Below are 57,671 nucleotides of genomic sequence, written 5' to 3' on the forward strand. Positions count from 1 at the left end.
CCCCCCCCCCCCCCCCCCCCCCCCCCCCCCCCCCCCCCCCTTTTTTTTTTCAAGCAGAATACGGCATACGAGATACTGATCGGTCTCGTGGGCTCGGAGATGTGTATAAGTGGGAAGGTTGAACAGCGTGATCACCGAGATCACGATGAGGAAGATTCCCGCGACCCACACCAGCACGCTCAACGCCCACATCGACGAGCCGATCAGCAGCACGAGACCTGCCAGGATCGAGATCACGCCGGTGAGGATGAGGTACCAGGTCGGGGCGTGCGCGGTCTTCGAGAACGCGGTCACCAGGTCGCCGATTCCGTCGAAAAGCCAAGCGAAACCGATGAAGAGCGCGAGGAACCAGACGGCATTCGCCGGGCTGAACAGGGCAATGATGCCCATGACCAGAACCAGAAAGCCAAGTATTCCGGTAAGGATGCGCCAGCCCGTACCGAGGACCTTTGCAGCGAACGCCACATAGATGCGGAAAAGGCCCGCAACGATGAGCGCAATACCGAAGAGAACCGCGAGCACGACCACCGTTGCCGAAGGCCACACAACCGCGATGATGCCGAGCACGATGCCGATGATCGATGTCACGATCATGGCGGTCCGAATAGAGCTGATCAATTCGTCAGGGATCTGTTTTGCATACGGCGCAAAGGTCATGCGGTTACCTTATCCCCGCGGCGGTCGTTGCGACGGGATTCAGACGCAACTGAGTGAAAACGCGTTGCTCGAGGGGGCGGTTCCGTGCACGCGTCTGTGTCCGAGTAAGAGTGATTCGTGGCAAAAACCCGCGCATTTTTCACCCCAAACAGCTCAGCAGCGTCGTCCGACAACGGCGTCGTGACCCCCACCTCGTACGCATTGAGCCTCTGGGCTCCCGGCACGCTCAACGGGCCCGCGGTGTGCGCTCTTGCCGCGCACCGCGTCGAGCAGCAGTTCGGCGAGGACGGTTTTCGACCTGCGCGGTTCACGATCGACATGTTCAAGGTGGCGCGAGAGGTACCGACATTCACCCGTGGCCGAATCGTCCGCGCGGGTCGTCGAATCAGGGTCGCAGAGCTCGACGTAGTGCAGTTTGGGGTCGCGAGCACCGCCGACTCGAATGCCGGCGACTCGAGCGCCGAAGAGGTCGTCGTGGCGCGGGCGACCGCGGTGTTCCTCCGGACGTCTGCGAACCCGCCGGGCACGCGGTGGCGGCGGCCCGACGAAGCCGTCACCTTCCGACCGCCGACCGAGCCCATCGGCGACTCGGATGTCATGTCTCGCTTCTCGTCGGATGTTCCAGAAGCAGGCGTCCCAGAGGCAGATGCCCCTGACGCCGCGGGGGCGTCGAACGGCGCGTGGAACACCGACATGGGCGCGCATCAGAACGGTGGGCGCAAGCGGCTCTGGTCGCATCCGCTGCCCGCAATCGACGGCGAACAAGTGACAGCTTTCGTGAAGGCGGTGACCGCTGGGGAGTCGACGAGTCTTGTCACGAACTGGGGATCGAGCGGTATCGGCTTCATCAACTGCGACCTCACCGTCGAACTTGCTCGTCTCCCACAGGGCGACTGGGTGGGCGTCGAGGCGGACAGCCACATCGAGAGTGACGGCATTTCCATCGGTACCGCCGGACTGTTTGATTCGCACGGAATGTTCGGAATGGGGACTGTCACCGCGGTCAACAATGCCGCCGCGGAGATCGATTTCACCAGCGTCGATCTCACCGATCGATATCGTGAGGCGTAATTGTCTGCTAATCGGAGAGAACCGCTCATTACAACGAGATGTAACCGTTAGGTCTTGATAGGGTCACGCCATGTCACTGGGCTGGAGTGGTCGGAAGGTGCGCGTGGCGGCGCGAAGAAGAGTCATGGCGACCGTCGTCGCAGTCGCTGCGACGACGGTGACCATCGGCACGGTGGTGGCTCCGACAGCACCGGCCGCCACCTACGCCGCGGGCGCAGCGACCACAGTTGCGCGCCTGACCGGACCCGGTTCGATCAACGACACCCCTGGCCGCTACAACATCTACGGCACCGACCTCGGCACGATGTGGGACAACGGCAAGGGCGAGATCCTCGCCGCGTTCGGCGACACCCAGACGTTCAACGGGTGGTCGTTGCTCTACGGACAGCTCTGGTACTGGCAGTCCAACGCACTGCTCCGCAGCACCGACCGCAACCTCTCCGACGGCATGACCTTCACCAGCCACGCCGGTCCCCCGAGACAGGCAAAGCGCCTTCTGAAACCTGATCTGCGCAAGGAGATCACGATCATCCCGACCGCGGGTGTCGCCGCGAACGGCAGGCAGTACATGAGCGTGATGTCGGTCAAGCACTGGGGACAGCCGGGAGTCTGGTACACCAACTGGTCGGGACTCGTCGCGTCGGACGACAACGGCAACAACTGGCGCGCACTGAACGCCTTCCGTCCGAACGGCGGGGGAAACAAGAAGTTCCAGATGACCGCGTTCCTCAAGGTCGGCGATACCGTCTACACCTACGGGACTCCCGACGGTCGCTTCGGCGCGGTGTACGTCGCGCGGGTGAACGCCAAGGACATCGAGAACCTCGGCGCCTACGACTACTTCTCCTACGGGAACTGGGTGCGGGGCAACCCATCTGCGGCAACCCCGGTCATGCCCGCACCGACCGGCGAGATGTCGGTGGCCTACAACAGCTATCTCGGTAAGTTCATCTCGCTCGGCCAAAGCGACAACGGTGTGGTGATGCGGACCGCCGACGACCCGGTTGGCCCGTGGACATCTGGTGAGTTGGTCGTGCCGATGAACAACCCGCTGACCGGATACGCGCCCTTTATCCACCCGTGGTCTCAGGGCAGCACGCTGTACTTCACGTACTCGGTGTCGGTGGGATACCAGGTCTACCTGATGCGGTTGCCGCTGCGGCGGGATTGAGTACGACGGCCGGCGAGCGCACCGCGTGCACCCACCGACCGTCGACTCTCCTCACGGCCGAATCATTCCCGACCCAGTCGCTGACCTACTCGCCGATCCGGCCGTCGAATTCACTGACCGAGCATTGAGCGCATGCGGTCGATCTCGGCTTGCTGCGACGTCGTGATCTGCTCGGCAAGCGCTCGCGACGCAGGGTCGATCCCGTCGGCCAGCTCGGTCTTGGCCATGTCGATAGCACCCTGGTGATGCGCGATCATTCCCTTCAGCCAGAGTGTGTCGAACTCCTGGCCGCGCGCATTCTCCATGGCAGTCATCTCCTGCTCGGACATCATGCCCATGCCCTCGGCACCGTCACCCATATCCATCGAGCCGTGATCCATAGAGCCGTGGTCCATGGAGCCGTGGTCCTGGGCGCTCTGCGATTCGGGAGTTGTCGAGACACCCCACGACCTCAACCGCTCGGTCATCTGGTTGATCTCGGGTTGTTGGGCGTTCTTGATCTGCGTCGCCAACTCGCGAACCGCGGTGTTGTCGGTGCGCGACGGTACGAGATCGGCCATGGCGATGGCCTGCTGATGATGGGGGATCATCATCTGGTTGAACGTCACGTCGGCGGCGTTGTGCGTGGTCGATTCGGCCGACGCACTCTGCGATGACGAGGCGTTTCGGCTAGCGTCCGCACTGGTCGACGACGCTTCACCGGATGCGCTGTCAGACCCGCTCTCGGACGTCGAACAGCCCGCGATCCCGACGACTACGGCGACACCAGCGCAGGCAGCGAGCATGCGGGTACGACGAATTGTGTTGCTGGACATACTGGTTTTCCTTGTCTGTGGTGACCTGCTGGACTCGGCCCCGGTGCAAGCGGGACCTGGCGTCGTCGAATCAGCAGCGAATCACGTTCAGACACAGGTGATCACGGATCGCCCACGGAGGCGGACGGCCGAGCTGGCGAACAGCCGGCATCCATACCGCAGCCATCGCGAGCAGTAGTGCGGCGAACACCAGGATTGCGACCATCGCGGGCTCGATGGTGGGAAAGTCGATGGCGCGCAGCGACAGACAGTGATGCCCGAGGACGGCGCAATGATCGCCGGACGACATGCCCGCGTCGGCACCAGCCGACTGCATCATCTGCATCTCGGCGTGCGCGGGAGGCATCGCGCGGGACTCGGCATGGGTCGGGCCGAGGAGGCCGTGCATCACGACGACGGCAAACACGAGGAGCCCCGCGAAGCCAATACGTGCGGGCCTCGCCGCCAAGCGCTGTACGAAACGCCGGCCACCACTCACCCGTCTACGCGATGCGGCCACGGCGACCAGAATACCGGCGCGTGACCGCTCAGGCGGCCGCGCCACTTTCCTGCTCGGCGCTCTCCTGCTCGGCGCGGCGTCGTTGACGCGGGAGGATGAATCGGCGGTCGATCAGCGTGTAGACGGCGATCACGAACGCGGCCAGTGCCCATCCGAGCAATACGTCGAAGACGTAGTGCTCCGCGGTGTAGACGAGCGTGAACGCCATCGCGAACGCGTACCCCATGAACAGCGTTTTGCCCAGAGCTTTCACCCGTGGCCACATGAACAGGGCAAGCAGCATCGTCAGACCCGCGTGCAGGGACGGGATCGCCGCGACGAGGTTGGCTTTGCCCTGCCCCACCTCGATCAGGTTCGACGCCACGTGGATATTGAGGTACTCCCAGCCGCGCGCCGAAATGCGCTCGACGTAGGGTTGCGCGCCCGGATGCTGCGGGTCGGTCGGACCGAGGATGCCGCCCGGCGTCGTCGCCTCGGGCGTCGTCATGCACTCGGCGTCGCGCGGACCGTCGACAACCTGCTCAGCGGTACACCGTGCAGCGGCCCACGGCGGCGCTGCGGGCACAAGCGTGTAGCCGACAAGGCCGAGGAACGTCGCTGCCACGAAGCACGCCGCGAAACGACGCCACGACGAACGGTCGCGCAACCACAGCACAGCGGCGACGGCGTACGGCACCACGAAGTACGACATGTAGACGACGCTGGTGACGATCTCCCACCACGGCGCCGACGCTTCTTTCAGGTGGCCCTGCAGCCAGACGGTCGGCACCACGCCGAACATCGCATGATCGACGTCGGCGGCGAGGTGCCAGTGCGTCGGCATGTCGACGATCCGCGCGACGTCCCGCGTCCAGTCGTAGAGAATCAGAATGAGCGCGAACGGCGCCCAGTCGATGAGCACGGTGATCGCGCGACGGCGGCCGATACTCGCGGCGAACAGCCCGAGACACAGCAGCACAATCAGGCGCGTGCGGTCGAAGGCGAGGCCGTACACGGAGAATTCGTAGGCCATGAACGCAACCCACGCCACGATGGCGATGCGTCTGACCATGGTCAGGTCGCGCCGCTTCTCCGGCTCGGCTTCGAGTTCCGCAGCGTCGGCGACGTCGTCGAGAACAGGCGCCATCGTTGCCGGCTCGTCCGAATCGTCGTCGCCTGCGCCTCGCCTCGGAGGCCGTACCGCGTCTTCTACGCTCAAGCGGACAATCCTGATTCCATCGGTCGAATGAGATGCTGACGCGTCGCATTCGACAAACACGATGGAACGACGTCCATCCTTAACTGTTTGTCAGCCTAGTGAACACCGGGCGGTTACGGGGTGTTTGCCACCCGTTGATGGCGCATCCACAGCAAAGACTTCCTAGACTGGTGATGCGCATCACAGCGATGTGGCAGTAGGCGCCGGGAGGTTTCATGCCCAATCGTTTTCTCCGCTACGGCGATCAGCGCTACCTGATCACCAAAGAGGCGGAGGCCCGACTCAACCGCGCGCTGGACAAGGTCTACGAGCACGGCTCGGGTCACGAGTGGCTACACCTCTACCGCGACACCGAGGCGCCGTGTCGGCTGTTGATCGCCAGCGGCGTTCCGATCACCATCGAAACCGAGCCGGGACTCGGCGACTGAGCACACGCACGACTGAGCACGCGCCAGGCTGCCCGCGAAAGTCACCAGCGAGCGGTTCACTATCGTTGGCGTCATGCGCATCGGAGCCCACCTGCGTGAAGACGCCGCACCACTCGAGACCGCAGAAGAACTCGGTATCGACGTCTTCCAGATGTTCGTCACCGACCCGCAGAGCTGGAAGAAGCCGCAGCCACATCCGGAGGCCCAGCAGATCCGTGAGTCGCCCATCGACGTCGTCGTCCATTCGAGCTATCAGATCAACGTCGCGAGTCTGAACAACCGACTCCGGATGCCGTCCCGCAAGGCGGTCGAACAGCAAGCCGACGCCGCTGCCGAGCTGGGGGCCTTCGGCCTCGTCGTACATGGCGGCCACCTTCGCGATGGCGAAGACGCCGCAGAGGGATTTGCCAACTGGCGCAAGCTTTTCGACCGCCAGCAGGACAAGGGCGGCTTCGGTGTTCCGATCCTCATCGAGAACACCGCGGGCGGCGATCACGCCATGGCCAGAACCCTCGAGGCCATCGACCGGCTATGGGACGCGGTCGGCGATTTCGAGCAGGCCGGATTCTGTCTCGATACCTGCCACGCGTGGGCAGGCGGCGAAGACCTCGTCGGCCTGGTCGAGCGCGTGCGTGCCATCACCGGCCGTATCGACCTGGTTCACCTGAACAACTCGCGCGACGAGTTCGACTCGGGCCGCGACCGCCACGCCAATCTGGAGTCGGGTCACATCGATCCCGACGTCCTCGTCGAAGTCGCCCGCATCGCCGACGCGCCGCTGATTCTCGAAACACCCGCGGAAGGCATACCCGCCGACCTGTCCTACCTGCGCGAAGGTCTCTGACCGACCTGCGTCGAGACTTCTTACCGCACTGCTTGCAATTGCGAGCACGCTCACATGCGCTGAGGTTGTGAGTGTGTTGCGCCTCGCGGTAAACTGGGGTTACTGGCGAGTAACTTGGTGTCCGCGTCAACGTCCAGACCATGCGCTTTCCCGACGCTCACCTCGACACGCCCGACGATCGTCAGCCCGCGGCTTATATGCCAGGTCTAGTAGAAGGAACCAGCAATGGGTCATTACAAGAGCAATATGCGCGACCTGCAGTTCAACCTCTTCGACGTGTTCGAACTCGACAAGGTCCTCGAGTCCGGAGAGTTCGGCGATCTCGATCACGAGACCGCCGTCGACATGCTCCGTGAGGTGAAGAACCTGTCGGAGGGCGTCATCGCCGACTCGTTCGCGGAGGGCGACCGCAATCCCCCGACCTTCGACCCGGAGACGCACAGCGTCACGATCCCCGAGGCGTTCAAGAAGTCGTACAACGCTTACATCGAGGCCGGCTGGGACAAGGTGGGTCTGCACGAGGACCTCGGCGGCATGCCCGCTCCGCGTTCGCTGTACTGGGCGCTCGGCGAGATGGTGCTCGGCGCCAACCCCGCTCTGTTCATGTACTCCGCGGGCGCAGGCTTCTCGGAGATCTTCTACAACAACGGCACCGATGAGCAGAAGAAGTGGGCCGAGATCTGCGCCGAGCGCGGCTGGGGCGCCACCATGGTGCTGACCGAGCCCGACGCCGGATCGGATGTCGGCGCAGGCCGCACCAAGGCAACGGAGCAGGAAGACGGCACCTGGCACATCGACGGTGTGAAGCGCTTCATCACCTCGGGCGATCAGGACATGACCGAGAACCTCTTCCACCTGGTACTCGCTCGCCCCGAGGGCGCGGGTCCCGGCACCAAGGGTCTCTCGCTGTTCTTCGTTCCGAAGTTCCACTTCGACCACGAGACCGGTGAGCTCGGAGAGCGTAACGGCGCCTTCGTCACCAACGTCGAGCACAAGATGGGCCTGAAGGTCTCGGCCACCTGTGAGGTCACCTTCGGTCAGCACGGCGTTCCGGCCAAGGGCTGGCTCGTCGGCGAGGTCCACAAGGGCATTGCGCAGATGTTCGACGTCATCGAGCACGCTCGAATGATGGTGGGCACCAAGGCGATCTCGACCCTGTCGACCGGTTACCTCAACGCACTCGACTACGCCAAGGAGCGTGTCCAGGGTGCTGACATGACCCAGATGACCGACAAGACCGCTCCGCGCGTGACCATCACGCATCACCCGGACGTGCGTCGTGCGCTGATGACCCAGAAGGCCTACGCAGAGGGCCTGCGCGCCGTGTACCTGTACACCGCGTCGCACCAGGACGAGGCTGCTGCCCAGATCGTCTCCGGCGCCGATGCCGCCATGGCTCACCGCGTCAACGACCTGCTCCTGCCGATCGTCAAGGGCGTCGGCTCCGAGCGTGCCTACGGCACGCTGACCGAGTCGCTGCAGACCTACGGCGGCTCCGGCTTCCTGCAGGACTACCCGGTCGAGCAGTACATCCGTGACTCGAAGATCGACTCGCTCTACGAGGGCACCACGGCCATCCAGGCGCAGGACTTCTTCTTCCGCAAGATCATTCGCGACAAGGGCCAGGCGCTCGCACACGTCGCGGGCCAGATCCAGACGTTCATCGACTCGGAGGCCGGCAACGGTCGCCTCAAGACCGAGCGTGCGCTGCTGAAGACCGCACTCGAGGACGTGCAGTCGATGACCGCAACGCTGACCGGCTACCTCATGGGTGCGCAGGAAGACGCGACGCAGCTCTACAAGGTCGGCCTCGGCTCGGTGCGCTACCTCATGGCCGTCGGCGATCTGCTCATCGGCTGGCTGCTGCTCAAGCAGGCCGAGGTTGCGCTGACCAAGCTCGACGAGGGTGCCGCCGATGGCGACAAGGCGTTCTACGACGGCAAGGTCGCGGTTGCGAGCTTCTTCGCCAAGAACATGCTGCCGCTGCTGACCTCGGTCCGCGGCGTCGTCGAGAACATCGACAACGACGTGATGGAGCTCGACGAAGCGGCTTTCTGATCCGCTGATCGACAAGCGTCACAAACCAATACTGCGGCCCCGCAACCGGATTCGGTTGCGGGGCCGCAGTATTTGTCCTGGGGCTTGTCCGTGCCGGTCGCCTAGCACCGCTGCGGACAGGGCCTGAATGTGTGTTGAATCGAAGGATGTGGGTGCTGCAGCACCCACTTTTATCGATTGGACACACATTCTCCAGATCCGAGTAGCAACCGCCAACCGGCAACGCCGCGGATCGATCCGTCCGCGTGGAGTTCAGCCGGCCTCACCGAGTCGTCGAATCAGACCGTTGTTGCCCGCGCGCATCATGTGAGAGTGGTTGAGCGCCAACAGCGGACGACACGCTGCCAGTAGCCAGGCGGGGGTCTTCTTGCGGAGCAACACTTCCTGAGTGAAGTCCGCGGTGGTGACGTCGTCTGTCTGCGACACACACCACTGACTCCAGCCGACGAGATCACCGGCAAGGGTCGCGCGGAGGATTCCGCGTCGGGGGTCGCGAACTTCTTCGACCGCACTGACGTACAGCGACATCGGGAGAAGCGAACGCAGTCTCGCAGTGCCCGACCGTTCGTCGACGCGGTGGACGTCGTGAACCTGCGGCCACCACGTCGGGTAGGCATCGGCGTCGGCCAACGCGTCGAAGACGGCGGTTCGGGCGAAGGGCAGACGCCAGCGACTCGTCATCCGGAAGAAGCGCGGATCGCCCACGGGTCCAGTGTGATCCGCGCACACCACATCGGCCAGGGCTGACACCAGCTCGAGACGCGAGAACTCCCACCGCCAACTCGTGCGGTGGGAGTTCTCGCCCTGTGAGAGTGGTCCGGGGTGACCCGACGCCGTCTACTACTTCGGTGGCATCCGGATGCCGCCGTCGACGCGGACGACCTCGGCGTTCATGTAGGAGTTGCTGACCAATTCGATGACCATCGAGGCGAGCTCGTCCGGCTCACCGAGCCGCTTCGGGAACAGGACGTTCTTGCCGAGGTTGGCCTTGAATGCCTCGGAGTCGGGGCCCGAGCCGTAGATCGGGGTGTCGATCAGGCCGGGAGCCACGGTGTTGACGCGGATGCCGACAGCAGACAGGTCGCGTGCGACCGGGAGCGTCATGCCCACGACGCCACCCTTCGACGACGAGTAGGCGGCCTGACCGATCTGGCCGTCGAATGCCGCGACACTGGCCATGGAGACGATGGCGCCGCGCTCACCGGTCTCGGTGGGCTCGAGGCGGCTCATCGCGGTGGCCGCGAGACGAATGGCGTCGAAGGTGCCGATCAGGTTGATCGCGATGACCTTCTTGTATGCGTCGAGGTTGTGCGCCGACGCGAATTCGCCGTCCTTGCCGACGGTGCGCTGCGCCCAGCCGATGCCAGCCGAGTTGACCAGCACGCGGAGCGGGCCGAGCTCGCTCGCCTGGTTGACAGCGGTTTCGATCTCGGCGGTGTCGGTGACGTCGACCGAGACGAACTCGCCGCCCACTTCCTTGGCCAGCAGCCCACCCTTGTCGGCGTTGAGGTCGGCGACGACGACCTTCGCGCCCTTGGCAGCCAACTGGCGAACCACTGCGGCGCCGATGCCCGACGCCCCACCCGTCACGATTGCACTTGCTCCGTTGATATCCACGTCGACAGCCTACGACGTACTGTGTCGCGGATAACAGTGGGGCCGAGCGATCGCTCGGGAGCGCGGATCGTCAGAGGTTCACGGCGCCCGATCGGTGAACATCGCGACGAGACGGTCGCGTCGCTGTGAGACCAGCGCGGGATCGAGGCGGTGCTGACGCGCGAGCGTGCACATGCCGTGCAGGGATGACCACAGCAATTCGGCGTCGACACCGACGTCTGGGTCATCCTGGCCCAGCGCGCGCAGGAACGGCGCGAACGCATCACGCATGACCTCCGGGGTGTCGTCGGCAGCGAACGTGACCCCGACAGGTAACGCGAACATCGCCTCGTAGGTGGCCGGATGCTTATCGGCGAAGGCAACGTAGCAGTCCACCAGCGCCGCGACGGGCTCGTCGGCGTTGCTGAGCGCAGCGTCAGCGGCGCGCGCAAACTCTGAAAATCCCTGCAGCGCAACGGCAGTCACGATCCCATCGCGACCGTCGGGAAAGTGCTGATACAGGACGGGCGGGGTGTATTCGATCTCGTCGGCGAGCCGCCGCGTCGTGACCGCTGCCCATCCCTCGCGTTCGGCGAGCGTCCGCGCTGCGTCGATCACCTTCTCGTGCCGAGCCGCCCGCTCACGTGCACGCCGTTCCTGAGCACCCATGGCTTCAATTTATCATCGTCATCCTAAACTGCCATTGATATGTAGATCTATCGCTGTTACATTCATGACAGGTCGCCGGAATCAGCACCCCATCAGGAGCAGGTCATGAGTTCAGCAATCATCCAGATCGTCGCCGGGATCTCGATCCTCACCAACGCGATCATCTACGGCATCGACGTCTTCGGTGGCGTCATCATGAAGTCGGTTCTTGCCGAGCTCGACGATGCGACGATGACGTCCGTCGCAGGTTGGGGCCACTACTTCGGCGACCGACGGCTGCCCGTCGCCGGCATCACCGGCCTGATGAGTGCTGTTGTCGCATCAGTGATTTCACTGACCACTGCTCACTACGCCGCCGCAGCCGCAACGCTCGTCGCCACCATCGCATTGGTGCTGTGGCTGGGCCTCTACGCAACTGCGGCGAAGCCGATCAACACCCTGCAGAAGGCGGCCGCACTGGGTGGAACCCTGCCCGACGACGCTCGCGAACTCCAAACCCGTTGGGATTCCCTGCTTCCGGCGCGCATCTCACTGCAAACGACAGCACTCGTCGCGCTCGTGGTCGCCGTCGCCCTGGCGTGAAATACCTGGCGCGAGATACCCAGTCGACGCTCCCGAGCGCACAGTCGGCAGTCTCGAGCGCACAGTCGGCAGTCTCGAGCGCACGGTCGACGGTCAGACGCAGCGGACGATCGGCTCGGGGTCGTACTTCACGGTGCGGGTGTGCCTGCTGATCTCGGCGCCCGTGGCGGCGTCGGAGATGACCCGCGTGTTCGACGTCGTGAAGCCGCGAATCCCGTTGTCGGCCAAGCAGTCGTCGCCGCGCGGCAACTCGACGACCGAGGGTGAGGTGTAGGCGTAGCGGTCGCCGGTGATCGACTCGACGTCGACCGACTTGGTGCTCCACATGCGTACGGTCACACCCGAGGCCGTCCAGCCGGTCTCGATCAGGATTCCGTGGCGGGTGTTGTTTCGGAAGACGAGGTCGATCGCGCCTTCGAAGACCGTCGCCTCACGCGCCTCCGGATAACGCGAGATGTAGTAGCTGTGCTCGGTGTGGTCGACGTCTTCGAGGCCCGCGAAGTACGACGCGTTGTACAGCGTCGTCGCGAACTGCGAAATCCCACCGCCGACCGCCTTCGACGGCCTGCCGTGATCGATGATCGTCGACGTCACGTAGCCCTGCGCCTCACCCCGAGGACCGGTGTAGGAGTTCAGCGAGAACGTCTCGCCCGGCAGCACCACGGCACCGTCGACCTGTTCGGCCACCAGCCTGATGTTCTCGCCGGACGCCGACGAGAAGCCGCCCGTGGTGAACTCCGAGACCACTTCCTTCACACCGAGACTCTTGGCCTTGTCGGTCGTCACCTTCGGTGTGCGCACCTGGTAGGTGGCGCTCACCGTGTCGGGCCGATCGTCGGCCAGCGCGGCGTCGACGATGGTCTGTGTCGTCTTTCGCCAGTCGATCCGTGCGCCGTCGCGGGCGGGCACGACCTGCGGGCTGCCGCCGCTCAACCGGAACGTCGCGCTGACGGGTGCTCGCTCGGTACGGCCCAGATCTGCGCCCACACGTTTCGACACCGCCTTCTCGTCGGCGCGGACCACGAGTCCACCGCGACCGTCGGCCACAAAGCGCAGCACCGCGCCCAGATCGTCGGGGCTCAACCGCGTCCGCGCCCCGTCGGTTCCCGTGACGGCCAGCGACGCCGACGTCGCGCGGGTGGCCGGGCCGTCGACCGTTCGACGCACCGTGTCGGCCGACACCGTCGGCGAGAACGGCTCCATCGGGAGATCGATCGGACCGGTGTCGTCGAGCCAGTGGTCGGCCAACTCGTCGGCAGCGCGCTCACGTACGACGCGGAGACCCTTGCTCGGCATCTCCGCGACCGGAGTGGCACCGCGGTAACGAACACCACCCTCGACGGCGGCCTTCTCCAGATCGGCCTTGCGTGCATCGAGCGTCGCGCTCAAGCGCGCCCGATCGACGTTGACGACCGGTTCGACGTCGCGTGTGCGTCCGAACAACGACGCCACGCGGTCGAAGAGGCTGCGCGGTTGCCGCATCAGACGCTCGGCGGTCGCATCGGCGTCGAAGGTGAGTCCGAGTTCGTGCGGCGCCACCACCGCGGTTCCCGATGGGGTCCTGACGGTGACGGGCTGCGCGGCTCGCTTCTGCAATTGCGTGAGCGACGGGGTCAGTTGCGTGCGTGAGAGGTTGCCGACGTCGAGACCCGCTGTGGTCGCGCCGCGCGCCGAATGTGAGTTCGTGACGACCAGATCGACGGCCAAAACCAGCGATGTGAGAAGCACCACACCCGTGATCAGCCGCGCCCCCATACGTCGTCGACGTGCGGAGGCGGGGAACACTTTGTCAGTCATACAGGACATTTCAGACGCGGGCGAGGTGGGCTCCGCTGACTCCATCAGGTCTCACTCTGCAGATGAGAGCATCTGACCTGGGAAAAGCAGGCGCTCCGGATGAGCTGTCGGGTCGGGGGTCTGACAGCTCAACCGGAGCTAACACGTATATCTACCCTGCATTCCGATTCGTTACATCTCGGTTGGAAAACCTTTGACGAATCTGACGCGAGGGGAGACTCGATCGATCCGGGGGAAGAACTCAGCCCTCGATGATCGCGGTGACGCCCTGGCCGCCCGCGGCGCAGATCGAGATGAGTGCACGACCGCCACCGTTGGCCTTGATCTGCTTGGCGGCCTGGGCCACGATCCGACCACCGGTCGCCGCGAACGGATGGCCCGCGGCCAGCGAGGAGCCGTTGACGTTGAGCTTGCTGCGGTCGATCGAGCCGAGCGCGGAGTCGAGTCCGAGGCGCTCCTTGCAGTACTCCTCGCTCTCGAACGCCTGCAGCGTCGCGAGCACGACCGACGCGAACGCCTCGTGGATCTCGTAGAAGTCGAAGTCCTGCAGCGTCAGGCCGTTGCGCTTGAGCAGACGCGGGATCGCGTAGGTGGGAGCCATGAGCAGTCCGTCGGGACCGTTGACGTAGTCGACGGCTGCGGTCTCGGAGTCGACGAAGTAGGCCAGCACCGGCAGGCCCTTCTCCTGTGCCCACTCGTCGGACGACAGCAGCACGGTCGACGCACCGTCGGTGAGCGGCGTCGAGTTACCCGCGGTCATCGTGGCGTCGCCCAGCGAGACACCGAAGACCGGCTTGAGCTTGGCGAGCTTCTCGACGGTCGAGTCGCCGCGCAGGTTCTGGTCGCGGATCAGGCCCTGGTACGGGGTGATGAGGTCGTCGAAGAAGCCGGCGTCGTACGCGGCTGCCATCTTCTGGTGGCTCGCCGCGGCCAGTTCGTCCTGGTCGGCGCGCTTGATGCCGAATTCCTTGGCGGTGATGGCCGCGTGCTCGCCCATCGACATGCCGGTGCGCGGCTCGCCGTTCTTGGGGATCTCGATACCCAGATTGGGCAGCGCCTTCAGGATCCCGAGCACCTGGTCCTTGGGCGACCGCGCACGGTTGACCTCGAGCAGCGACAGACGAAGGTCCTCGGAGACACCGATCGGGGCGTCGGACGTGGTGTCGACGCCGCCACCGACGGCGACGTCGTAACGTCCGCGCGCGATGCCGTCCGCGACAGCGGTGATCGCCTGCAGACCGGTGCCGCACGCCTGCTGGATGTCGAAGGCGGGGGTGTACGGCGAGAGCGGCGAGCCGAGCACGCATTCGCGGATGAGATTGAAATCACGAGAGTGCTTGAGGACCGCACCGCCCGCGACCATGCCGAGGCGCTCACCCTGGAGGTTGAAGCGGCCGACCAGGCCATCGAGGGCCGCGGTGAACATGTCTTGGTTGCCGACCTTGGCGTATGCCTTGTCCTGACGCGCGAACGGAATGCGGTTGCCGCCGAGGATCGCGACCGGACGCTCGTCGCGAGTCTTGGGTGTGTAAGCCACTTGGATCTCCCAGGGATGAGGGTTGACACTTATAGCGTATTCTTACTCCAGAGTAAGTTAGTTGTCGAACTGCTTCGGACCCCGGGTCCGTCGACTACCCGACAACCGACTCATCGATTCACCTGCACATGAGCCGCACATCACGATCAGAGGAGATTCACGTGGCTTCCAACGGAACCGCCGGTCTGTATTCGAGTTTTGTCCATTCCGGCCCCGGATCGTTCATCGCCAAGCAGGCAGGACTCCCGGTGCCCCCGACCCTGCGTCGGTACAAGCCGTCGGAGCCGCCGCTTCCGGGCCCGGTGCTGCTCGGCGGCAACGGCCGACTCGTCGAGCCGATCCGCGAGATCCTCTCCACTCCTGACTACACCCTGATCCACAACGCGACCACGGGTCGCAGCGCCGACAAGTACGGTGGCCTGGTCTTCGACGCGACGGGCATCAAGAAAGCAGCCGACCTCAGCGCGCTGTACGAATTCTTTCAGCCGGTCATGCGCTCGACGGCGGCCTGCGCGCGATTCGTCGTGCTCGGCACCACGCCCGAGCTGATCGACGACCCCGACGAGCATGTCGCCCAGCGCGCGCTCGAGGGCTTCACACGCTCGCTCGGCAAGGAGCTGCTGAAGGGTTCGACCGTTCAGCTCGTCTACGTCTCCCCCGACGCCAAGACCGGTGTCACGGGACTCGAATCGACGCTGCGCTTCGTGCTCTCGGCCAAGTCGGCGTTCGTCGACGCCCAGGTGATCCGCGTCGACGCCGACGATTCGGTCGCACCGTCGAACTGGGACAAGCCGCTCGACGGCAAGGTCGCGGTTGTCACCGGTGCCGCGCGCGGTATCGGCGCGACCATCGCCGAGGTGCTGGCGCGCGATGGCGCCCACGTCATCTGCGCCGACATCCCCGCCGCGGGTGAAGCACTCGCCGAGACCGCGAACAAGGTCAACGGAACGGCATTCCCGCTCGACGTGAGCGCCCCCGATGCGGGCAGCAAGCTCGCCGAGCACGCACTCGAGCGTCACGGCGGCATCGACATCATCGTCAACAACGCCGGAATCACCCGCGACAAGCTGCTCGCCAACATGGATGAGGGCCGCTGGAACTCGGTGATCTCGGTCAATCTCGTTGCGCCGCAGTCACTTGTCAACGCGCTCGTCGAGAAGGACGCGCTGCGCTCGGGCGGTGCGGTCGTCGACGTCAGCTCCATCGCGGGCATCGCGGGCAACCGCGGCCAGACCAACTACGGCGCGTCGAAGGCTGGTGTCATCGGCCTCGTCGACGCGTACTCGCCGATTCTCAAGAAGAAGGGCATTACCATCAACGCGGTGGCGCCGGGCTTCATCGAGACCAAGATGACCGCGGCGATTCCGCTCGCAACCCGCGAGGCCGGACGACTGATGAGCTCGCTGCAGCAGGGTGGCCAGACCGTCGACGTCGCGGAGACCGTCGCCTACTTCGCCAACCCGGCGAGCAATGCCATCACCGGCAACGTGGTTCGCGTCTGCGGCCAGGGATTCCTGGGGGCCTGATGAGCAAGACGATCACACTCGACGGCCCGCCGAGCACGCTCGACGTGTACTCGAAGGCTGTTACCGCGATGCTCCCGGTGATCGGCAAGTCGGGACCGGTGCGTCCCGATACCCCGCTACCGGACAGGCGGTATCGCCTCGAGAACGTGCGTGTCGACCCGGATCGACTGCAGGCGTACACCCTCGCGACAGGCCAGCAGTTCGGTCCGGTGCTGCCGATCACGTACCCGTTCGTGCTGCAGTTCCCCCTCGCGATGAAGATCATGACCGACGGCGACTTCCCTTTCGGCGCAGTCGGTTCGGTGCATCTGGAGAACACCGTCGAGCGGTTCCGTCCGATCGGCGTCGACGAGCCGCTGACCATCGAGACGCATGCGGAGAATCTGCGCGAACACCGCAAGGGCATTCTCGTCGACATGGTGTCGGAGTTCAGCGTCGGCACCGAGCCGGTCACGCGCCAGGTGGCGACGTTCCTCTCGCAGCAGCGCACCAGCCTGTCCGACGAACCTCGCGGCCCCGCGCCGCGTGAGCAGGCTCCACCACCGCCGAACGCGATCCTGTCGGTTGATCTCGGCCGCATTCGCGAGTACGCCGCGGCGTCGGGCGACCGCAATCCGATCCACATGAGCGATCTGAGCGCCAAGGCGTTTGGTTTCCCCAAGGCCATCGCGCACGGAATGTGGAGTGCCGCAGCGGCAATCGCCAACGTCGAGCCACAACTGCCCGACCACGTCACCTACGCCGTCAAGTGGGGCAAGCCGATCCTGCTTCCGGCGAAGGTCAACCTCTATGTTCGACGCATCGACGGGGTCGGCGGGAAATCGTCCGGCAACTTCGACATCGCGATTCTCAACCGGCGCAAGGGATATCCGTACCTGACCGCCACCACGCGAGGCGCCTGAGCCGCGCCCACCTGACACGACGCCGCCGCCCGCACTCTACGAAGTGCGGGCGGCGGTGTTGTTTTCTATGCGTATCGGCTCTATGTGTATCGGCGCCTGGAAACAGCGTGCGCGCGTGGCGGTCAGGCCTGCGCGCCGGAGTCCTCCGCGTCGACGCTCCCGCCGGCCACGGTGCCGCGCCCGACGCCCTTCAGGCCGCGCCAGGTGATGCCGACGAGAAGGTCGGTGGCCGTATCGATGTCGACGTCGCCCTCCGAAATGCGGTCGGCGACGGCCTCACCCGCACCGACAAGTGCCACCGCGGTGAGTTCGAAATCGATGTCACTCGCGCCCTCGACAGTTGTCCCGCGGCGGATCAGTTCGGCGACCATGTCGGTGACACGATCGCGACTGTCCCGCACGATCTGCGCGAAGTTGGCCGTGCCGATGGCGACGCGGTAGAGCACCTTCCACGACTGGCGGTGCTGGTCGACGTACCCCAGAAACTCACGGACCACCGTGCGGGCCTGATCACGCTGTCGCAGGGTGGGATCGAAGCCGATCGCCATCGCGTCGATGAATCTTCCGGACTCACGCGCGATGCACGCACTGAAGAGTTCGTCCTTGGAGCCGTAGTACAGGTAGAGCATCGGCTTGCTGATTTGCGCTTCTGCCGCAATCGAGTCCATCGAGGTCTCGCGGAACCCGTTCTCCGAGAACACCTTCACCGCGGCGTCGAGCATCTGTTGCTCGCGAACCGCGCGTGGGAGACGCTTGGTTCCGCCTGCCATCACTCATCTCCTCTTTGCGGCACTGCACATGTTGGGTTACCCACTAATTTTACCAGTGAGTAAGTTTGCGCGGCGGAACAACCGCCACTCTCAGCAGCGCAGCACGCCCTTCGCGCGCAGGATTCGCACGACGGACCGGTCGACGCGAGCCTGCGTGAGCGTGCCGGCGGTCACCGCGCTCTGCATCGAGTCGAGCACCGACGAAACGCGGTCGGTGGTGATCCACAGCGCGATGTCGCCACCGGCCTTGATGGACATCAGCGCGGCCTGCTCGATCGGATAGCGCTGGCTGATGGCGGCCATACCCGACAGGTCGTCGGAGAACACGACTCCGTTGAACGCAGGACCCCCGTAGGGCTTGCCCGTTCGCAGCATGGTCATCGCACGGGGACTGATACTCGCGGGCGTCTCGGGTCCGGTGAGTCCCGGCACGATCAGGTGCCCGACCATCACACCCGCGTTGCCGGGGTTGCGCAGAAGCGTCTTGTAAGGCACGAGGTCGCTGGTGATCAGCGACGACAGCGGCGGTGTGCGCACCACCCCGGTGTGCGAGTCGCCCGAGCCGTGGCCGTGGCCGGGGAAGTGCTTGTAGACCGGCATGATGCCCGCGTCCTCGAGTCCCGCGGCGAAGGCGCCCGCGTACTGGGTGACGACCTGGGGGTCGTTGCTGAACGAACGATCGCCGATCACCTCGTCGGCGCTCTCGTCGCTCACATCGGCGTCGGGCGCGAAGTCGACGGTGATACCGAGCCGCTTGAGCTGACCGCCGATCGACGCCGCAAGGGTGCGCACCTGGGCCGGCGTCTTGGTCTGAGCCAGCTCGCGCGCCGACGGACTGTCGATGCCGAGCGACGACAGCCGCGACACGCGGCCGCCCTCCTGGTCGACGGTCACCATCAGCGGGAATGGCTGCGAGCGCGAGAGCCGGGCGGCTGCACCGCTGGTCAGGATCGACTTGTCGGTCCAGCTTCCGACGAAGATGCCGCCGATGTGCTCACGTTGCACCACCTGCGTGGCCTCGGCAGTTCCCGTGACGCCGACGACGATGAGCTGAGCGAGCTTCTGTCGCAACGGCATTCGCGAAAGCTCCGGCGCCCCACACGCGTTGGGCGCCACGGCAGGCGACACCGCGGATGACGAGGCGACGCTCTGCGAAGAGGGAGTCGAGGCGTACGCCGACGTCACCGACGATCCACCACCGGACGAGCCGGTCTGGCATGCCGTCAGCGTTGCAGCGACAGCGAGCACCACACCAGCCGTCCGGACACCTGTGAAACGTCGTCGATCAAGGCGCATGTACCGAGTCTGGCATGTACGATTCCCCCATGGCTGCGGGGTCGTCACCCTCCCCCACCGGCCCACATGGCCCCGGTGGCGCTGACCAGCGCGAAAAGACCCAGCACGAGAACTCCCGCACCGGCCAGACTCTTCTGATCGCATACGACGGATCGCCCAATGCCGATCGCGCCATCCGATACGCAGCACGTTTCCTCCAGGCACGCGTCGCGCACGTCGTGACCGCGTGGGAACCCGGGGCCATGAGCGCTCCCCGGGTCTCGTCGCTGGCGGCCGGGATGCAGCCGTACCTGGACACAAGGGCAGAAATCGAAGTCGACGAGGCACTCGAGCGGGAGGCAACCGAGACCAATGCGCGCGGCGTCGCACTCGCGACCGAGTGGGGCCTGGATGCCACGGGAACGCTGGTCGAAGCGGATTCGACGGTCTGGTCGGCACTCATCGCGGCAGCGGATTCGTTAAATGCCGACCTGCTGGTGACGGGGACTCGCGGCGCCACCGGTTTCAAGGCTCTTCTTCGATCGTCCGTGGCGGAACGCGTCCTCAAGCACTGTCACCGTCCGGTCTTCATCGTCCCCGCCAAGTGCGAGTCGGAGCCACGCCCGGAGATCACCGTCTGAAGTCGACCGGCGAAATGGTAGTTTCGTCCGCATGCGCAACAACCGACTGATCGCCGGAGCCGTGGCTGGTATCGCCGGCATCATCGTCGGCCTGGGTGCGGTATTCCTCGGCGGAGCGATCGCGTCGGAGAACAGCCCGTCGACCGATGTCAACAACATCAACCCCAACAGCGGTTTCGTGCAGGGGTCCGTCGACTACGGCTCACGCCAGAACGCCGACGACAAGTGAGCGCACCTCGCATCGGACAATCTCGCATCGAATCACGCGGCATCTGAGGTCCCCCGACCGCTCGGCTGGTAAGGCCCGCTCGGCTGGTGAAGCCCACTCGGCGGATCGGACAATGAGTCGACGCGGCGTCGGCATCGTCTTCGGTGTCGCGCTGATCGTCAGCCTGCTGCAGTCGCCGGGGCGAATCTCCGCCGACACCAAACTCGACCTCACCGCCGACCCTCTCGGCTTCCTGGCACGGGCCGCTCATCTGTGGACGCCGACCGCTCCGATGGGCCAGGTACAGAACCAGGCGTACGGCTACTTCTTCCCGCATGGTGCGTTCTTTGCCGTCGGCGAGTTGGCGCACATTCCTCCGTGGATCACCCAGCGTCTGTGGTGGGCCATCCTGCTGACCGTCGGATTCGTGGGAATCGTGCGTCTCGCCGAACTGCTGCGGATCGGCTCACCGGGTTCCCGGATGCTGGCCGCACTGGTCTTTGTCCTGAGCCCACGAGTGTTGACGACGCTTGGCTCGATCTCGTCGGAGACACTGCCGATGATGCTCGCACCGTGGGTGTTGATCCCGGTGGTGCGAGCGCTCGACGCCGAACGGCCGTCGCCGTACCCGCTGTGGCGCGACGCGTGCCGGTCGGCGGTTGCGGTGGCGCTGATGGGTGCGGTGAACGCCGTGGCCACCCTCGCCGCGCTCGGCGTCGCCGTGGTGTGGTGGGTGATTTCGACAAGCTCAATCAGCGGTCGGGGCTCAATCAGCGGGAAGGGCCACCCGCTGGTCGAGCCGGGCGCGAGCGAAGCGAGCACCCGAGTCGAGACCACTCGCCGTGGCCTGCGCTTCGGCGTCGCGTGGGCGGGCGCGCTGGTGCTCGCGTGCGCGTGGTGGGTGGTGCCGCTGCTGATCCTGTCGCGCGTGTCGCCCCCATTCCTCGACTTCATCGAATCCTCGCGCGTGACAACGGAATGGACGTCGCTCACGGAGGTGCTGCGCGGGACCAGTTCGTGGACGCCATTCGTCTCGCCCGAGCGCGTGGCGGGCGCTGTGCTGACGACGCAACCCGCGGCGGTACTCGCCACCGGGACACTGGCGGCAGCGGGACTTGCCGGACTGTGCATGCGCCGCATGCCGTTTCGAGGACGCTGGGTCACCATCCTCGTCGTCGGCCTCGTCCTGATGTGCGTGGGCTACGCGGGCGGCCTGGGGTCGCCGATCGCCGAACCGATCCGCGCCTTCCTCGACGGTCCCGGCGCCTTCCTCCGCAACATCCACAAGTTCGAGCCGTTCATCAGAATCCCGCTGGTCCTCGGGTTCGCGCATCTTCTCGCCCGCGTGCCACTTCCGAGCACGGCGTCGGCGCGGGAGACGTTCTCCGCGTTCGCCCATCCCGAGCGTTCGCGTCCGGTCGCCGCGACCATGGTCCTCGTCGTCGCCCTGATCGGTGCGGGCTCGCTGGTGTGGACCGGGCAGTTGGCCCCGGACGGCACCTACCGCGCGATCCCCGGATACTGGCAGCAAACCGCCGACTGGCTGCGCGACCATGCCGACGGAGATGACCCAGACGGCAACAATCCCAGCAACTCAGCGCATCCCGGGCGGGCGCTCGTGGTGCCCGGTGCCCCGTTCGCCGATCAGCTCTGGGGACTCACCCGCGACGAACCGCTCCAACCGCTGTCGACGACGCCGTGGGCGGTACGCGATGCGATACCCCTGACACCGCCGGGGGCGATCCGCGCCATGGACTCCGTACAACGCGACATCGCAGCCGGGCGCCCCTCGCCAGGACTTGCCGCGACTCTCGCCGGTCAGGGCATCGACTTCGTTGTTCTACGAGCCGATCTCGACCCGGAGACATCACGGTCGGCCCGCCCCCTGCTAGCCCAACAGACGCTCACGGGTTCCCCGGGTCTCCGCCGTGTCGCTACGTTCGGCCCGCGGGTCGGCCCACCGTCTGCGCGAGGTGTTGTGCGAGACAACGGGTTACGACCCGACATGCCCGCCATTCAGATCTTCGCGGTCGACCACAGCGGCAACCCCGACGCCGCGTCGTTCCCGGGCACCGGTCCGATACTGACCGACACCTCGACCGCAACCCGCATCTCGGGCGGCCCGGAATCGATTGCCGCGGTGCAAGATCTGCGCGCACGACTCGGAATGCCACCACTCGGCCCGTCGCTCCTCGAATCCGACGCCACCCGCGCAGGTCTGGGCGACGCCCCGCTCGTGGTCACCGATACCCCGGCCGACCGCGAAACCGACTTCGGCCGCGTCGACGACCACAGCTCGGCCATCCGGGCACCCGGCGATGCACGCCGAACCCAGAACGCCGCGCCCGACTACCCGGTCGACGGCCAGCCCCTCGTAGAGGGACAGTGGCTTCTCGACAACGCGCCCGGCGAGGTATCGGTCTCCACGTCGGGCTCGGCGTCGGACGCCACCCAGCCGGGCCAGACGTCGCCCGCGAGTTCGCCTGCCGCCGCGTTCGACGGCGACGCGTCGACGGCGTGGGCAAGCAGCGGGCTGTCGTCTGCGGTCGGACAGTGGATGCGCATCGATTTCACCCGTCCGCGAAGCGATCTCGCCGTCCGGCTCACCACCGCGAAGGCGCTCGGCGAGGACGTGTCGTCGATTCTGGTCACCACCGAGGCGGGCACGACCGTCGCGCAGGGTGTCGAGCCGAACAAGCCGGTGACGGTGACCGTGCCCAGCGGCCCGACCCGCTGGATTCAGATCCGCGCCATCAGTACCGAGAATGGCTCTGCCGGAAACCAGTTCGCGCTCGGCGAGGTCGCACTCACCGACCTCTCGTCGGGCATACCGCTCACCATTCGCCACCGCGTGGTGCTGCCGACACTGCAGTCGGATACGAAGGTATCGAGTTGGGTCCTCTCCCAAGAACTCTCGGGTCGCTCGAGCTGTCTGCTCGACAACACCCCGGGTGATCCTGCCACCGATGTCGTGAGATGCGCTGGCGGACTCGGCCTCTCACCCGAGACGCCCGGGGTCATGACGCGCGCGCTGTCGGTGCCACAGCCGACCACCGTCGCACCAGTGATGGTGCTCAGGCCGAAGCCGGGCGACGTACTCGACGCGCTACTTGCTCGTCCGGGAACCGTGACAGCACGTGGCCCGTCGTCGGTGTCGGATACGAGAGGCTCCGCGCAGGCGGCGGTCGACGGCGATCCGACAACCGTGTGGACCGCACGCGACGATGACAAGGACGGTGACAAGCCCGGCCGTAAGTCCCGCCCCCGACTCGACATTTCGCTGCCCACGCCGCAACGCGTCGATCGTCTGCGCCTCGTGCTGCCGCGCGACTATCCCGCGGCACCGACACGCGTGTCGATCGACCTCGGAACCGGCCCACAGGAACGCACGGTCGGAAGTGACGGCGTCGTCGAGCTGAATCCCGCAGTCACCGATCGTATTTCGCTGACAGTGCTTGCACGGCGAGACCTCATCGACGTCAACAGCCTTGGGTTCACCAGCGTCGCACCGACCGGGATAGCCGAGGTGAAGGTAGAACCCGCCCCGCAAGCACCGCCACTCGACGACGAACGCCCGATCTCCGTCGGATGCGACGGCGGCGTGGGGATCACGGTGTCGGGTCAGGTAACCGGAATGAAGATCCAGACCACCGCCGGAGCACTTCGCCGAGGTGAACCGGTGATCGCGACGCCCTGCACGCCGACCATGCGTCTCGGTGCGGGCGAGCAGGAACTGTCGGCGAATCCCGGCAACGCTTTCACTGTCAACACCGTCGGACTCGACGCCGGCGGCGGCTATGGCACACCAGCGTCGTCGAACAGCACTGCTACACAGCCACATTCAAGCGAGATGCCGCGCGTCGTCACGTGGTCGTCGACGTCGCGTTCGGTACAGGTCGACGCCGCGGACGCCGCGCGGCTCCTCGTCGTGCCCGAGAACGAGAATCCCGGATGGGTTGCGCGCCTGGGAGGCACCGGGTCGGGAAGCGCTGGGTCGGGAAGCACCGAGCTGCGGCCGGTCGTCGTGAACGGCTGGCAGCAGGGGTGGGAGGTTCCGGCCGGAGCGTCGGGAACCGTCTCTCTCGAGTTCCGTTACGACACTCCGTACCGCTGGGCGCTGCTCATCGGATTCGTCTTGCTCGCACTGCTTTTCGCGCTTGCCCTGTGGCCGATTCGCACTCGACGAGACCCCGACAAGGCGCCCGAGCCGACCGTCGAGTCGTCGACGCCGCTCGCGGCGTGTGCATGTGCGGGTGTCGGCTGGCTGGCCGCCTCCTGGCTACTGACGGGATGGTGGGGCCTTGCGATCTCCGTCGTCGGCGGCGCAACCGTTGCGGCACTGAGCCCGCGAGCGCGGGTGGTACTGACATTCGTCGCGATGCTGGCGGCGACGATCGGACTCGCGGCGGCGCCGTGGCACGCCGAGTCCGGATACAACGGATTCGCTTGGTGGGTTCAGCTTCCCGCGTTCGTCGCGGTCGCGAGCACCGTCTGGTCGGCACTCGTCTCTGCTGTGCCGGAGTCGTCGCGAGACGCGCTGTCCCGCTGGCTGCGCGCGGCAGGTGTCACTCCGCGGCGCCGCGCTTCCCGAGAGCGCAGCCAGTTGCGCGACGGCTCCTCGACGAACGCGTAACTCGCCGCCGAAATCCCGATACTGAGAACCGCGGTGATGATCCAGACCACCGCGGTGTGGCCGGTGAACGGGACGATCCCGAACAGCCCGAACACCACCGCGAGCACGGCCACATGCCAGATGAAGATGCCGTACGACCACCGCCCGAGCGCGAGCATCACCGGCGAGGTGAGGAACGGGAACGGTCGGTCGGACAGCCGGGACAGCACCCCCGCCCGACCATCCGAGCAGATCAGCGGCGCGAGCAGCGTGAAACCGCAGATCGCCCCCAGCGTGGTCTTCACGGCGAACTGCCACGGCTCGAGATCTCCGAGTCCCGTCGGTCCCGCGAGAGGTGTGCACGCCAGTCCATACGCGACGACGAACACGACGAGCATCAGTCTGCGTCGTGCGCCGACCGCGGCGACAACCCGTGTGAAGCGAGTCGGCTGGCCCAGTTCGTCGGCACCCGCCACCTCGGCGAGCACCAATCCAGCGATGAACCACGGAAGATGCCCGACCACCCAGTTCGTCGGCTCGACGCCGTCGGGTGTCGGAAGGAGTTCGGCGATCCACCCCCAGGTCAGGCTCACCACGCCGAGCGCGACCAGCACCGGGATGCGGGCGGACACGCTGCGGCCGCGCAGTGCGAACAACGCGAATCCCAGAATCGGGAGGAGCAGGTAGAACGCGACCTCGACCGAGAGACTCCACATCTGGGTCAGGCCCGCGGTCAGCGACAGCGGGACAAACACCTGCGTGAGCGTCAGATTGGCGAACCACACCGTCGCGTCGGCGCCCTGCGCTTCGGGCAGCAGAGTCAACACGACGACCACGACCACGAGGTAGGCGGGCCAGATGCGCACCACACGGTGACGCAGGTAGCGGCGTATCGGCGGGTGCGCCGCGTGATCCGACCGGCCCGCACCCGACCAGCCGTGCGCGCTCGCCACCCACGGCCGCCACAGCAGAAACCCCGACAGCGCGAAGAACAGTGCGACGGCGAGATCGAGTCTGCCCAGGATCGGGCCGATCCCCGGCAACGCGACGGCACCCGTCTGGAACGCTACGTGCGTGGTGAGCACCCCGAGTGCAGCAACCGCACGCATGCCCTCCAACTGCGGAAAGAACCTGCGCGCCGGGCCACTCGACGACGAGGTGATCTGCGTCGTCGATGGCTCTGGCACCAGCCCAGGATACGGACCTTCGCACGACGCGTATGCGGCCACCGAACCGGCACCCGACAGGCGAACAGCACCCGAACAGTAGTGTCGTGCCCATGTCGCAGGCCCGGACCCCGAGTTCACCCACCCCGGGCGCCCCGACCGCGAGCCGATTCAGCACGGCCGATCTCATCGGGCCGACCCTCATCTTTCTCGGCGCATTCCTGATCGCGGTGACCATCGCGTTGCCGACGCTGTTCGTCGATCGCCTCCGCACCATCCCGCTCAGCACCGATCAGACAACGGTGTCGACGGCCGGAATGTCCGACGACGAGCACGCGCAGATCCTCGACCGATGCTCGCTGAACACACCGCGCGCACGTGTCCTCGACGCGACGCTCGTACGCCAGCAACGTGTCGTCGCGGTGCGTCCCGCCGATGCACGACGGGTCACACTGCAGGCAGGCGCATCGGTGCAGGCCGACCGCATCTGGCTCGACGGGAAGGAATCCGAGTCCGACGCCGCTCGACCGGGCAGCGAGGTCGCGCCCACCGAGGGCGCCGACGCGTGCACGTCGCCGACGGTGTCGGCTGTCCGGGACCGCGTCACGCTGAACCGTCGCTCGGCGCTGCCCGACCTCGGGGCCGTCGGCGGAACGCGGGGCAACTCCGAGATTCAGTACGACAGCAACTCCGCGCCGGTCCAGGCGTCGGATCGTCGTGGCTACACCTACGTGCTGCCCTTCGATCCGCCGACGTCGGGCGCCCGGTACTTCGACGTCACCACGCGTCGAACCGTGCCACTCGTCGACGCCGGGGAGTCGCAGGTGGGCGGCCGTACCGCGATCCGGTACCGCGCCGAGATCCCCGACACCGACCTCGCCGCCATTGGCTCGGGCACGCCCTCGGGCACCCCGGCCACGCGCATCACGCGACCGGCGTCGTGGTTCGGCATCACCGACGGTGACCCGAACCGACAACTCACCGCGACCCTGCACCATCGGGCTAAGTGGGACATCTCGGTCGACGCCGCGACCGGCGTGATCCTCGACGAACGCGTCGACGTCGAACAGACCTATCGCGTTGCCGGTTCTGATGGATCTCAAGGCCCAGACTCGGGTGTCGCAGACTCGGGTGTCGCGCTCACCAACCTGCGCGCGACGTTCGGCTTCGACGGCTCGACGCAGCGCGCGATGGCCGACGACGCGGCGTCGCTCGCCGGGCCCGTCACGATCTGGGGGCGCGTGGTGCCCCTGATCGCGGGAATCGTCGGTGCGCTGGCGCTGATCGCGGGTGCGCTGCTCACGTTCCCGGGTCGGTGGCAGCGCTGGGTCGACGATCGCCCGCCTCGTCGTCGGAGGCACGACGACCAACCGCACCGTCGGACACACGACGATCCGGAGTCCGATGCGAAACCTTAAGGGCCACAAGAGTCGTCGTGACCGCGGAGACTGTCGCGGCGACAGCGGCGATCACCGCGAGCCGCATCACGCTGTGCCCGAGCAGAAGGATCGCGGCCGCCTCCATGGCAAGGAAGAGCCAGGCGAGGATCGAAATGCGGGTGCGGTCGTGCGCAATGGCCGCGAGCAGGGCAACCTGTAGCACCGCGAACGCCGCGCCGGTGTAGGCGAACAGTCCGAGCAGGTCGGTCAACTCCCGATAGTCGTCGCCGATAAGCGTGGGCAGCAGTGGGCCGGCGAGGGCGCCGAGCACCGTGATCACCAACCCGATCGCGGCAACCACCCCGACTGCCTGCCGCAGTGACCGACCAGACGACGCCGGGTCGGCGAGTTGCGGATAAAAGACAACGCCGACCGCCTGTGGCAACCAGAAGGCCACTTTCGTCGCGATGGCACCGAAGGCGTAGACGCCCGCATCACGCGGGTCGAGGACGGTGCGCGAGAGCAGCACGTCGAGCGAGACCGCGACGACGAGCACCAGTTGCACCTGCGACGCCCGGACGACGGTCGACAGGCCGGCACCCGGCAGTCCGGCACCAGCCGTGCTCCCGGCAGGCATGCGCGCACGGGCAAGGCCCCACACGACCGCAGCGGCGACGGCGGTCCCCACCGCTCCGGCGAGCAGCGCTCCTGCCGGTCCGGCGCCCGCGGCCAGTGCCGCGATCGTCGGAGCAGCGCGCACCACCCCGACCGCCGCGAGGACGACCCCGAGCGTTCGGAATCGTCGACGCCCCTGCAGCACACCCTGACCACCGCCGACGACGGTCAGCAGCGGCGCGGCCGCCAGCCCTGCCGCGGTAAGCGTCCACGACGTCGACGCGACCGCGGATACGACCGGGACGGCGATGACCGCAAGTACCGCGACGGCGAGCGCACACCGCATGGTGAGAGTACGTATCCGCAGGTCATCGCGGCCATGAACGACTTCGCGCGCAACCACGGCCTGCAGCGCGAGCGCGGGAACGGTGAGCACCAACTGTGCCGAGAGCGCGACGGCCAGTTCGCCGTACTCCGCGGGCGTCAGCCACCAGCGGCCAGCACCGAGATGGACCGCGTACGCGCAGACGTTCGCGAGCATCGAACCGACAGCAACCCACCCGACTGCATCGACGACGGGGGAACGCACCATGTGGTCAAGTGTGCCTCTCCGGTGTGAAACGATAGACAGCGATGTATGACCAGAACACGCAGACCGACGTCGAGAGCACCGACGTCGGCTTTCGCATCGACCCGGTTCTCGCGCGTAGCTGGCTGTTGGTCAACGGCGCCCAGCACAATCGATTCGCACACGCTGCGCGGTCGCGCGCCGACATCGTCGTGCTCGATATCGAGGATGCGGTCGCTCCCAAGGACAAGCTCACCGCGCGCGACAACGTCGTCCAATGGTTGACCAGCGATCCCGGCTCCGGCCCCGACGGCAACCCCCTTCCCGGCGGCGCAGGCGACTGGGTGCGTGTCAACGGCTTCGGTACGCCGTGGTGGGCCGACGACCTCGAGGCGCTCTCGAAGACCCCGATCGGCGGCGTGATGCTCGCGATGGTCGAGTCCGTCGACCACGTCACCGAGACCGCCAAGCGGCTCCCCGACGTGCCGATCGTCGCACTGGTCGAGACGGCACGCGGGCTCGAACGCATCAGTGAGATCGCGTCGGCGAAGGGCACCTTCCGGCTGGCGTTCGGTATCGGAGACTTCCGCCGCGACACCGGCTTCGGCGACAACCCGATGACCCTGGCGTACGCGCGCTCGCGGTTCACCATCGCGGCGAAGGCGGCACACCTACCCAGCGCCATCGACGGCCCCACGGTGGGATCGAGCGCACTCAAGCTCAGTGAGGCGACGGCCGTCAGCGTCGAATTCGGCATGACCGGCAAGATCTGTCTGACACCTGATCAGTGCGCTCCGGTGAACGAGGGCCTCACACCGTCGATCGACGAGATCACCTGGGCGAAAGAGTTCTTCGCCGAGTTCGAGGCCGACGGCGGCGAGATCCGCAACGGCTCCGACCTTCCCCGCATCGCCCGCGCGACCAAGATCCTCGACCTCGCCCGCGCGTACGGGGTGACCGGCACGGAGTACGAGGTCGATCCCGGGCACGCGTCGGCACCGTCGGACACCTACCACTACTGAGTTCGCCGGACTCAGATCACCGGACCCAGATCACACGGCACGCCATGCACCGGTTGCTGCCGACGCTCTGGGTGATCAGCGCAGCGTTGACCGCGCTGATCCTCGGTCCGCTGCTGCGCCCGGGATATCTGCTCTACCGCGACGCGGTGTCGACGCCCCGGTCGTACGTGACCGACACGACGTTGGGGATCGGCGACCTACCACCGCGTGCCGTTCCGCAGGATTGGGCTGTGGCACTGGGGAGTTCGGTGGTCGACGGCGGATTCCTCGTCACGGCAATCCTGTTCGCGGCACTGACCGTAGGCGGCGTCGGATACGGCAGACTTGCGGCGCATCTCGTACCCGGCGCCGGCCGGACCGGCGCCGTCGCGGCCACGATCGTCTCGTTGTGGAATCCCTTTGTCGCAGAACGACTTCTCCAGGGCCACTGGGGGCTTCTCGTCGGGTACGGCGCGCTGGGATGGATCGCGCTGGCCGCTGCGCAATACCGTGACACAGCGTCGATGCGCCGCTGGTGTGTATTGGCGGCACTTCTCGCCGTCGCCGGATTCACGCCGAGCGGTTCACTTTTCGGCCTCGTGGTTGCAGTGGTCTGCGTCCGCGCGCGGCCGCTGATCGGGGTGCTGGCGGCGTGGGTGTTGTCGGCGCTGCCGTGGCTGGTGGCCGCGCTGCTGACCTCTGCGTCGACCTCGACGGACGGCACTGCGGGGGTGCGCGCCTTCGGGTTACGGTCCGAACCAGGGCTCGGACCGCTCGGAACTGTGCTGGGTCTCAGCGGTATCTGGAACGCCGACGCCGCACCTGCGAGCCGCACGTTCTGGTGGGCAGCGGTCGCGACGGTCTGCCTGATCGCAGTCGTCGGGGTCGGGTCGATCACGTTGTGGCGCAGGCGCGAACTGCTTGTCGACGCTCCCCTCGTACGAGCGCTGGCCGTGCTCGGTGTTGTGGTGGTTGTTGGTCTGGCGATCACGGCCTTCGGACCGGGCAGCGGCGCGCTCGCGGGGGTCGTCTCCGCGATCCCGGGCGGTGGGCTGCTGCGCGATTCGTCGAAGTTCGTGGCGCTGGTGATGCCTATCGTCGCGGTGGCGAGCGCTGCCGCGGTGTGGCGGTTACGTGACCTCGTCCCTTCGGGTTTCGCGCTCGCGGCGGTGGTTCTTCTCGTGGTGGCACCGCTGCCCGACCTTGCGTGGGGAGTCGGCGGACGACTCTCGACGGTGCAGTATCCCGACGATTGGGCGCGCGTTGCGCAACTCGTTCCCGCCGACGCGGGCGACGTCGCGCTATGGCCTCCCGGCACCGTGCGGCAGTACCCCTTCACCGACTCGCCATCACTCGATCCGGCCGCACGCATGCTGCGCGCGCCCGTCGTCGAATCGGGCGAACTCGTCGTCGACGGCGCGACCGTCGACGAGGCGACACCGCGCGCACAGCAGGTGACCGAAGCGCTGCGCACCGGTGGTGACCCGATAACTCTCGCTCGGCTCGGCGTCGGCTGGGTGCTCGTCGAAAATCTCTCGGGCACAGCTCAACCCGATGTACCGGCCACGCTGGCCGACCGCGCGGACGTCGTCTTCCGCGGCCACGATCTCGTCCTGTTCCGTATCGCCGACCCGACCGACGTCGGCGACGCCTCCAGCGCAGCGCGCGTAACGGCCTACGCGGCACACCTTGTTTGGGCTGCGCTGATCATCTGCGGCGGTGTGGCTACGCTGTGGCCGCTAGGGCGCCGCCGGGCTCGCAGTGAGGTTCAGCCGCGCGAGGACTGATCGAAGACCGACATGAAGCCGTCGGCCGTCGCCGACCACGAATAACGTTGCGCGCGTTCGCGTGCGGCCACTCCGAGGCGGTTGCGTTCGGCAGGATTGTCGAGGAGTTTTCTTGTGGCGGAGAGCATCTCGTCGACGCCGTCGACCAGTAGTCCGGTCTCGGCGTCGTCGATCGATTCCGCGAGTCCGGTGGCGTGGCGGTAGCCGATGGTCGGCACACCCATCTGTGCCGCTTCGATCACCGCGAGTCCCCACCCCTCCTTACGCGAGGGCATCAGGTGCACGTCAGCCTCCGCGAGGACCTGATACTTGCGTTCGTTCGACACGTGCCCGTGGAAAGTCACAAGACGCTCGACACCGAGTTCGCTTGCAGCCGAACGCAATCGAGACGACCACCAACCGTCGCCGATGACGTCGAGATGCACATCACGCTCACCCGCGCGGTGCAGGTCGGCAAGAACCCGCAGCGCATCCTCGACCTGCTTGTGCGGTACGAGACGCGAGAGCACACACAGCCGAGCCGGCCCGTGATCGTCACGCAGTACCGGCACCGCCAAGTCAGGCGTCGGGTCGATTCCGTTGTGCACCACGGTGATCCGGTCGTCGTCGACACCGAGTTCGACGAGCTCGCGCGCCGACGGCGCCGACACCGTCACATACCGGTTGCGACGGTGGACCCGCGGCGACACCCGCGACTCGAGGAACCATCCCAGTCTGCCGAGGAGTCGGCCGGCCACCGGCCACTGCTCTCGGTGACAGTGATGCACGAGCACGATGGTCGGCGACGACGAGACCAGTGTCGCGAAGAACGGGATGCCGTTCTGTGTGTCGACGATGGCGACGGGCGAGACTCCCGCGAGCGGACCGAAGCCCAGCCGACCGGCGAGGAGCACGGCCAGGATCGCCGGATACACGGTGATCCGACCCCCTGCGCGTACGAAGCGCATGCCGTCGCGGTCCTCGGTGCGCAAGGCACCCGGGTACGTCGACGTCAGGTAGGTGACGCGCATTCCGCGTCGAGAGAGTTCCGCACCGACCCGCTCGAGGTAGGTTTCGCTGCCTCCACCCTGGGGGTGGCGGGTATCGCGCCAGCACAGCAGCACGACGTCGGACGGGGTGTTCATCGCCGACAATGCTACGCACCCACCCCGGTAGCATCTCCGACGTGCCGCGACCGAGAACGACCAAAGACTCCTCGACGGCGGGCTCGACCACGACACGTGCCGACGCCGGGATGGCCCGAATCGCCACGCTCGCACGCGCGGCGGGGCTGCTCAACGACTTCCGCTTCGAGCAGTCCGATCCCGCCCGCTTCTACCGCGCCCTCGCCGACGACACCGCCGACCTCGTGGGCGCCTTCGCCGAGCTCGACGGTGCCGTGGTGCTCGACGTCGGCGGCGGTCCCGGCTACTTCGCCGATGCGTTTCGCCAGCGCGGGGCGTCGTACCTGTCTGTGGAACCCGACCCGTCCGAAATGCACGCGGGCGGTCTGGAACATCGGGGATCGGTGCGGGCGTCGGGCCAGGAGTTGCCGTTCGCCGATGGCTCTATCGACATCTGCATCTCGTCGAACGTCGTCGAACACACGCCTGCGCCGTGGGAGATGGCCGACGAGATGCTGCGGGTGACACGTCCCGGCGGCATCGTGATCGTCAGCTACACGCTGTGGTGGGGTCCGTTCGGTGGACACGAGATGGGTCTGCGGCACTACTTCGGCGGCGCCCGGGCCGCGCGCTGGTACACGCGGCGCAACGGGCATCCGCCGAAGAACCTGTTCGGGACGTCGCTGTTTGCCGTGACCGCCGACGACGGTCTGCGGTGGGCTCGGTCCCGACGCGGCCGCGCACGGCTGGTCGCGGCCTTCCCGCGCTACCTGCCGAGCTGGGCGTGGTGGGTGCTGCGCATACCGCTGGTGCGCGAGGTTGCGGCCACGAACCTGGTGCTGGTGCTCGAGCCGCGCTGAGGCTTGGGCGCCCCTGTGCTCAGCCGAGCCCCGCTGCGCAGCGCAGTGTGCCGCCGTTGCTGGTCGCCGAGGCGAGCAGTTCCTCACCGCGAAGGATGTTGCAGGTCACCGGGCCACGCACGACGACTGCGGTCAGTTCCGCGTCGGTGCCCGTGACTGTGGCCTGCCGTGACCACGGGGTTCCGGTCGCCGCGACGATCTCGTAGTCGTTGCCCTTGCGGAACCGCAGTGCGACGACGTCGCCGTTGCCGGTGATCTGGTAGGTCACCGCCCCTGCCGCCGGCGCGGGTGTTGTCGTGGTGGTGGTCTCCTCGGTGGTGGTTTCCTCGGTCGTCGTCGTGGTGGGTGTCGTAGTCACCGTGGTGGTCGCGGGCGCGGTGGTCGCGGCCGTGCCGCCGTCGCCTCCGGAACTGCGGATGATCGCATAGGCGACTACGGCGATCAGAGCGATGACCGCGATGATCGCCACCACCAGGATCGCGGTGCGTTTCCCGCCGCCCGACGAGTCGGGGTCCTGCCCTGGCTGCTGCTCGTTCCCGTAGCCCTGCCGGCCGTACTCCTGGTTGCCGTAGCCCTGCTGGCCGTAGCCCTGGTCGGGGTAGCCCTGCTGGCCGTAGCCCTGGTCGGGATAGCCCTGGTCGCCGTAGTGCTGCTGGTCGCCGTAGTGCTGCTGGTCCCCGTACGGCTGGTTGGCGTAGGGATCGTGCTGCGAGTAGGCCTCGGTGCGCGCCGTCGGGTCGCCGCCCGCCGAAGGGTCCTCGTTGGGGTCGAACGCCCGGGTGTGCGGGTGCTCGGCCGGGTCGTTCGGGTCCTCGGGTGGTCGCGTCATGGCGCCGATTGTGCCAAACCGCCTGTCGCCACATGTGGGACTGGTCCAAGACCTCTCACTGTGGACAGCACAGCTTCGGCGAACAGGCCGCGCCGTGTGCCAGCTCGATCCGTATGACAGTCAGCGCCGATTCCGGGCGGAACGTCATACGGATCGCTGGACATCTGCGCGCCCGGGCTCGCCGCCCGGGGCTCGCCGCCCGGGCTCGGCGCTCACGCCTCGGCGATCGCCTCGAGTGGTCGGGTGCGGGCGGCGCGGTTGGCGGGCCACAGCGCGGCGAGCACTCCGACGACGCCCGCTCCGATCAGGGTCACGACGATGAGCGTCCACGGCAGGACCGGATCGCCGAGTCCCCAGCGCGCAAGCGTGCGCACCAGCGCCCACCCGACGACCACGCCGATCACCACACCGACGAGCGCACCGTATATGGCGATGAACACCGACTCGAGGTAGATGCTGCGTCGAACCTGACCGCGCACCATGCCGACGGCTCGGAGCATTCCGATCTCGCGGCGTCGCTCCACCACCGACAGCGCCAGCGTGTTGACGATGCCGAGGATCGCGATGACCAATGCCAACCCGAGCATGGCGTACAGGACGCCGAGCATCTGGTCGATCTGCTGCGACACACTGCTCTTGAACTGTTCACGATCCTGCACCTGCACCGTGAGGTACGAACTGGTCGCGTTCTCGAGATCTGTTCGTAGCGTTGACGAGTCGACGCCGGGCTTCGCCTTGACGAACACTCCGAAGCTCATCCGCGCAGGCTCGGGCATCAGTGACTCGTAGACCTTGCTGCCAACGAGCCACGGCTGCAACGTCTCGTTGTCGGCGTACACGCCGTCGACCCGCGTGGGAACCTGCTGACCGAGCGACGAGGTGAAAGTGACTGTGTCACCACGCTTCCAGCCCCTGTCGTTGCTTGTTCGCTGGCTGACGAACATCCCGTTGTCCGGGAGTCTGTCCGACGCACCGTCGAGCATGTCGATGTTGGTGACGGAACTGATCTGGCCGCCGAGTGGCGAGAAGCCACTGACCTTGGTGTCGCCGACCCGCGCCTGCGCCACACCGAAACTGACCGAATCCTCGACGCCCTTCACACCTTTCACGGCTTCGGCGACGGCTGGCGAGATCGGCAGGTTGTTGGTGCCGGTCACGATGTAGTCGGCGGTGATTCCCGTGTCGACGGCGGTGTCGACGGTGCCCTTGAATGATGTGCCGAGCGTGCCGATCACAGCCACGAGGATCAGCCCGAGTGTCAGCGCGAAGGCTGTCGCGGAGCTGCGTCGTGGATTGCGCATCGCGTTGGTGCGGGCCAGGTAGCCGATCGACCCGAAGGGTGCGCCGATCACTCGTCCGAGCACACCGACGACGGGCTGCAGTAATGCCGGGCCCGCGAGTACGGCCGCCAGAATCGCGGCGCCCGCGCCGAGACCGACGACGATCGCACGCAGCATGCCCTCCCCCATGGCACCCCACACGATCGCGACGACGGCGATCACACCGAACACCACTCCTGCGATCGTGCGGTTTCGCAACGACGACGCGCGCTCGGCGTCGCTGGCGCGCATCGCCTCGACGGGCGGCACTCGGGCCGCACGCACCGCGGGAACCCACGCGCTGACCATCGTGACCACGACGCCGACGAACAGTGCCGCGAGTACCGCCCACACACTCACGTTGAGCGACGCCTGCGGCAGCCCCGACGTCGACGACGTGATGGCCTTGAGCGCAGCCGCCAGCCCGATGCCGACACCGAGACCGACGAGTCCACCGATCACACCGACGACGAACGCTTCGAACAACACCGATCGCGACACCTGGCGCTCGGTGGCACCCACCGCACGCAGCAATGCGAGCTCCCGATTGCGTTGCGCCACAATCATCGAGAAGGTGTTGTAGATGATGAATGTGCCGACCACCAGACCGATGGCGGCGAAGGCGAGCAGGATGCCGGTGAAGATTGTGAGGAACTGGTTAACGCGGTCCTTCTCGTCCTGGCGCACCTGATCGCCGGTACGGACCTTGAGCGCATCCGACGCGAGGAGCTTCTGGACGCGATCGCGCAGTTCGGTGTCGCTGACGCCCGCGACGGCGGACATGTCGACGGTCGCGACATGCTCACCGTCGGAGAGCAGTTGGCTTGCCGCTTCGCGTTCGAACTGCACGTTCACGAATCCGCCGGTGTCGCCCGTGAGCTGGCTGATACCCACGACCGTGACGTCCATTGGCTGGCTCGAGCCCTGTCCGACAACCACTTTCGTCTGCGAACCGACCTTGAGATCACCCTTCTCCGCCGCCGATTCGTTGAGGACCACTTCCTGGTATCCGGTCGGTGCACGTCCGCCGGGCAGCAGCTTTCCGTCGTCGGGAGACAGCGACTCGTTCGGCGGAATGTACGCCGAACCAATGCTCGGCGCCCCGCCGGTTTGCAGTGCCTTGCCGCTCGAATCGGCAATGGTCACCAGGCCCGAGTAGTTGGTCGACAGCTTGTCGATACCGAGCTGTTTCTTCTGTGAGTTCAGTTGGTCGACAACCGACTTCGACACCCCGGCGGAGTTCGAATCCTCCGGGGTCACTTCGACGGACACACCGGGTGCGGCGTTGTCGAAGATCGAGTTGAAGGCCTGCGAGATGGTCGACGTGAACACGATCGACCCCGCGACGAACGCGGTACCCAACACGATCGAGAAGACCGTCAGCGCAAGTCGCAGTTTGTGCGCACCCAGATTGCGCAGCGATACCTTCCGCATCACCGAGGACGAGGCCATGTGTCAGCCCGCCTGCGTCGAATCCGCACCGGACCCGGCGTCCGCAGCGTGCCGGCCGACGCCGGATTCGGGTGCGACAGAGCCGGATTCGTGCTTGCCCAGTTCTGCGCCGACAGTCACATCAGCAGTCGCACCGGCATCCGAGCCGGAATCGCCTGCGGGAACGTCGTCGAGGTTCTTCATCACCTCGAACACGTCGTCGGCCGTTGGCCGAGGTAGTTCGCGGACGATCTTGCCGTCGGCGAGGAAGACGACGCGGTCGGCGTACGACGCCGCTCGCGGGTCGTGCGTCACGATGACGACGGTCTGACCGAACTCGTCGGTCGCCGCACGCAGGATGGACAGCACCTCTCCCGACGAACGAGAGTCGAGGTTTCCGGTCGGTTCGTCACCGAAGATGATCGCGGGCCTCCCGACGAGTGCACGCGCACAGGCGACACGCTGTTGCTGACCGCCGGAGAGCTCGCTGGGCAGGTGATCGAGTCGGTCGCCGATACCGAGTCGGCTGATCACCGTGTCGTACCAATCCTTGTCGACCTTGCGCCCTGCGATGTCGGACGGCAGCGTGATGTTCTCAGCGGCGGTCAGAGTCGGGACGAGGTTGAACGACTGGAACACGAAGCCGATGCGGTCACGTCGCAGCAGCGTCATCTTCTTGTCGGACAGGCCCGTCAGATCTGTGTCGCCGATGTGGACGTGACCGCTGGTCGCGACGTCGAGTCCGGCGAGGCAATGCATCAGGGTCGACTTCCCCGAGCCGGACGGCCCCATGATGGCGGTGAACTCGCCGGACCGGAACGACAGCGTGACGCCACGCAGTGCGTGGACCTCCGTGTCACCTGATCCGTAAGTTTTGACGAGATCCTCGGCGCCCGCGCTCGCGCCCTGCTCTGATGTCATGGCTTAACCGTGCCAAAAATGGCACCGCATTGCCATCGGGTGATTCCCCTACAGTGTTTCCCCACAACACCCTGAGATCTCAGGGTTGCCGCGACGACGCGTCAGCGGGGCAGCTGGACCTCGAAGGAGTGCACCCTGGTCGGCCCGGCGAAGGCGTTGTTCGTGACGACGAACAAAGTGCGGGTGCGGAAGTCCTGCCACGGCAGATCGGGCTGCCAGTTACCCCACGCCATCGACGACATATTGCCCGTCGAGAGTCGGGGTGTGCCGTCGGTGTTGAAGATCGACTGCTTGGGCATCGGCTTCTCGGCACCCGAGAGGTTGGCCCTCCCGCCGACCTGATCGGCGCCACGGGTCGTCGCCCAGTAGATCGCCGTGCTGCGGCCTTTACCGCGCTCGAGGACGAGGAAGTCGGTGTTGTTGACCGCGAGGACGTCGGCAGCGTTCTTACCCGGATCGGTGCGATACACGAACTCGGAGTTCGTCTTTCCGAACGTCAGCAACCGCGCCGACGTTGCGGGGTCCTGACGGAGACCTCCCGCCGTGATCACGCTGATCTGCCCGCGTGGTCCCACAGCGACGCCGGTGAGTCCACGCTGACCGGCAAGACCCGACTTCTTCGATGGCCGCCACGCCGCGGGCAGCCCGAGGTCACGAATGTAGGTGGCCACCGGCCCGGCGCTCTGCAGACGCACGAACTGATGGTCGCCACCACTGACGACGACGTAACCACCGCTCGTGGCGCGGATTCCCTCGTACTGTGCCGAACCCGGCAGCGGCGGAATGTTGCCAGGGCCCAGCAGCACACCGCCGCCGTCGATTCCGGGATTCGACGTGAAGCCCGCGGCACCCGAGGTGTAGCTGAACTGGCTCGTGAAGAAGCGTGCTGGTCCGCCGCGGCCGACGTCGGTCGAGATCATCGCGAATCGGTTGGCGCCGATCCGATCGATGCCCGAGATCGCTCCGAACGTCGGTACGCCACTGACGTAAGCAGTGTCGGTGTAGCGCGCGATGATCGGCGTCGCAGAATGCGCAGTTCCGGCGGACATACCGGATATGCCGAGGAGAACTGATGTACCCAAAAGCGCAGAGACGACCGTTGCCCCCCACGAGCGAAGACTCATAGGGGGCAACGATACCTCAGTTACAGATGTGACAGAAGGTGAGATCAGGCCAGCCGCTGCTTGAGGGCGTCGAGCTCATCCTGCAGGCTTGTCGGGAGCTTTTCGCCGACGAACTCGAAGAGTTCTTCGATCAACGGGAGCTCACGACGCCACTCGTCGGGATCGACGGCGAGTGCCGCCTCGAGATCCTCGGTGGGGACGTCGAGCCCGGAGACGTCGATCTCCTCCGGCTTCGCGACGATGCCGACCGGCGTCTGCACGCCTTCGTTCTCGCCCTCGATGCGGCCGATGATCCACTTCAGCACGCGGCTGTTCTCGCCGAATCCCGGCCACAGGAAGCGGCCGTCATCGCCACGACGGAACCAGTTGACGTAGAAGACCTTCGGGAGCTTCGACGCATCGGCGTTCTTGCCCAGGTTGATCCAGTGCTGGAAGTAGTCGCCGACGTGGTAGCCCATGAACGGCAGCATGGCCATCGGGTCGCGGCGGACGGTGCCCACCTTGCCCTCGGCGGCCGCGGTCTGCTCGGAGCCGACCGTGGCACCCATGAAGACGCCGTTCTGCCAGTCGCGGGCCTCGGTCACGAGAGGCACCGTGGTCTTGCGACGACCACCGAACAGGATCGCCGAGATCGGCACACCCTGGGGGTCGTCCCACTCCTCGGCCAGCGAGGGGCACTGCGAGATCGGTGTGCAGTAGCGCGAATTCGGGTGCGCGGCAGGCTCATCCGAGTCGGGCGTCCAGCTACGTCCGAGCCAGTCGGTCAGGTGCGCAGGCTTCTCGCCTCCGATTCCCTCCCACCAGATGTCGCCGTCGTCGGTCTCGGCGACGTTGGTGTACAGGGTGTTTCCGGCGTCGATGGTCTTCATCGCGTTCGGGTTGGAGTCCATGCTGGTGCCCGGTGCCACACCGAAGAAGCCGAACTCGGGGTTGATCGCGTAGAGACGGCCGTCGTCGCCGAAGCGCATCCAGGCGATGTCGTCGCCGACGGTCTCGGCCTTCCAGCCCGGGATGGTCGGCTGGATCATTGCCAGGTTGGTCTTCCCACACGCACTCGGGAACGCAGCGGCGACGAAGTAGACCTTGTTCTCCGGGCTGGTGAGCTTCAGGATCAGCATGTGCTCGGCCATCCAGCCCTCGTCACGCGCGATCACCGACGCGATGCGCAGCGCGTAGCACTTCTTGCCCAGGAGCGCGTTGCCGCCGTAACCCGATCCGTACGACAAGATCTCGCGGGTCTCGGGGAAGTGGGTGATGTACTTGTTCGGGTTGCACGGCCATGCGACGTCGGCCTGACCGGGCTCGAGCGGAGCGCCGACCGAGTGCAGGCCCTTGACGAAGAAGCCGTCGTCGCCGAGCAGGCGCAGCACCTCGGGACCGACGCGGGTCATGATCTTCATCGAGAGCACGACGTAGGCGGAGTCGGTCAATTCGACGCCGAGCTTCGGGTCGTCGGAGCCGAGCGGGCCCATGCAGAACGGGATGACGTACATCGTGCGGCCGCGCATGCTGCCACGGAAGAGGGGCGTGAGGGTGGCGCGCATCTCGTCGGGCGCGACCCAGTTGTTCGTGGGGCCCGCATCTTCTTCACGCTCGGAGCAGATGAAGGTGCGCGATTCGACGCGCGCGACGTCGGCGGGATCGGACTTGGCCAGGTAGGAATTGGGCTTGTGCTCTTCGTTCAGCTTGAGCAGCGTGCCCGACTCGACGAGTTCGGCGGTGAGACGATCCCACTCCTCGTCGCTGCCGTCGGACCAGACCACACGGTCGGGCTGAGTGAGCTCGGCGACCTCGGCCACCCATGCCAACAGCGCTTCGTGTTTAGTCGGAGCGGTGCCGGGTTCCAGACCCGGAATCGTGGCGGCGGTCATATTTCCTCCTCCGAGGTGGCGACCCGCATTGGCCGCCCCGTATGGGTTGCTTATCCCCAGGATACTGTGACCGAGCGTGCGCTAGGGCCTGGGGTTACGAGATGCGGTATAGGCCACATTCGCACACCCCGGAGGGGGCTTGCAAGGTGACCGATGTCGGATTTCCGAGGACTTGCAACCCACTGCCACCAGGACTTTCTGCTCTATGCGAACCCACTCACTCGAGTCTGCCGGAGTCCGTGGCGACCCAGATGCCGGTGTCGCGGTCGAGTGTTCGGGAGGCGAACGAGCCGTCGGAGCCCACCTGTGTGATGCGATCGACCTGACCGTCGTGGTCACTGTCGGTGTACACCGTCAGGCCCCCGGGACCACTGCGAGTCAACGAATCGGGCACTCCGTCTGCGTCGGTGTCGACGTCTGCGGGGCCGAGGTCCCAGATGCGGCCGTCGTCGTGCATCAGCAGGTTGTCGGCGGGCGAATCGGGCTGCGACCCCGGCTCGGTGAGGCCGGCCCAATCCCGGTTCTCCTCACCGGATACGTCTCCGAAGTCGAACGAGTCGATGTTCACTGCCTACCCCCACTGACTGCACCGCCCGCTGCGCGGAGCTCTCTGAGACGTTGATCGATCTCGGCGACCTCGTCGGCGATTCGACGACCCTGGCGATCGTATGCGCGCAGCACTTGGCCGCCGATGCGCGATTCCGCCTCGGTGAGCTGCATGGCAACCCGACGTTCAACCCGGGCACGGACGTCGGCGAGAACGTCGTTGACCCAGGTGCGCACCTGCGCGCGCACGGTTGCCGCACGCCGCATCCGGATCACCCACACCGCCACCGCGAGTCCGAGCAGGAGCGCCGCGGGCATGCTGATCCACTGCAGCGTGTGCACCGAGGCCAGCGGCGCGACCGCGAGTCTGCCGATACCGATACCCGTCGACGCACCGATCAGCAGCAGCATCGCGTCCTCGCCCGTGCGTCGCCCGGACGGCAGATCGCGACGCGCGACGATCGGCTCGTCGTCTCGGTGCGCGGGCGGATCGTCGACGTCGAGTCCGACGAGGGTCGACGACGCGACGGCGTCGAGTCGGGTGTCGGTGATGGCGTCGAGGTCGGTGACGAGACCGTCGATCTCGCGGTCGAGCCACGCGGCGTCGGCCTCGACGTCGGAGCCGGTGGTCGCGGCGCCGCGGTGTTCGGCGCGCGCAACGAGCGCACGGACCCGCGCCGTGATGTCGGCGCTGCTCTGCGCACGCACGCGAACGATCCCCGCGCGAAGCGACGCCAGCCGGTCCGCCCGTCCCCTGTCTCTGAGCGCCAGCAATCGTGCGCGACGGATTGCCAAGGCGTCGGGGTCGACGCGGTCGTCGGTATCCACAGGGGTCGGTGCTTGCGGGGTCTTCGGTTGCGGGATGCGTGCAGTGGGCTCGGCGTTCGGTGTCGCGAACCAGTCGAGCAGATCGCCGATCCCCGACTCCTCGACGGCGCCCGCGAGTGCCGCGGCCGCCGACACCGCGAAGACCGGTAGCGCTCCGGCGGGATCGAGTTCTGACCGATATCCACGCACGATCCGCGGCCAATCCCAGAACGACTCGATGCGGCAACAGACCAGAGCGACATGCTCCACCGCCGAGGTCAGCTCCCGCAGCGCGGCAAGATCCTCGTCGTCGACGACCGCCGATGCCGGATCGATGACCAGCACCGCAGCGTGGGCGCCCGCGAGGTCGCGGTTCGGATCGAACGTCACGAAGTCGATGGCCGAACCTGCAGCACCCCCTGTCTCAGCCGCTACCGCCCGACACGCCTCCACGAGAGGCTCGACGTCGACACCTTCGGCGGCAGCGACGGCGACCCGACACAGCGGAACGAGACCGGCGGCGAGCGTCGACAACTCGGAGCCCACGTCACACACCTTCCGTCCGCAGGAGCCGTTCGACGCTGTCGCGGTCGGCGCCGGCTGCCGCCGCCAGCTCGAGCGATGCGCGCACCTGCGCACCCCGATGGGCAGCGACCGCGGGCATGCACGTCTCGATCGCGTCGCGCAGAGCGTCGAATCCGCTTGTCGCTCGTAAGTATCTAGTGAGTGCCGCTGCGGTGGCGGCCGCCGGGTCGTCGACGGCCAGAAGAGTTAGCGCACGCCCGATACCAGCGGCGTCGAGGCGTCGAATCAGATCGGCGCGCATCTGCAATTGAGGCCGTGCGGGCGCGAGAAAGTGGCCGGACATCGCCGGCATCGCCTCACCGTCGGCAGCGAGTGTGCGGAGGAACTCGAACTCGTCGTCGGACACCCTGGCGCACGCCGACAACTGCGAGACCGCGACGACCGGCCTGGCGAGTGACTCACTCGCGGCGCATACGAGCCCATCTGCGGCGTCGGCTGCGAGTGTGTCGGCCTTTCCGAGGACGACGACGGTCCGCTCGCGTGGCGAGGCGGCGAGCATGTCGTGGTCGGCACGTCGCGGCGCTCCTGCGAGCACATGCACTCGAAGATCGGCTCCGGCGAGCACGCCCGACCCACGCTCGGCCACGAATGCCGCGACCCCGAACCGCTCACACAACGCACGCGCCATCATGTCGCGACCCACCCCGCGCCGACCGACCACCGCAACCGACAGTGGCTGCACGTAGCGTCGCGCGGCGGCGTCGAGCGTGCCGAAAGCGGGCGAATCGGGCGCGACGAGCTGCCCGATCGATCCCGACGACAGTGCGAGAGCGAGCGGACCCGTTGGATCGATCACGCACTCACCCCCACTCGAGACCGGCCGATCTTCCCTGGTGGAAGGGTAGTCGCAGTTGGGTGAGGTGGCGCAGCAGATTGCACAAGCGGGTGTCGACGTGTGCATGACCGACCCGATGGGCCACGATGGACCGGTGAACTCCTCCCCCGGACCGGCCGACGGCCAAGGCGACGCGTCACGCCTCTACCCGCGTGTGACCAGCTTCCGCTTCCGCCGCGGCTCGCTGACGCCGGGCCAGCAGCGCAACTGGGAGACGCTGTGGCCGGTGCTCGGCCGCGACCTGGCAACCGACCCGGCCCAGACCCCGGAACCACCCATCGACTTCGACGCACTGTTCGGGCGCGAGGCACCCCGCGTGCTCGAGATCGGCAGCGGAACCGGCATCTCGACGGCCGCGATGGCGGCAGACGAACCCGACGTCGACGTGATCGCCGTCGAGGTCTACAAGCCGGGCCTGGCACAGCTCGTCGGGCTCGTCGACCGCGCTGGCCTGACCAATGTGCGCATGATCCGCGGCGACGGCGTCGTCGTGTTGCGTGAACTGATCCCGTCCGGATCGCTCACCGCGATCCGCCTCTTCTTTCCCGACCCCTGGCCCAAATCGCGCCATCACAAGCGCCGCTTCGTCCAACGAGGCACCATCGAACTCATGGCTGACCGACTCCGGCCCGGCGGCGTCCTGCATATCGCCACCGACCATGCGGACTACGCGGAGTGGATCGCCGAAATCCTTGCGACGCAGAATCCCGAGCGGGTCCACGTCGTACCCGCGACCACTGCGGTGCCGGTCTCGCTCGAGCGTCCGACCACCAAGTTCGAAGGTCGCGCAGAACGCGAGGGCCGCGAGGTCAACGAGTTCGTCTATGTCCGACCCCGTGAGAAGGCGACGGCTGAGGGCTCAGACAACCCAGAATCTCCAGAAACCCCTGAATCTCCAGAGATCCCGACAGGCGGCGATGGCTCATGACCGACACCCGTGGCACGGCCGCACGCTTCGCCGACACGATCTCCGGACAGAGCGGCGCGCAGCGCGTCCTTCTGGTCTGGGACGCACCCAACATGGACATGGGCCTCGGGTCCATTCTCGGCGGACGGCCGACGGCGGCGCATCGACCGCGGTTCGACGCGCTCGGCCGCTGGTTGCTCCAGCGCACCGCCGACATCTCGGCGCAAGCGGCCGTCGCGGCCTACGACCGGTCGGTCAGCGACGACAACGCCGATGACAGTGCGATCGACGATGACGATGCTCTCGACGGCGATAGTGATGTCGACGACATTTCGACGACGTCGGACACCGCGGTCCAGATCGAACCCGAGGCGACGGTCTTCACCAACATCGTGCCTGGTAGCGCCGACGTCGTGCGGCCGTGGGTCGACGCGTTACGCAACGTCGGGTACGCGGTGTTCGCCAAGCCGAAACTGTCCGAGGACAGTGATGTGGACTCCGACATGCTCGACCACATCGAGCTTCGCAGGCACACTGTTGGGTTAGCCGGGCTTATCGTCGCGTCCGCAGATGGTCAGGCGTTTCGGGATCCACTGATCGAGATCGCAGCCGAAGGCGTTCCGGTCACGGTCATCGGGTTCCGCGAACACGTGAGTTGGGCGCTGTCGACGGACGGACTCGAGTTCGTCGATCTCGAGGAGATACCCGGTGTGTTCCGGGAGCCGCTGCCTCGGATCGGGCTCGATTCACTGCCAGACGACGGCGCGTGGCTCACCCCGTTCCGGCCGCTGCGCGCACTTCTCCGCTGAGAGAACAGTCCGCTCGGACCGCAAACCCAGCCCGAAACACCAAGAGCCAAACCTCAGCAAGCACTCAGGCACCACTGAAACAATCTCGGCAACTATCTCGGCGAGACTTTCCCGAAAGGAGTCGGCGTGTTCGGAGCCATCGGAACATTCGTCTTCCGGATGCGCTTTGCCGTCATCGCGGTGTTGGTCGCCATCATGGGCGGCCTCGGCCTCTACGGACTCGGCCTCGGCAACCACCTGTCGCAGAGCGGCTGGTTCGACCCGACCGCCCAGTCGTCGAAGGGTTCGGTCGTCGCCGACACCGCCTTCGGCCGCGACCATCGCTCCGACGTCATCCTCCTCATCACCCCGCCCGCAGGCACGCAGGTCGACGACAAGGAGTTCGGCACCAAGGTCGAGAAGGTCGTCGACGATCTGCTGCAGCAGCATCCCGATGTGGTGCAGCGAGCAGCTGAGGCTCCCGATTCGACCGATCAGCAGGCCTACGAGAACGCGCTGCGCAACAACCACGAGATCATCGACCCCTTCTATCTGAAGGACGACACGGTCGCGCAGAAGGCGGCACAGGACACCATCAGGTCGCGGACGTTCACCGCGGACAAGAAGCAGGCCTTCATCAGCATCGGCGTCGCGGGCAACGACGACACCTCGGTGCTCGCGAACTACCAGAAGGTCGAACCGTTCCTGCAGGGCGTCGTCGACGATCCCGGCAAGTACGGTCTCGAGGGCACCCGATTCCAGTTGGCCGGCCTCCAGCCCGTCGCAGGAGCAATGGCCAGCGGCATGGACGACGACATCCGACGCGCCGAGGTCATCGCGCTTCCGCTGGTCGCGGTGATGTTGTTCTTCATCTTCGGCGGTGTCATCGCCGCCTGTCTCCCGGTGTTCATCGGCGGTCTGACCATCGCGGGCTCGCTGGGCATCATGAACATCATCGCCCAGCTCACCGAGCTCAATATCTTCGCGCAGTCGGTGGTCACCCTGATCGGCCTCGGCATCGCGATCGACTACGGCCTGTTCATCGTCAGCAGATTCAGAGAAGAACTCGCAGAGGGTTACAGCACCAAGGCCGCGGTACGAAGAACCGTGATGACCGCGGGACAAACCGTGGTCTTCTCGGCGACCATCATCGTCGCCGCCATCGCATGTCTGCTGATGATGCCGCAGGGCTTCTTGAAGTCAGTCGCGTACGGCGCGATCTTCTCGGTGTCGTTGGCCGCGATCCTCTCGATCACGGTGCTGCCGGCCATCCTGAGCATCCTCGGACCGAAGATCGACGCCTTCGGGCTGCCGTTCCTCCGGCGCACCAAGACCAAGGCCGAGATCGAGAACGGCTTCTGGGGCCGCCTGTCGGGGTGGGTCATGCGCCACCCGGTCGCCACCGCGGTGCCGACCGTCCTGATCCTGCTCGTCCTCACCATCCCGATCGGCGGCATCAAGTTCGGCGGCATCAGCGAGGCTTATCTGCCGCCGGACAACCCGAGCCGTGTCGCGCAGGAGGACTTCGACAAGGCGTTCCCGAAGGAACGCACCGAAGAGGTCAAGCTCGTCATCTCCTACGACGTCAACGACCCCGACAGCGGCACCAAGATCCAGCAGATCGCCGACGAGGCCAACAAGATCCCCGGCTTCACCAAGCAGTTCAGTCCGTCGGCCGACGACGGAGCACTCACCGGGACCTACGGCTTCAACGGTCCGCAGGTCATCCAGATGTCGGCGGGTCTGGTCAATCGCGATACCGCCGGCGCGGCCGTCAAGGACCTGCGCGCCATCGACAAACCCGCGGGCATCCAGATGTGGGTGGCCGGAACTCCGGCACTCGTGCAGGACTCCATCGACGCCCTGCTCACCCGACTGCCCCTGATGGCGATCCTGCTCGTCCTGGTCACCGGATTACTGATGTTCCTGGCGTTCGGCTCGCTGGTGCTACCGATCAAGGCAGCACTGATGTCGGCGCTGGGTCTCGCCGCGACGCTGGGCATCTTGACGTGGATCTTCGTCGACGGTCACGGCGCGTCGATCGCCAACTTCACGCCCGGCCCGCTGTTTGCGGCGGTCCTGGTGCTGATCATCGCGATCGTGTTCGGTTTGTCCACGGACTACGAGATATTCCTGTTGTCCCGCATGGTCGAAGCGAGACAGAAGGGCGCGAGCACCACGGAAGCGGTCCGCGTCGGTACAGCACACACGGGTCGGATCATCACCGCGGCGGCTGCGATTCTCATCGTCGTGACGGGCGCTTTCGGTCTGTCCGACATCGTGATGATGAAGTACATCGCGTACGGCATGATCGCGGCCCTCATCCTCGACGCGACCATCATCCGCATGTTGCTGGTGCCGTCGACGATGAAGCTGCTCGGCGACGACTGCTGGTGGGCACCGCGCTGGATGAAGACCATGCAGCGCAAGATCGGCCTCGGCGAGACGATCCTCGACGACGAGCCCGACGCCAAGGTCGCCGGTGCGGGCGCCGGCACGCAGGGTATGCGCGCGGGCACGCTGATCTCCGAGGTACCGACGACCGCCATGCGGGCAGCTCCCCGTGCCGCCGCAACGGTCTCGGCGGGCGCGGCCACACGCTCCATGCGCGCCGGTTCGGCGCCGCGGCCAACCCCCGCGCCCCAGCCGACCCCGGCGCCGCAACCGATGCAACGTCGCGCTGCGCAGCCGGCTGCCCAACCTCCTACTGCGCAACCTGCAGCAACCCAGCCGGCAGCGCGCAGCGGGCCGTCACGGCCGCCGTCGGACCGACGCCCCGCCCTGCGCGACCAGCGTCCCGCACAGACTCTCGACGAGATCGAGCCGGTACGTACGCGCACCGCTCGCCCGCCGTCACCGCGTCGTCAGAAGTCCGATCGTCCCGACACCGGCGGGTGGATGCTCGGCGAAGGCGGCATCCGCCTGAACCAGCCGCAGTCAGGCGCCACGGGCCCGTCGCCGCTGGGTCGACGCCCCGATCTCGACAAGACCGGCAAGCGTCCGCTCGTCGCGTCACTGTCGCCGGAGCAGGCGCGGGCAACGCAGCAACGCGCACCCGAGGGTGCACAGTCGCCGATGGAGCGGGGCCTCTCCCCCGACGCGGCGCGCCGAGCACAGCCACCCGTCGCACCGGGCGAGGAACATCAGACCCGCACGACGCCGCCTCGGCGTTCGCGCCCCGACGATGGACCGAGTCGGTCCGATCGCCACGCACGCGCCGACGAGACGCCAGGCGAGAACCGGCAGATCAGCGTGCAGGAGTTGTTGCGCCGCAGCCGTTCCGGCGAGTAGCAGGTCAGCTCACTCGTCGTCGATCCCGTGCTCGATCGCGTACCGCGCGAGTTCGACACGGTTGCCGAGCTGTAGTTTGCGCAACGTCGACTGCACGTGATTCTCGACGGTCCGGTGGCTCAAGGTCAGCTTCCGGGCAATCTGCTTGGCGCTCATGCCCTTTGCGACGTAGCGCAGCACCTCGGTTTCACGCTCGGTGAGCACCGGGGTCTGTGGCGCACGGTCGGGTTCTGACGACATGCGCCGGAATTCACCGAGCACGAGACCCGCGAGTCCCGGTGTGAAGACCGCCTGGCCGGCAGCGGTCGCCCGCACCGCGTCGATCAGTTCCTCCTTCGACGCACTCTTGACCAGATAGCCACTCGCGCCGGCCTTTACGGCGTCGAGGACGTCGTCGCGCTCGTCAGACGCCGACAAGACCAACACCCGCGTCTTCGGCGACACCTCGAGGACCGCCGCGGTGGCCTCCGCCCCGTTGCCGTCGGGCAGTTGCATGTCCATGAGCACGACGTCGGGTCGCACCGCACCGGCACGACGCCCCGCCGCGCCGGACGAATCGGCGGTCGCCACGATCTCGAACCCCGCGTCGGAGAGATCGCGCGCCACCCCGTCCCGCCACATCGGGTGGTCGTCGACAACCATCACCCGCAGTCGGCTGGCATCTTGCGTATCGCTCATTTCTTCTCCCGCGTCACCGGTACCGTCAGTTCCCACTCCGTGCCTATTCCCTCGTCGGAGTCGAGTATCGCTGTGCCACCGAGCGATTCGATTCTCGCGACGATGGACTGCGCGACGCCGAGCCTGCCGGCGCGACGCGCCTCGTCGAGCCGTCCCGCCGCGATACCCACACCGTCGTCGCGGACACTCACGACCACGGTGTCGTCGAGGTCTTCGAGGAGTACGTAGGCCCGCGCCCCCGCACCCGCGTGATGTGTGACGTTGTCGAGTGCGTTGATCACCGCAGCGCTGATCTCGCGTGCCGTCGTCGCGTCGATGATCACCGGGTCCGCGGGCGCGCTCACCGCGGCGACGTCACCACCGGCAGCGCGCAGCAGCGCGGTCAGATCCGCAGTCCCACACGTCGATTCACCGCCGACGTCGACATCGGAGATCAGGCGACGCAAGGCGACCTCCTGAGTTGCCGCGAGGTCGGCGAGTTGCGCTGTCGGACCGCCTATCTCACGCCCACGTTTGGAGATGAACGAAAGTACCTGAAGCACACCGTCATGCACCTCGCGGGACAGTCTCTCGCGTTCGGTCGCAGCCGCCGCGACACGCGCAGCAGCGGCCAACTCCGCCTGCGCCCGACGGGCGTTGACCGCGGCGAGTCCCACCGCGACGCCAGACGCCATCATCACGAGGATCGTCGCGTTGCGGCCGAAGTTGAGGTCGAGCCAGCCCTTGACGAAAGCGCTTGTGCCGCCGACGACCAGACCTGCAACGAGGCCGACGATCGGCCCGCCGAGCAGTGCCGCCGAGATCACCGAGTTGGTGGCCCACAGCGTCGTCGGCCATGTCTGATTGTTCAGCGCCCATGATTCGCTGGCCACATACGATGTCGACAGCATGAGTGCGCAGGCGATCACCAATTCTGCGCCGACCCAATACCAATTGCGGCCGAAGCCAACGTAATACGCGATGCCGCAGGCCACGGTCCACGCGGTGAGCAATCCGAACAACACCCACGTCACACCCGGGTGCAGCAGATCGTCGTCGATCGCGATCCGGAAGCCGAGCGCGTAGAGGTACGACAACAGTCGCAGCACCTGCGCGCCGCGCCAGAGCGGCGTGACCGGATCACTTCTCATGACGTCTCGTCGGGGTCCTTCGCGGGCGTGGTGTCACCGGGCGCTGTGTCGTCGGTTGCCGTGTCTCCCGTGTCGTCCACGCGAGCACCATCACCGTCGAGCCCTCGCTCGACGTCGGCCTCGGCGTCGGCTTTCGAGACACCGACGCCCTCCTCGACCGCGACGCCCGCCGAGGCGGTCGCGGCATCGAGATCTCGGTTGTCCCAATGAGGTTCGTCGGGTTCGGCGTAGTGATACGAACCCTCACCACTCGAGATCGGCAGGTTGCGGTGGCCCGCGAGATATCGCACGGCGGTATTCGCGAACGCGATGATCGGTACGGCGAACAGGCCGCCGATGATCCCCGCCCCGACGATGCCCGCGGCGATTGCGAGGATCACCGCGACGGGATGCAATCGCACCGACCTGCCGAGCAGGAACGGTTGCAGCACATGGCCTTCGAGCTGCATCACGCCGACGAGGATGGCCAATACGATCACGGCGGTCAGCCAGCCCTGCGTGACCAGCGCGATCACGACGGCGAGCGAACCACTGATCAGTGCGCCGACGATCGGTATGAACGAGAACAGGAAGATCACCGTTGCCAGCGGCAGGGCCAGCGGAACGCGCAGGATCGCCAGCCCGATGCCGATACATACGGCGTCGACGAGGGCGACGATCACCGTCGCACGCACGTAGCCGACAAGGGTGCCGAAGCCCGCGACTCCCGCGGCAGCGACCCGACCTCGGGTATTGCGAGGTACGAGTCGGCAGCAGAACTCCCAGATCTGACCGCCGCCGTAGAGGAAGAAGATCGTCAGGAAGACCATCAGCAACGCGCCGGTGACCAGTTCGGTCGCCGTCGTTGCCGTGGCGACGGCACCACCGGCGAGTTTGGCCTGGTTGTGCTCCATCAGGTTGATGATGTTCGACCCGAGGTTGCGCACCTGCGATTCGTCGACGTCGAGTGGGCCGTCGACCAACCACTCCCGGGTGCGGTCGATGGTGACCGTGATCTCGGCGGTCAGTGCGGGGAATCCGTGGACAAACGCTCGGCCGACAAACGTCAGGACGGTCGCAACGACACCAAGCGCGACCAGCATCATCACGACGACGGCGAGCGAGCGCGGCAGACCCTTCCGATCGAGCCAGTCGACGCCCGGCACAAGGAATGCCGACACCAGAATCGCCAGCGCAACCGGAACGAGTACCTCGTCGAATTGCAGGAACAGACGCCCGAGGACGTAGATGGCGAGGAGGATCAGCAGGAGCCGCCAGACCCACTCGGCTGTGGCACGGACAAACGGGTGGACCTTGGATCGGTCGAGCTCGGCCAGCGACCTGCCCGACGCACCCGCTTCTGCATCTTCGGGATATCCGTCGTTCGTTCGAGCGGCATGGTCCACGGAAGTCACACTAGCTGTCGTTACCCTTGGCCGTATGACGTCGGATACACCGGCGGTCCACCGCACCGCCACGCGCTCACGCTTCTGGTGGGTTCGGTGGGTGCTGGTGGCGGTCGTGGTGGTCGTCCTGGCGGTCGAGATCGTGCTGATCTGGCCGAAACTCGAAGAGGCCGCGCACCGAATCGGTGATCTCGATTGGGTGTGGCTCGTCGCGTGCATCGTCGCCGCATTGCTCTCGATGGACAGCTTCGCGCAGGTACAGCGAGCGCTGCTGCGCTCGGCGGGTGTCCGTGTGTCCGAGTGGAAGTCGCTGTCGGTGGTGCTCGCCGCGAACTCGGTCAGCCAGACGCTGCCGGGCGGTCAGGTGCTCGCGCCTGCCTTTACCTACCGCGAGACCCGAAAGTGGGGTGCCACTCCCGTCATCGCGTCGTGGCAGGTCGTCATGTCCGGACTGCTCGCGGGTGTGGGACTCGCAGTGCTCGGCTTCGGTGGCGCACTGCTCGCGGGCGCCAAGACCAGCCCGTTCTCGGTGGTCTTCTCCGCGGTCGGATTCATCGCGGTGGCTGTCGTGCTGCAGTACCTCGCCAGCCATCCGGAGTCGTTGCAGTCGACAGGCGAACGCGTACTCGGCTGGATCAACCAGGTACGCAGCAAGCCGGCCGATCACGGGGTGGCGCGGCTGCTGGAGACACTCGAACAGCTGCGGGCCGTCCAGCTCACGCGCCGCGACACCAGCGTCGCCTTCGCGTGGAGCTTGTTCAACTGGATCGCCGACGTCGCATGTCTGATGTTCGCGTGCTGGGCGGTCGGGGCTCATCCGAGCATCTCCGGCCTGATGGTCGCCTACGCGGCGGGCAAGGCGGTCGGTACCGCCATCCCGCTGCTCCCCGGAGGCATCGGTGTGGTCGACGCCGTGCTCGTCCCGGCGCTGACCAGTGCGGGGATGCCTGCCGCCGACGCGCTGACAGCGGTGCTCGTCTACCGCATCATCAGCTATGTGTTCATCGCCTTGATCGGGTGGATCGTCGTGTTCTTCCTGTTCCGGTCGCGTATCCGAACCGACGATTCGATCGGCGAGGAGATCGATCGCGACGTCGAGTCGGGCGATTTCGACCCGGCCGCGAATCCCGGGCAGAAGGAGTTGGGGCCCGAGCCGCCCCCCTCATGAAAGCCCCACCCCGCGACCCGCAGCACGTCGTCGACGGTGGGTGGCGCTACCGTGGATACCCATGTCGAAGTCTGACGTGAGCGATCCGACCAGCAGTCGGCACTCGACGACGTTTCCGCTGGCCGCGGCAGCGCTCTGCGACGCCGTCGCCGTCGTCGTGTTCGTACTGATCGGCAGGGCGAATCACCACGACGGCTTCGCGCTGATCGGAGTGCTGCAGACCCTGTGGCCGTTCCTGGTCGCCACCGCCGCGGGCTGGTCGATTGCCTACGTCTATGCGCACGTCCGGTCGAGTGAATGGTTCGGCAGCGACTTCCGACCTGCCCGCATCATCCCGTCAGGTCTGATGATCTGGATCTGCACCGTCGCGATCGGCATGGTGCTGCGCTACCTGCTGCACCAGGGCGTCGCTCTGAGCTTCATCATCGTCGCGACCATCGCGCTCGGCCTGTTCATGCTCGGCTGGCGCGCGGTCGTCGCCTACGCGATGCGGAAGTACTTCTGAGCGACCTGTAGCGCAGCGGTCCCCGACTTCTCACCCTCGGTGTAGATCACGATGACCTTGCCGCCCTGGATGCCGACGAACCAGCCCGGACCCTGCGGTCCGTTGGTGCCGACCAGCGCTTTCAGGCCGGGCGCACGGGTCAGGTCACTGGCGTCGCCGGTCTTGGCCGTTGTCGTCATGGCCGCGAGGATCGGTGCGCTCACCGACTTGTCGATCGCGCCGAGCGAACCTCCGTCGACCTTGGTCGGCGCTCCCGAGATGACTGCGGGAGCAACCGAGCTCTGATCCCCCGCATCAGCGCGTGCCATCGACACACCGAGCGCAGCCATGTTCAGCATGGTCGCCGTCGCCGACTGTGGTCGATAGTCGATGGTCGCGACGCCTGGCTTCGGCGTCGTCGGCGTCGACGCACCGGGAACCGTGAAGGTGACGCCGAGCCCCAGCCTGTCGAGCGCCGTGTCCGACGACTCCTTGTTCGACGACTGCTTCTGCGACGTGGCCTTGTCGACGGCCGAGAAGACGGGATCGAGTGTCGCGCCGACCGGATACGCCTGGTCGACGCTGTTGCCGCGCTCGGCCGCGTAGTCGTTCTGCGCAAGCCCGAGAATCCGGCCCGACCCGGCGTCGAGCGCCATGATGGTCGCGGGTTGCCCGACCTCGACGGCCGCGTCACCGAGGGTCAACTGCACCTGCTGGTTGATCGACGTCGCCACGTCGGGACCGGGAGGCCCCTGCTCACCCGCGAGCTTGCGCGGCGCGAGACCGGGGCCGACCATCTGGACCTGCCATCCGGCCGTCGCGTCGCGGATCGCCTGCCAGTAGTTGGTCAGTGCCGGTTCCAGGGGCGACGAGAGTCGACGGTCGGCCATGACGAGCATGCCGGTCTTGTTCACCGAGACTCCGGGAACCGCAGCAGGATCGCTGGTCATCACACCCATGTCGGGATCGCGCAGGGTCACCGCGACGATCGGCTTGTCCGGTGTCGCCGCGAGCTTCGCGTTGATCACCTCGGGTGTGATCAGCGGCGCGATCGGCGCCAGCGTCCGCGAGAGGGCGCGCACCGACGCTTGCAGATCCTTGGTCTTGGCCGGGTCGAGAATGATCTCGTTGACCGGCGCCAACACCATGAACGGCTTGCCGGACACGCTGTTGACCGTCGGGGCCGGCCGCGCATCGGTCCGGATCTCACGGAGGTTGCCGCCGACGGGCAACCCCTGGGCCAGAAGAGCGGGATCCCACGTGATCTTCCAGCCGGAACTCAGGTGTCGAGCAGTACCCGACGTCGCCGACTCGAACGAGCGGTCCTTGTCCCACCGCCAGGTGGTCTTCAGATTGAACGACGCGGTGCCGTCGCTGTACTCCTCCGGCTTGTCGACGTCGACGTCGATCGATTGAGGGTTCATCGCGGTAACGGTCTGCGTCAGGGCATCCGCCGCCTGTCCGGGGGCGGTGGTGAACGACGCTGCTGCGGTGGCGTCTTTCCTGCTCAGTGCGCTGGCGAACTCGCTGACCGCCGCCGCGGCACCGGTGTCTGGACCGCTCGTGACCATTCGCCAGGTGACGAAACCACCGGCACCGACGAGGACTACGCAGGCAACAAGAGCTACCCACCGCAAGCAATACTTCATAGTCCCATTCTTCACTTTAGTCACACGAGTAACACCATCAACCTGCTTGCGGTCGGAACTCGGACTAGTCACGATCTCGTCTCGGCCCCCGTCGGTCTCACGGTCGGCCGTGCGATCGGGGGCGTCGGCCAGGGACTTCGCGGTGGCCGGGTCGATGAGCTTCTCGCCGTCGGAATCATCGTCTCGCGGACCGGAGTCGACGAGGAGGTCTGAACCCTCAGCCACGCCGGAGTCAACCTCTGCTGCAGCGCGGTGGCGGCCTGAACTCCGCGTCAGAGCCGATGCCCATAATGGGTCATGGTCTTCACGGTGCTCCGGGCCGAAGTCCGGGAGGTGACGTCGACCGATTGGTTGACCTCCCGTCACTCGTTCTCATTCGGCGATCATTACGATCCATCAAACACCCATCATGGACTTCTCATTGCATGCAATGAAGAAGTTTTACTACCCGGACATGGATTCGATGCCCACCATCATTCGGATTCCGAAATCGTCACCTGGGTGGTCTCCGGCACGTTGGTGCACACGGACTCCGCTGGTCACACCGGCGTCGTCTATCCCGGTCTCGCCCAACGAATGAGCGCCGGCTCCGGCATCGACCACACCGAACGCAACGATCCGTGGCCTGACCTGCACGAATCGGGTTCCGAACCGGTCCACTACATACAGATGTGGCTGGTACCCGACGAGTACGGCATCACGCCGTCGTACGAGCAGCGCGACATCTCCGCAGCACTCGCCGGGGGCGATCTCGTCGCCGTGGCGTCGGGCGACCCATCGGTCGATGCCGCGATCACGATCAGCAACCGCGCCGCGACGCTTTTCGCCGTCCGTATCGCACCGGGCGCCTCTGTCGGCATCCCCGACGCCCGGTTCACCCATGTCCTCGTCGTCGACGGCCGGGCCGTGCTGTCCACAACAGATCAGGCCGCCGAGATCACCCTCGCAGCAGGCGACGCTGCGCGCGGCGTCGACACCTCCGGGGCCACGCTGCGCACGGACGCGGGAGATGGACCCGCCGAGATTCTGATCTGGGCCATGGACAAAGCACTCGGAGAGCCGTAACTCAACTGAAGGTAGCCGGGCGGCGTGACAGGATGGATGCCGTGACTGCTTCGAAGACCGATTCCCTTCCCTCCGGCATCGACCTCGAGTGGGTCGACGACGCCGTCCGCGTTCAGGACGACCTGTTCGCCCACGTCAACGGCAAGTGGCTCGACACCCACGAGATCCCCGACGACCGTTCCGTCGACGGAGCGTTCCACGTGTTGCGTGACCGCGCGGAGGAGAACGTCCGCGACATCATCACCGCATGCGCCAAGGCCGATCCGCCGAGCGGCTCCGACGCCCAGAAGATCGGCGATCTCTTCGGGTCGTTCATGGACACCGACCACATCGAGGCACTCGGGATCGGTCCGATCCGCGGTGAGATCGAAGCCATCGAAGCGGTCGCGTCGACCGACGAACTCTCCGGCCGCATCGGTCGCCTACAGCGCCACGGCGTCGGCGGACTCTTCGGTTTCTACGTCGACACCGACGCCAAGCAATCCGATCGATACCTGGTGCACGTGGTGCAATCGGGTCTCGGACTGCCCGACGAGTCGTACTACCGCGACGACAACCACGCGGAAACCCGTGAGGCATACCGCGATCACGTCTCGCGAATGTTCGCGCTCGCAGGCTACGGCGACGCCGACCAGCGCGCGACCACCGTCCTCAACCTCGAGACCGCCATCGCGGGCCATCACTGGGACGTGGTTCGACGACGCGACGCCGACCTCACCTACAACCTCTTCACGCTCGGCGAGTTCGATTCGCTCGCTTCGGGTTTCAACCTCCACGAGTGGTTCGGCGGCCTCGGTACCGTCGGAGACGTCACCTTCGCGGAGGTCGTGGTCAGTCAGCCGTCGTTCATCGACGACGTCACCACCCTGTTCGCCGAGTCGCCACTCGAGCACTGGAAGACGTGGCTGACCTGGCGGCTGCTGCATTCGGCCGCGTCGTACCTGTCGTCGGAGTTCGTCGACGAGAACTTCGCTTTCTACGGCCGCACCCTCACCGGAGCCGAGACCATCCGCGACCGCTGGAAGCGCGGCGTCGGATTCGTCGAGGGCGCAATGGGATTCGCCGTCGGTAAGCTCTACGTCGAGGAGCACTTCCCACCCGAGGCCAAGGCCCGGATGGACGAGCTCATCGCCAACCTCGTTGCGGCGTACCGCCAGAACATCTCCGACCTCCCCTGGATGACGCCGTCGACCCGTGAGCGCGCGTTGGTCAAGCTCGAGAAGTTCACCCCCAAGATCGGCTACCCCGCGCAGTGGCGCGATTACAGCGCACTGTCGGTCGATCGTGGCGATCTCATCGGAAACTACGCGCGCGCAGCATCATTCGAGAACGAGCGCGAGTTCTCGAAGATCGGCTCGCCCGTCGACCGTGACGAGTGGTTCATGACGCCGCAGACGGTGAACGCCTACTACAACCCCGGCATGAACGAGATCGTTTTTCCCGCAGCGATTCTGCAGCCGCCGTTCTTCGATCCCGACGCTGACGACGCCGCCAACTACGGCGGGATCGGCGCGGTGATCGGC

The 57,671-nt window shown here is 66.4% G+C and carries 46 protein-coding genes and 2 pseudogenes (1 of these 48 running past the window's edge); 22 read left to right on the forward strand and 26 right to left on the reverse strand.

Going from position 1 to position 57,671, the window contains the following annotated elements; all coding sequences use genetic code 11:
- Positions 1 to 111: 111 nt before the first annotated feature.
- Positions 112 to 657: pseudogene (locus A5788_RS21280) on the reverse strand (HdeD family acid-resistance protein); the annotation flags it as partial.
- Positions 658 to 837: 180 nt separating this feature from the next.
- On the opposite strand from A5788_RS21280, the gene A5788_RS21285 reads away from it, so the two are divergent.
- Together A5788_RS21285 and A5788_RS21290 are read left to right on the forward strand one after the other, a co-directional pair.
- Positions 838 to 1,728 (forward strand): acyl-CoA thioesterase domain-containing protein, encoded by an 891-nt coding sequence (locus tag A5788_RS21285; protein WP_231894040.1) that lies wholly within the window; start codon positions 838 to 840, stop codon positions 1,726 to 1,728.
- A 124-nt stretch (positions 1,729 to 1,852) separates the two neighbouring features.
- Positions 1,853 to 2,899: a DUF4185 domain-containing protein gene (locus A5788_RS21290; protein ID WP_064867901.1), complete on the forward strand. Its 1,047-nt coding sequence runs from the start codon at positions 1,853 to 1,855 to the stop codon at positions 2,897 to 2,899.
- A gap of 110 nt (positions 2,900 to 3,009) precedes the next feature.
- Here the strand turns inward: A5788_RS21290 and A5788_RS21295 are convergent, their stop codons facing one another.
- The 3 genes from A5788_RS21295 to A5788_RS21305 form a co-directional block, all read right to left on the reverse strand.
- Positions 3,010 to 3,714, reverse strand: a complete 705-nt coding sequence (locus tag A5788_RS21295) for a DUF305 domain-containing protein (protein ID WP_082937790.1) — start codon at positions 3,712 to 3,714, stop codon at positions 3,010 to 3,012.
- Between the two features lie 70 nt (positions 3,715 to 3,784).
- Positions 3,785 to 4,213, reverse strand: coding sequence for a hypothetical protein (locus tag A5788_RS21300; protein WP_231894039.1), 429 nt, complete (start codon positions 4,211 to 4,213; stop codon positions 3,785 to 3,787).
- A 28-nt stretch (positions 4,214 to 4,241) separates the two neighbouring features.
- A complete protein-coding gene (locus tag A5788_RS21305; protein WP_064867898.1) occupies positions 4,242 to 5,339 on the reverse strand; it encodes a phosphatase PAP2 family protein in 1,098 nt (365 codons plus the stop codon).
- A 287-nt stretch (positions 5,340 to 5,626) separates the two neighbouring features.
- On the opposite strand from A5788_RS21305, the gene A5788_RS21310 reads away from it, so the two are divergent.
- The 3 genes from A5788_RS21310 (at position 5,627) to A5788_RS21320 (ending at position 8,741) form a co-directional block, all read left to right on the forward strand.
- Complete coding sequence (locus tag A5788_RS21310) at positions 5,627 to 5,839, forward strand: hypothetical protein (RefSeq protein ID WP_049700375.1); 213 nt, start codon at positions 5,627 to 5,629, stop codon at positions 5,837 to 5,839.
- 73 nt (positions 5,840 to 5,912) lie between these two features.
- Positions 5,913 to 6,683 carry a deoxyribonuclease IV gene (locus A5788_RS21315; RefSeq protein WP_064867895.1) on the forward strand — a complete coding sequence of 257 codons (771 nt, stop codon included), beginning with the start codon at positions 5,913 to 5,915 and terminating at the stop codon, positions 6,681 to 6,683.
- Positions 6,684 to 6,908: 225 nt separating this feature from the next.
- A complete protein-coding gene (locus A5788_RS21320; RefSeq protein WP_064867892.1) occupies positions 6,909 to 8,741 on the forward strand; it encodes an acyl-CoA dehydrogenase in 1,833 nt (610 codons plus the stop codon).
- A 252-nt stretch (positions 8,742 to 8,993) separates the two neighbouring features.
- Here A5788_RS21320 and A5788_RS21325 read toward each other — a convergent pair whose 3' ends face one another.
- From A5788_RS21325 to A5788_RS21335, 3 genes are all read right to left on the reverse strand, one after another.
- Positions 8,994 to 9,446 (reverse strand): hypothetical protein, encoded by a 453-nt coding sequence (locus A5788_RS21325; protein ID WP_231894038.1) that lies wholly within the window; start codon positions 9,444 to 9,446, stop codon positions 8,994 to 8,996.
- A gap of 135 nt (positions 9,447 to 9,581) precedes the next feature.
- On the reverse strand, positions 9,582 to 10,358 hold the full coding sequence (locus A5788_RS21330) for an SDR family NAD(P)-dependent oxidoreductase (protein ID WP_049700373.1): 777 nt from the start codon (positions 10,356 to 10,358) through the stop codon (positions 9,582 to 9,584).
- Positions 10,359 to 10,436: 78 nt separating this feature from the next.
- Positions 10,437 to 11,006 (reverse strand): TetR/AcrR family transcriptional regulator, encoded by a 570-nt coding sequence (locus A5788_RS21335; protein WP_064866412.1) that lies wholly within the window; start codon positions 11,004 to 11,006, stop codon positions 10,437 to 10,439.
- 105 nt (positions 11,007 to 11,111) lie between these two features.
- Here A5788_RS21335 and A5788_RS21340 point away from each other — a divergent pair, with 105 nt between their 5' ends.
- Positions 11,112 to 11,588 carry a hypothetical protein gene (locus A5788_RS21340; RefSeq protein ID WP_064866410.1) on the forward strand — a complete coding sequence of 159 codons (477 nt, stop codon included), beginning with the start codon at positions 11,112 to 11,114 and terminating at the stop codon, positions 11,586 to 11,588.
- Positions 11,589 to 11,681: 93 nt separating this feature from the next.
- Here the strand turns inward: A5788_RS21340 and A5788_RS21345 are convergent, their stop codons facing one another.
- Together A5788_RS21345 and A5788_RS21350 are read right to left on the reverse strand one after the other, a co-directional pair.
- Positions 11,682 to 13,385 carry a VanW family protein gene (locus A5788_RS21345; protein ID WP_231894037.1) on the reverse strand — a complete coding sequence of 568 codons (1,704 nt, stop codon included), beginning with the start codon at positions 13,383 to 13,385 and terminating at the stop codon, positions 11,682 to 11,684.
- A gap of 241 nt (positions 13,386 to 13,626) precedes the next feature.
- On the reverse strand, positions 13,627 to 14,922 hold the full coding sequence (locus A5788_RS21350) for an acetyl-CoA C-acetyltransferase (RefSeq protein ID WP_064866406.1): 1,296 nt from the start codon (positions 14,920 to 14,922) through the stop codon (positions 13,627 to 13,629).
- Positions 14,923 to 15,083: 161 nt separating this feature from the next.
- Between A5788_RS21350 and A5788_RS21355 the strand changes: the two genes are divergently transcribed.
- Together A5788_RS21355 and A5788_RS21360 are read left to right on the forward strand one after the other, a co-directional pair.
- Positions 15,084 to 16,448 carry a 3-oxoacyl-ACP reductase gene (locus A5788_RS21355; RefSeq protein ID WP_049700470.1) on the forward strand — a complete coding sequence of 455 codons (1,365 nt, stop codon included), beginning with the start codon at positions 15,084 to 15,086 and terminating at the stop codon, positions 16,446 to 16,448.
- Positions 16,448 to 17,350: a MaoC family dehydratase gene (locus tag A5788_RS21360; protein ID WP_064866404.1), complete on the forward strand. Its 903-nt coding sequence runs from the start codon at positions 16,448 to 16,450 to the stop codon at positions 17,348 to 17,350. The genes A5788_RS21355 and A5788_RS21360 overlap by 1 nt, the downstream gene beginning before the upstream one ends.
- 122 nt (positions 17,351 to 17,472) lie before the next feature.
- Here A5788_RS21360 and A5788_RS21365 read toward each other — a convergent pair whose 3' ends face one another.
- Positions 17,473 to 18,120 carry a TetR/AcrR family transcriptional regulator gene (locus A5788_RS21365; protein ID WP_049700367.1) on the reverse strand — a complete coding sequence of 216 codons (648 nt, stop codon included), beginning with the start codon at positions 18,118 to 18,120 and terminating at the stop codon, positions 17,473 to 17,475.
- Positions 18,121 to 18,210: 90 nt separating this feature from the next.
- A complete protein-coding gene (locus tag A5788_RS21370; protein WP_197494433.1) occupies positions 18,211 to 19,416 on the reverse strand; it encodes a glycoside hydrolase family 3 N-terminal domain-containing protein in 1,206 nt (401 codons plus the stop codon).
- A 14-nt stretch (positions 19,417 to 19,430) separates the two neighbouring features.
- Between A5788_RS21370 and A5788_RS21375 the strand changes: the two genes are divergently transcribed.
- The 3 genes from A5788_RS21375 (at position 19,431) to A5788_RS24635 (ending at position 24,877) form a co-directional block, all read left to right on the forward strand.
- Positions 19,431 to 20,036 carry a universal stress protein gene (locus A5788_RS21375; protein WP_064866402.1) on the forward strand — a complete coding sequence of 202 codons (606 nt, stop codon included), beginning with the start codon at positions 19,431 to 19,433 and terminating at the stop codon, positions 20,034 to 20,036.
- Between the two features lie 31 nt (positions 20,037 to 20,067).
- Complete coding sequence (locus A5788_RS21380) at positions 20,068 to 20,265, forward strand: DUF2613 domain-containing protein (RefSeq protein ID WP_005205438.1); 198 nt, start codon at positions 20,068 to 20,070, stop codon at positions 20,263 to 20,265.
- 112 nt (positions 20,266 to 20,377) lie between these two features.
- Positions 20,378 to 24,877, forward strand: coding sequence for an alpha-(1->3)-arabinofuranosyltransferase (locus A5788_RS24635; RefSeq protein WP_064907316.1), 4,500 nt, complete (start codon positions 20,378 to 20,380; stop codon positions 24,875 to 24,877).
- A 14-nt stretch (positions 24,878 to 24,891) separates the two neighbouring features.
- Here the strand turns inward: A5788_RS24635 and A5788_RS23635 are convergent.
- A pseudogene (locus A5788_RS23635) lies at positions 24,892 to 25,965 on the reverse strand (acyltransferase family protein); the annotation flags it as partial.
- A gap of 170 nt (positions 25,966 to 26,135) precedes the next feature.
- On the opposite strand from A5788_RS23635, the gene A5788_RS21400 reads away from it, so the two are divergent.
- Complete coding sequence (locus A5788_RS21400; protein WP_064866398.1) at positions 26,136 to 27,440, forward strand: DUF3068 domain-containing protein; 1,305 nt, start codon at positions 26,136 to 26,138, stop codon at positions 27,438 to 27,440.
- On the opposite strand, the gene A5788_RS23640 is transcribed toward A5788_RS21400, so the two are convergent.
- Entirely contained in the window at positions 27,322 to 28,608 is a 1,287-nt protein-coding gene (locus A5788_RS23640; RefSeq protein ID WP_156525577.1) for a lipopolysaccharide biosynthesis protein, read from the reverse strand. The genes A5788_RS21400 and A5788_RS23640 overlap by 119 nt on opposite strands.
- Before the next feature lie 41 nt (positions 28,609 to 28,649).
- On the opposite strand from A5788_RS23640, the gene A5788_RS21415 reads away from it, so the two are divergent.
- Positions 28,650 to 29,606: an HpcH/HpaI aldolase/citrate lyase family protein gene (locus tag A5788_RS21415; protein WP_064866396.1), complete on the forward strand. Its 957-nt coding sequence runs from the start codon at positions 28,650 to 28,652 to the stop codon at positions 29,604 to 29,606.
- Positions 29,607 to 29,650: 44 nt separating this feature from the next.
- The gene (locus A5788_RS21420) at positions 29,651 to 31,372 is read left to right on the forward strand and encodes a hypothetical protein (RefSeq protein ID WP_064866394.1); all 1,722 of its coding nucleotides are present in this window, start codon (positions 29,651 to 29,653) and stop codon (positions 31,370 to 31,372) included.
- Here A5788_RS21420 and A5788_RS21425 read toward each other — a convergent pair.
- Positions 31,354 to 32,496: a glycosyltransferase family 4 protein gene (locus A5788_RS21425; RefSeq protein ID WP_064866392.1), complete on the reverse strand. Its 1,143-nt coding sequence runs from the start codon at positions 32,494 to 32,496 to the stop codon at positions 31,354 to 31,356. The two genes, A5788_RS21420 and A5788_RS21425, sit on opposite strands and share 19 nt — an antisense overlap.
- Before the next feature lie 110 nt (positions 32,497 to 32,606).
- Between A5788_RS21425 and A5788_RS21430 the strand changes: the two genes are divergently transcribed.
- On the forward strand, positions 32,607 to 33,335 hold the full coding sequence (locus A5788_RS21430; protein ID WP_064866420.1) for a class I SAM-dependent methyltransferase: 729 nt from the start codon (positions 32,607 to 32,609) through the stop codon (positions 33,333 to 33,335).
- A gap of 19 nt (positions 33,336 to 33,354) precedes the next feature.
- Here A5788_RS21430 and A5788_RS21435 read toward each other — a convergent pair whose 3' ends face one another.
- The 8 genes from A5788_RS21435 to A5788_RS21470 form a co-directional block, all read right to left on the reverse strand.
- Complete coding sequence (locus A5788_RS21435) at positions 33,355 to 34,164, reverse strand: hypothetical protein (RefSeq protein ID WP_064866390.1); 810 nt, start codon at positions 34,162 to 34,164, stop codon at positions 33,355 to 33,357.
- 212 nt (positions 34,165 to 34,376) lie between these two features.
- The gene (locus A5788_RS21440; RefSeq protein WP_064866388.1) at positions 34,377 to 36,935 is read right to left on the reverse strand and encodes an ABC transporter permease; all 2,559 of its coding nucleotides are present in this window, start codon (positions 36,933 to 36,935) and stop codon (positions 34,377 to 34,379) included.
- A 3-nt stretch (positions 36,936 to 36,938) separates the two neighbouring features.
- On the reverse strand, positions 36,939 to 37,835 hold the full coding sequence (locus A5788_RS21445) for an ABC transporter ATP-binding protein (RefSeq protein ID WP_064866386.1): 897 nt from the start codon (positions 37,833 to 37,835) through the stop codon (positions 36,939 to 36,941).
- A 101-nt stretch (positions 37,836 to 37,936) separates the two neighbouring features.
- On the reverse strand, positions 37,937 to 38,959 hold the full coding sequence (locus A5788_RS21450) for an esterase-like activity of phytase family protein (RefSeq protein WP_064866384.1): 1,023 nt from the start codon (positions 38,957 to 38,959) through the stop codon (positions 37,937 to 37,939).
- 44 nt (positions 38,960 to 39,003) lie between these two features.
- Positions 39,004 to 40,830, reverse strand: a complete 1,827-nt coding sequence (locus A5788_RS21455; RefSeq protein WP_049700356.1) for a phosphoenolpyruvate carboxykinase (GTP) — start codon at positions 40,828 to 40,830, stop codon at positions 39,004 to 39,006.
- Positions 40,831 to 41,047: 217 nt separating this feature from the next.
- Positions 41,048 to 41,398 carry a DUF6802 family protein gene (locus tag A5788_RS21460; protein ID WP_064866382.1) on the reverse strand — a complete coding sequence of 117 codons (351 nt, stop codon included), beginning with the start codon at positions 41,396 to 41,398 and terminating at the stop codon, positions 41,048 to 41,050.
- Positions 41,395 to 42,729, reverse strand: coding sequence for a hypothetical protein (locus A5788_RS21465; protein WP_064866380.1), 1,335 nt, complete (start codon positions 42,727 to 42,729; stop codon positions 41,395 to 41,397). Before A5788_RS21465 ends, A5788_RS21460 begins: the two co-directional genes overlap by 4 nt.
- A gap of 1 nt (position 42,730) precedes the next feature.
- Positions 42,731 to 43,564 carry a hypothetical protein gene (locus A5788_RS21470; RefSeq protein ID WP_064866378.1) on the reverse strand — a complete coding sequence of 278 codons (834 nt, stop codon included), beginning with the start codon at positions 43,562 to 43,564 and terminating at the stop codon, positions 42,731 to 42,733.
- Between the two features lie 115 nt (positions 43,565 to 43,679).
- On the opposite strand from A5788_RS21470, the gene trmB reads away from it, so the two are divergent.
- From trmB to A5788_RS21485, 3 genes are all read left to right on the forward strand, one after another.
- Positions 43,680 to 44,531, forward strand: coding sequence for a tRNA (guanosine(46)-N7)-methyltransferase TrmB (gene trmB, locus A5788_RS21475; protein ID WP_064866418.1), 852 nt, complete (start codon positions 43,680 to 43,682; stop codon positions 44,529 to 44,531).
- Positions 44,528 to 45,319 (forward strand): hypothetical protein, encoded by a 792-nt coding sequence (locus A5788_RS21480; RefSeq protein ID WP_064866377.1) that lies wholly within the window; start codon positions 44,528 to 44,530, stop codon positions 45,317 to 45,319. Before trmB ends, A5788_RS21480 begins: the two co-directional genes overlap by 4 nt.
- A 126-nt stretch (positions 45,320 to 45,445) precedes the next feature.
- Positions 45,446 to 48,589 carry an MMPL family transporter gene (locus A5788_RS21485; RefSeq protein WP_064866375.1) on the forward strand — a complete coding sequence of 1,048 codons (3,144 nt, stop codon included), beginning with the start codon at positions 45,446 to 45,448 and terminating at the stop codon, positions 48,587 to 48,589.
- 9 nt (positions 48,590 to 48,598) lie between these two features.
- On the opposite strand, the gene A5788_RS21490 is transcribed toward A5788_RS21485, so the two are convergent.
- From A5788_RS21490 to A5788_RS21500, 3 genes are read right to left on the reverse strand one after another with little or no spacing between them, the layout of a single operon-like run.
- Entirely contained in the window at positions 48,599 to 49,267 is a 669-nt protein-coding gene (locus tag A5788_RS21490) for a response regulator (protein ID WP_064866373.1), read from the reverse strand.
- Positions 49,264 to 50,397 carry a MacS family sensor histidine kinase gene (macS, locus tag A5788_RS21495; RefSeq protein ID WP_064866371.1) on the reverse strand — a complete coding sequence of 378 codons (1,134 nt, stop codon included), beginning with the start codon at positions 50,395 to 50,397 and terminating at the stop codon, positions 49,264 to 49,266. The genes A5788_RS21490 and macS overlap by 4 nt, the downstream gene beginning before the upstream one ends.
- A complete protein-coding gene (locus A5788_RS21500) occupies positions 50,394 to 51,782 on the reverse strand; it encodes an AI-2E family transporter (protein ID WP_231894036.1) in 1,389 nt (462 codons plus the stop codon). Before A5788_RS21500 ends, macS begins: the two co-directional genes overlap by 4 nt.
- Positions 51,783 to 51,816: 34 nt before the next feature.
- On the opposite strand from A5788_RS21500, the gene A5788_RS21505 reads away from it, so the two are divergent.
- Together A5788_RS21505 and A5788_RS21510 are read left to right on the forward strand one after the other, a co-directional pair.
- The gene (locus tag A5788_RS21505) at positions 51,817 to 52,950 is read left to right on the forward strand and encodes a lysylphosphatidylglycerol synthase transmembrane domain-containing protein (protein WP_049700347.1); all 1,134 of its coding nucleotides are present in this window, start codon (positions 51,817 to 51,819) and stop codon (positions 52,948 to 52,950) included.
- Between the two features lie 61 nt (positions 52,951 to 53,011).
- The gene (locus A5788_RS21510; RefSeq protein WP_064866369.1) at positions 53,012 to 53,455 is read left to right on the forward strand and encodes a DUF3054 domain-containing protein; all 444 of its coding nucleotides are present in this window, start codon (positions 53,012 to 53,014) and stop codon (positions 53,453 to 53,455) included.
- Here A5788_RS21510 and A5788_RS21515 read toward each other — a convergent pair.
- Complete coding sequence (locus tag A5788_RS21515) at positions 53,431 to 55,083, reverse strand: NTF2-like N-terminal transpeptidase domain-containing protein (RefSeq protein ID WP_082937791.1); 1,653 nt, start codon at positions 55,081 to 55,083, stop codon at positions 53,431 to 53,433. The two genes, A5788_RS21510 and A5788_RS21515, sit on opposite strands and share 25 nt — an antisense overlap.
- A gap of 297 nt (positions 55,084 to 55,380) precedes the next feature.
- Between A5788_RS21515 and A5788_RS21520 the strand changes: the two genes are divergently transcribed.
- Both A5788_RS21520 and A5788_RS21525 read left to right on the forward strand, forming a co-directional pair.
- Complete coding sequence (locus A5788_RS21520; protein WP_064866367.1) at positions 55,381 to 56,148, forward strand: pirin family protein; 768 nt, start codon at positions 55,381 to 55,383, stop codon at positions 56,146 to 56,148.
- A 32-nt stretch (positions 56,149 to 56,180) separates the two neighbouring features.
- Positions 56,181 to 57,671: the 5' portion of a M13 family metallopeptidase gene (locus tag A5788_RS21525; protein ID WP_064866365.1), read on the forward strand. Its footprint extends 504 nt past the window's final position; only the first 1,491 of its 1,995 coding nucleotides appear in the window; the start codon lies at positions 56,181 to 56,183; its stop codon lies beyond the right edge, outside the window.

Source organism: Gordonia sp. 852002-50816_SCH5313054-c, from assembly GCF_001665925.1.
Taxonomy (GTDB): domain Bacteria; phylum Actinomycetota; class Actinomycetes; order Mycobacteriales; family Mycobacteriaceae; genus Gordonia; species Gordonia jacobaea.

What these genes read in the sequence shown, in the direction of transcription:
- A5788_RS21290 (WP_064867901.1), top strand. Translation starts at nt 1,853, where the DNA reads ATGGCGACCGTCGTCGCAGTCGCTGCGACGACGGTGACCATCGGCACG.
- A5788_RS21295 (WP_082937790.1), bottom strand. Translation starts at nt 3,714, where the DNA reads ATGTCCAGCAACACAATTCGTCGTACCCGCATGCTCGCTGCCTGCGCT.
- A5788_RS21305 (WP_064867898.1), bottom strand. Translation starts at nt 5,339, where the DNA reads ATGGCGCCTGTTCTCGACGACGTCGCCGACGCTGCGGAACTCGAAGCC.
- A5788_RS21310 (WP_049700375.1), top strand. Translation starts at nt 5,627, where the DNA reads ATGCCCAATCGTTTTCTCCGCTACGGCGATCAGCGCTACCTGATCACC.
- A5788_RS21315 (WP_064867895.1), top strand. Translation starts at nt 5,913, where the DNA reads ATGCGCATCGGAGCCCACCTGCGTGAAGACGCCGCACCACTCGAGACC.
- A5788_RS21320 (WP_064867892.1), top strand. Translation starts at nt 6,909, where the DNA reads ATGGGTCATTACAAGAGCAATATGCGCGACCTGCAGTTCAACCTCTTC.
- A5788_RS21335 (WP_064866412.1), bottom strand. Translation starts at nt 11,006, where the DNA reads ATGGGTGCTCAGGAACGGCGTGCACGTGAGCGGGCGGCTCGGCACGAG.
- A5788_RS21340 (WP_064866410.1), top strand. Translation starts at nt 11,112, where the DNA reads ATGAGTTCAGCAATCATCCAGATCGTCGCCGGGATCTCGATCCTCACC.
- A5788_RS21345 (WP_231894037.1), bottom strand. Translation starts at nt 13,385, where the DNA reads ATGACTGACAAAGTGTTCCCCGCCTCCGCACGTCGACGACGTATGGGG.
- A5788_RS21360 (WP_064866404.1), top strand. Translation starts at nt 16,448, where the DNA reads ATGAGCAAGACGATCACACTCGACGGCCCGCCGAGCACGCTCGACGTG.
- A5788_RS21365 (WP_049700367.1), bottom strand. Translation starts at nt 18,120, where the DNA reads ATGGCAGGCGGAACCAAGCGTCTCCCACGCGCGGTTCGCGAGCAACAG.
- A5788_RS21370 (WP_197494433.1), bottom strand. Translation starts at nt 19,416, where the DNA reads ATGCGCCTTGATCGACGACGTTTCACAGGTGTCCGGACGGCTGGTGTG.
- A5788_RS21375 (WP_064866402.1), top strand. Translation starts at nt 19,431, where the DNA reads ATGTACGATTCCCCCATGGCTGCGGGGTCGTCACCCTCCCCCACCGGC.
- A5788_RS21380 (WP_005205438.1), top strand. Translation starts at nt 20,068, where the DNA reads ATGCGCAACAACCGACTGATCGCCGGAGCCGTGGCTGGTATCGCCGGC.
- A5788_RS24635 (WP_064907316.1), top strand. Translation starts at nt 20,378, where the DNA reads ATGAGTCGACGCGGCGTCGGCATCGTCTTCGGTGTCGCGCTGATCGTC.
- A5788_RS21400 (WP_064866398.1), top strand. Translation starts at nt 26,136, where the DNA reads ATGTCGCAGGCCCGGACCCCGAGTTCACCCACCCCGGGCGCCCCGACC.
- A5788_RS23640 (WP_156525577.1), bottom strand. Translation starts at nt 28,608, where the DNA reads ATGGTGCGTTCCCCCGTCGTCGATGCAGTCGGGTGGGTTGCTGTCGGT.
- A5788_RS21415 (WP_064866396.1), top strand. Translation starts at nt 28,650, where the DNA reads ATGTATGACCAGAACACGCAGACCGACGTCGAGAGCACCGACGTCGGC.
- A5788_RS21420 (WP_064866394.1), top strand. Translation starts at nt 29,651, where the DNA reads ATGCACCGGTTGCTGCCGACGCTCTGGGTGATCAGCGCAGCGTTGACC.
- A5788_RS21425 (WP_064866392.1), bottom strand. Translation starts at nt 32,496, where the DNA reads ATGAACACCCCGTCCGACGTCGTGCTGCTGTGCTGGCGCGATACCCGC.
- A5788_RS21430 (WP_064866420.1), top strand. Translation starts at nt 32,607, where the DNA reads ATGGCCCGAATCGCCACGCTCGCACGCGCGGCGGGGCTGCTCAACGAC.
- A5788_RS21435 (WP_064866390.1), bottom strand. Translation starts at nt 34,164, where the DNA reads ATGACGCGACCACCCGAGGACCCGAACGACCCGGCCGAGCACCCGCAC.
- A5788_RS21440 (WP_064866388.1), bottom strand. Translation starts at nt 36,935, where the DNA reads ATGGCCTCGTCCTCGGTGATGCGGAAGGTATCGCTGCGCAATCTGGGT.
- A5788_RS21445 (WP_064866386.1), bottom strand. Translation starts at nt 37,835, where the DNA reads ATGACATCAGAGCAGGGCGCGAGCGCGGGCGCCGAGGATCTCGTCAAA.
- A5788_RS21450 (WP_064866384.1), bottom strand. Translation starts at nt 38,959, where the DNA reads ATGAGTCTTCGCTCGTGGGGGGCAACGGTCGTCTCTGCGCTTTTGGGT.
- A5788_RS21455 (WP_049700356.1), bottom strand. Translation starts at nt 40,830, where the DNA reads ATGACCGCCGCCACGATTCCGGGTCTGGAACCCGGCACCGCTCCGACT.
- trmB (WP_064866418.1), top strand. Translation starts at nt 43,680, where the DNA reads ATGGGCCACGATGGACCGGTGAACTCCTCCCCCGGACCGGCCGACGGC.
- A5788_RS21480 (WP_064866377.1), top strand. Translation starts at nt 44,528, where the DNA reads ATGACCGACACCCGTGGCACGGCCGCACGCTTCGCCGACACGATCTCC.
- A5788_RS21490 (WP_064866373.1), bottom strand. Translation starts at nt 49,267, where the DNA reads ATGAGCGATACGCAAGATGCCAGCCGACTGCGGGTGATGGTTGTCGAC.
- macS (WP_064866371.1), bottom strand. Translation starts at nt 50,397, where the DNA reads ATGAGAAGTGATCCGGTCACGCCGCTCTGGCGCGGCGCGCAGGTGCTG.
- A5788_RS21505 (WP_049700347.1), top strand. Translation starts at nt 51,817, where the DNA reads ATGACGTCGGATACACCGGCGGTCCACCGCACCGCCACGCGCTCACGC.
- A5788_RS21510 (WP_064866369.1), top strand. Translation starts at nt 53,012, where the DNA reads ATGTCGAAGTCTGACGTGAGCGATCCGACCAGCAGTCGGCACTCGACG.
- A5788_RS21515 (WP_082937791.1), bottom strand. Translation starts at nt 55,083, where the DNA reads ATGAAGTATTGCTTGCGGTGGGTAGCTCTTGTTGCCTGCGTAGTCCTC.
- A5788_RS21520 (WP_064866367.1), top strand. Translation starts at nt 55,381, where the DNA reads ATGGTCTTCACGGTGCTCCGGGCCGAAGTCCGGGAGGTGACGTCGACC.